The 57,671-nt window shown below is 42.8% G+C and carries 38 protein-coding genes (2 of these 38 cut by a window edge); 21 read left to right on the forward strand and 17 right to left on the reverse strand.

What is annotated here, in order from left to right:
* Positions 1 to 335 carry the beginning of a hypothetical protein gene (locus MED217_RS12860; RefSeq protein WP_009780965.1) on the reverse strand. 1,033 nt of this gene lie to the left of the window's left edge, so only the first 335 of its 1,368 coding nucleotides appear in the window; its start codon is at positions 333 to 335; the stop codon falls past the left edge of the window.
* Between the two features lie 231 nt (positions 336 to 566).
* Between MED217_RS12860 and MED217_RS12865 the strand changes: the two genes are divergently transcribed.
* Positions 567 to 2,060, forward strand: coding sequence for a hypothetical protein (locus MED217_RS12865; RefSeq protein ID WP_154648942.1), 1,494 nt, complete (start codon positions 567 to 569; stop codon positions 2,058 to 2,060).
* A 63-nt stretch (positions 2,061 to 2,123) separates the two neighbouring features.
* Here the strand turns inward: MED217_RS12865 and MED217_RS12870 are convergent, their stop codons facing one another.
* Positions 2,124 to 2,903 carry a hypothetical protein gene (locus tag MED217_RS12870; protein ID WP_009780967.1) on the reverse strand — a complete coding sequence of 260 codons (780 nt, stop codon included), beginning with the start codon at positions 2,901 to 2,903 and terminating at the stop codon, positions 2,124 to 2,126.
* A gap of 1,776 nt (positions 2,904 to 4,679) precedes the next feature.
* Positions 4,680 to 4,865: a hypothetical protein gene (locus MED217_RS19245; protein WP_230199269.1), complete on the reverse strand. Its 186-nt coding sequence runs from the start codon at positions 4,863 to 4,865 to the stop codon at positions 4,680 to 4,682.
* A gap of 8 nt (positions 4,866 to 4,873) precedes the next feature.
* Here MED217_RS19245 and MED217_RS12875 point away from each other — a divergent pair, with 8 nt between their 5' ends.
* From MED217_RS12875 to MED217_RS12905, 7 genes are all read left to right on the forward strand, one after another.
* Positions 4,874 to 6,133, forward strand: coding sequence for an FAD-dependent oxidoreductase (locus MED217_RS12875; RefSeq protein WP_230199270.1), 1,260 nt, complete (start codon positions 4,874 to 4,876; stop codon positions 6,131 to 6,133).
* A 1,243-nt stretch (positions 6,134 to 7,376) separates the two neighbouring features.
* On the forward strand, positions 7,377 to 8,786 hold the full coding sequence (locus MED217_RS12880) for a hypothetical protein (protein WP_009780970.1): 1,410 nt from the start codon (positions 7,377 to 7,379) through the stop codon (positions 8,784 to 8,786).
* A gap of 10 nt (positions 8,787 to 8,796) precedes the next feature.
* Entirely contained in the window at positions 8,797 to 10,767 is a 1,971-nt protein-coding gene (locus tag MED217_RS12885; RefSeq protein ID WP_009780971.1) for a caspase family protein, read from the forward strand.
* Positions 10,768 to 10,801: 34 nt separating this feature from the next.
* A complete protein-coding gene (locus tag MED217_RS12890; RefSeq protein WP_009780972.1) occupies positions 10,802 to 12,346 on the forward strand; it encodes a trypsin-like peptidase domain-containing protein in 1,545 nt (514 codons plus the stop codon).
* A 39-nt stretch (positions 12,347 to 12,385) separates the two neighbouring features.
* On the forward strand, positions 12,386 to 13,294 hold the full coding sequence (locus tag MED217_RS12895; RefSeq protein WP_009780973.1) for a caspase family protein: 909 nt from the start codon (positions 12,386 to 12,388) through the stop codon (positions 13,292 to 13,294).
* Positions 13,295 to 16,306 (forward strand): tetratricopeptide repeat protein, encoded by a 3,012-nt coding sequence (locus MED217_RS12900; protein ID WP_009780974.1) that lies wholly within the window; start codon positions 13,295 to 13,297, stop codon positions 16,304 to 16,306.
* Positions 16,303 to 17,985 carry a DUF6531 domain-containing protein gene (locus MED217_RS12905; protein ID WP_009780975.1) on the forward strand — a complete coding sequence of 561 codons (1,683 nt, stop codon included), beginning with the start codon at positions 16,303 to 16,305 and terminating at the stop codon, positions 17,983 to 17,985. Before MED217_RS12900 ends, MED217_RS12905 begins: the two co-directional genes overlap by 4 nt.
* 43 nt (positions 17,986 to 18,028) lie before the next feature.
* Here MED217_RS12905 and MED217_RS12910 read toward each other — a convergent pair whose 3' ends face one another.
* From MED217_RS12910 to MED217_RS12925, 4 genes are read right to left on the reverse strand one after another with little or no spacing between them, the layout of a single operon-like run.
* Positions 18,029 to 23,170, reverse strand: a complete 5,142-nt coding sequence (locus tag MED217_RS12910) for a caspase family protein (RefSeq protein WP_009780976.1) — start codon at positions 23,168 to 23,170, stop codon at positions 18,029 to 18,031.
* A 19-nt stretch (positions 23,171 to 23,189) separates the two neighbouring features.
* Positions 23,190 to 23,960, reverse strand: coding sequence for a hypothetical protein (locus tag MED217_RS12915; protein WP_009780977.1), 771 nt, complete (start codon positions 23,958 to 23,960; stop codon positions 23,190 to 23,192).
* On the reverse strand, positions 23,936 to 25,114 hold the full coding sequence (locus MED217_RS12920; protein WP_009780978.1) for a CHASE2 domain-containing protein: 1,179 nt from the start codon (positions 25,112 to 25,114) through the stop codon (positions 23,936 to 23,938). Before MED217_RS12920 ends, MED217_RS12915 begins: the two co-directional genes overlap by 25 nt.
* Positions 25,114 to 26,028, reverse strand: a complete 915-nt coding sequence (locus MED217_RS12925) for a hypothetical protein (RefSeq protein WP_009780979.1) — start codon at positions 26,026 to 26,028, stop codon at positions 25,114 to 25,116. Before MED217_RS12925 ends, MED217_RS12920 begins: the two co-directional genes overlap by 1 nt.
* 113 nt (positions 26,029 to 26,141) lie before the next feature.
* Between MED217_RS12925 and MED217_RS12930 the strand changes: the two genes are divergently transcribed.
* The gene (locus MED217_RS12930) at positions 26,142 to 26,924 is read left to right on the forward strand and encodes a 3-keto-disaccharide hydrolase (RefSeq protein WP_009780980.1); all 783 of its coding nucleotides are present in this window, start codon (positions 26,142 to 26,144) and stop codon (positions 26,922 to 26,924) included.
* Between the two features lie 224 nt (positions 26,925 to 27,148).
* Here the strand turns inward: MED217_RS12930 and hxlA are convergent, their stop codons facing one another.
* Positions 27,149 to 27,775 (reverse strand): 3-hexulose-6-phosphate synthase, encoded by a 627-nt coding sequence (gene hxlA, locus MED217_RS12935; protein WP_009780981.1) that lies wholly within the window; start codon positions 27,773 to 27,775, stop codon positions 27,149 to 27,151.
* A gap of 39 nt (positions 27,776 to 27,814) precedes the next feature.
* Positions 27,815 to 28,399 (reverse strand): 6-phospho-3-hexuloisomerase, encoded by a 585-nt coding sequence (hxlB, locus tag MED217_RS12940; protein ID WP_009780982.1) that lies wholly within the window; start codon positions 28,397 to 28,399, stop codon positions 27,815 to 27,817.
* Positions 28,400 to 28,597: 198 nt separating this feature from the next.
* Here hxlB and MED217_RS12945 point away from each other — a divergent pair, with 198 nt between their 5' ends.
* Complete coding sequence (locus MED217_RS12945; protein WP_009780983.1) at positions 28,598 to 29,443, forward strand: helix-turn-helix domain-containing protein; 846 nt, start codon at positions 28,598 to 28,600, stop codon at positions 29,441 to 29,443.
* Here MED217_RS12945 and MED217_RS12950 read toward each other — a convergent pair.
* Together MED217_RS12950 and MED217_RS12955 are read right to left on the reverse strand one after the other, a co-directional pair.
* Complete coding sequence (locus tag MED217_RS12950) at positions 29,440 to 30,651, reverse strand: OprO/OprP family phosphate-selective porin (protein WP_230199271.1); 1,212 nt, start codon at positions 30,649 to 30,651, stop codon at positions 29,440 to 29,442. The genes MED217_RS12945 and MED217_RS12950 overlap by 4 nt on opposite strands.
* A 103-nt stretch (positions 30,652 to 30,754) precedes the next feature.
* On the reverse strand, positions 30,755 to 31,630 hold the full coding sequence (locus tag MED217_RS12955) for a DUF808 domain-containing protein (protein WP_040533586.1): 876 nt from the start codon (positions 31,628 to 31,630) through the stop codon (positions 30,755 to 30,757).
* A 246-nt stretch (positions 31,631 to 31,876) separates the two neighbouring features.
* Here MED217_RS12955 and MED217_RS12960 point away from each other — a divergent pair, with 246 nt between their 5' ends.
* Entirely contained in the window at positions 31,877 to 32,758 is an 882-nt protein-coding gene (locus tag MED217_RS12960; protein WP_009780986.1) for an SdiA-regulated domain-containing protein, read from the forward strand.
* 201 nt (positions 32,759 to 32,959) lie between these two features.
* Here MED217_RS12960 and MED217_RS12965 read toward each other — a convergent pair whose 3' ends face one another.
* The 5 genes from MED217_RS12965 to MED217_RS12985 form a co-directional block, all read right to left on the reverse strand.
* Positions 32,960 to 33,535: a YceI family protein gene (locus tag MED217_RS12965; RefSeq protein WP_009780987.1), complete on the reverse strand. Its 576-nt coding sequence runs from the start codon at positions 33,533 to 33,535 to the stop codon at positions 32,960 to 32,962.
* A gap of 61 nt (positions 33,536 to 33,596) precedes the next feature.
* Positions 33,597 to 34,868: a hypothetical protein gene (locus tag MED217_RS12970; protein ID WP_009780988.1), complete on the reverse strand. Its 1,272-nt coding sequence runs from the start codon at positions 34,866 to 34,868 to the stop codon at positions 33,597 to 33,599.
* 12 nt (positions 34,869 to 34,880) lie between these two features.
* Positions 34,881 to 35,474 carry a YceI family protein gene (locus MED217_RS12975; RefSeq protein WP_009780989.1) on the reverse strand — a complete coding sequence of 198 codons (594 nt, stop codon included), beginning with the start codon at positions 35,472 to 35,474 and terminating at the stop codon, positions 34,881 to 34,883.
* Between the two features lie 242 nt (positions 35,475 to 35,716).
* Positions 35,717 to 36,502, reverse strand: a complete 786-nt coding sequence (locus MED217_RS12980; RefSeq protein WP_009780990.1) for an SDR family oxidoreductase — start codon at positions 36,500 to 36,502, stop codon at positions 35,717 to 35,719.
* Between the two features lie 104 nt (positions 36,503 to 36,606).
* Positions 36,607 to 36,879, reverse strand: coding sequence for a hypothetical protein (locus MED217_RS12985; protein WP_009780991.1), 273 nt, complete (start codon positions 36,877 to 36,879; stop codon positions 36,607 to 36,609).
* Between the two features lie 372 nt (positions 36,880 to 37,251).
* Between MED217_RS12985 and MED217_RS12990 the strand changes: the two genes are divergently transcribed.
* Entirely contained in the window at positions 37,252 to 40,848 is a 3,597-nt protein-coding gene (locus MED217_RS12990; RefSeq protein ID WP_009780992.1) for a BamA/TamA family outer membrane protein, read from the forward strand.
* A gap of 180 nt (positions 40,849 to 41,028) precedes the next feature.
* Positions 41,029 to 42,456, forward strand: coding sequence for an exonuclease domain-containing protein (locus tag MED217_RS12995; protein ID WP_154648943.1), 1,428 nt, complete (start codon positions 41,029 to 41,031; stop codon positions 42,454 to 42,456).
* Here MED217_RS12995 and MED217_RS13000 read toward each other — a convergent pair.
* Positions 42,449 to 43,432, reverse strand: a complete 984-nt coding sequence (locus MED217_RS13000) for a bile acid:sodium symporter family protein (protein ID WP_009780994.1) — start codon at positions 43,430 to 43,432, stop codon at positions 42,449 to 42,451. The genes MED217_RS12995 and MED217_RS13000 overlap by 8 nt on opposite strands.
* A 452-nt stretch (positions 43,433 to 43,884) precedes the next feature.
* Here MED217_RS13000 and MED217_RS13005 point away from each other — a divergent pair, with 452 nt between their 5' ends.
* The 8 genes from MED217_RS13005 to MED217_RS13035 form a co-directional block, all read left to right on the forward strand.
* Positions 43,885 to 44,913 (forward strand): LacI family DNA-binding transcriptional regulator, encoded by a 1,029-nt coding sequence (locus MED217_RS13005; protein ID WP_009780996.1) that lies wholly within the window; start codon positions 43,885 to 43,887, stop codon positions 44,911 to 44,913.
* A gap of 544 nt (positions 44,914 to 45,457) precedes the next feature.
* Complete coding sequence (locus MED217_RS13010; protein WP_009780997.1) at positions 45,458 to 48,631, forward strand: SusC/RagA family TonB-linked outer membrane protein; 3,174 nt, start codon at positions 45,458 to 45,460, stop codon at positions 48,629 to 48,631.
* A 50-nt stretch (positions 48,632 to 48,681) separates the two neighbouring features.
* Complete coding sequence (locus tag MED217_RS13015) at positions 48,682 to 50,484, forward strand: RagB/SusD family nutrient uptake outer membrane protein (protein ID WP_009780998.1); 1,803 nt, start codon at positions 48,682 to 48,684, stop codon at positions 50,482 to 50,484.
* A gap of 67 nt (positions 50,485 to 50,551) precedes the next feature.
* Positions 50,552 to 51,214 carry a basic secretory protein-like protein gene (locus tag MED217_RS13020; protein WP_009780999.1) on the forward strand — a complete coding sequence of 221 codons (663 nt, stop codon included), beginning with the start codon at positions 50,552 to 50,554 and terminating at the stop codon, positions 51,212 to 51,214.
* An 11-nt stretch (positions 51,215 to 51,225) separates the two neighbouring features.
* Positions 51,226 to 53,058 (forward strand): discoidin domain-containing protein, encoded by a 1,833-nt coding sequence (locus tag MED217_RS18585; protein ID WP_009781000.1) that lies wholly within the window; start codon positions 51,226 to 51,228, stop codon positions 53,056 to 53,058.
* A gap of 160 nt (positions 53,059 to 53,218) precedes the next feature.
* Positions 53,219 to 55,723, forward strand: coding sequence for a glutaminase domain-containing protein (locus tag MED217_RS13030; protein WP_154648944.1), 2,505 nt, complete (start codon positions 53,219 to 53,221; stop codon positions 55,721 to 55,723).
* A 711-nt stretch (positions 55,724 to 56,434) separates the two neighbouring features.
* Positions 56,435 to 57,037 carry a carboxypeptidase-like regulatory domain-containing protein gene (locus MED217_RS19250; protein WP_230199272.1) on the forward strand — a complete coding sequence of 201 codons (603 nt, stop codon included), beginning with the start codon at positions 56,435 to 56,437 and terminating at the stop codon, positions 57,035 to 57,037.
* Between the two features lie 18 nt (positions 57,038 to 57,055).
* Positions 57,056 to 57,671: the beginning of a SusC/RagA family TonB-linked outer membrane protein gene (locus tag MED217_RS13035; protein ID WP_262494763.1), read on the forward strand. 1,913 nt of this gene lie beyond the right edge of the window; only the first 616 of its 2,529 coding nucleotides appear in the window; it begins with the start codon at positions 57,056 to 57,058; the stop codon falls past the right edge of the window.

Below are 57,671 nucleotides of genomic sequence, written 5' to 3' on the forward strand. Positions count from 1 at the left end.
CCTCCTTTTATCTGTAGTTGCTGCTTTACATAGGCATAGTGTTCATCGGCAAGTAAGCCTAGAATACTTTGATGATCTATAAAATAAAAAAGCGCATTAAAGTCAATTTCATTGATAAGCTCTGCGACATACAGGTCGTAAAAGCTGTTGGGCATGGTTTCCAATACGTCCTTAAAGCGCGCGCGGTCATGCGCAATCAGAAGTGCCTGAACCTCCTGCATTGCTTTATAGGCCCTGGCCGAGGCTTCCTCGGTACGTAGGAGTGCTGCTTGTAAAGCAAGTGTGTAAAAATGTTCTAGTGCGGCTGCGTCGTCGTAGGTATTAGGATCGTTCATAAGGCTTAGGATATTAGGTTTCTAAAATACACCGGGATCATCACTACCTCAAGGATTCAAGCCTCCTCCACTACACACATAAGACCCTCATAACCAAATGTATAAATAAATAAAAATAGTTTTTATGCAGATTTCGGTATATCCTTCAAAAAGGGGAAAAATACCCGGTATTGGGGATTGTTAAGGAAATGTAAAAGGGGTTACTTTATAGAATGTAATCAACTAACAATCATGACTACAACAAGAGATATATTTGTCGGAATTATGTTGAGTTTAATAAGCTTAGGCGTAAATGCTCAAAATACACTTACCTTAGAAGAACCAGACCGCCTCGTCAGTGCGGCGGCTTATAACAAACTGGTTTCACAAAACTTCAGCTATTTACTTTTAAGTGAAAACAGCCCACAACAGGGTATTAGTGCTACGTTAAATGACAAAGGAAGTAATTTAAAAATCAACGGACTTCTATACAACGGATTTTCTGGTATCGTTACTATGGAAGCTGATCTTGCGAGTACAGACGGTGTTTATTTTTTTGATGAAGAAAAAGGTGGTCAACAAGCTAAGATTTCATTCAATTACTACCGCTCCTTGTTATTTTTATCTAAATACAATAAGCCTAACTATCTAAAAAGTGCTTCCCATAGGCTGGCTATTTTAGAAGCAATTCTAGAAGCTAAAAATAAACATGATACGTATTATGAATTACTTACCGATACCCGAATCATAAATACTAACTTTAAAGAACTACAAACAGAGATAGATATTGCAAATAAAAAAGTTATTGAAAAATTAAAAGCAATAACGGCTAAATATATAAACGATCAGGAAATAAATGGCTTTGATGCCTTACCTATGCGTACTGTAGACACTAAAGAACTAAAACTTACACAGCCCGAAACTTTATTATTCGAAGAAGCCACAAAAAACCATAAAATAGTAGCTACAGGTTACAATATTAACAAGTTGCTCTCCGCTTACAAAACCAATGAACTCTACATCTTAAACAAACTGGAAGACGATCTGATAGATTTAGAACTGAAAGCAGCAGAATCTCAATGGACCTCCAAACACAACACGTTTATAGGAGTAACTCCTTTTTATAAAAGAGAAAGTTTTAGACGCTTTACACTTGATCCAACAAAAACCTTTTCCAACATGTTTGCTGATACTAAAGGAGATCTATACGGAATAACGTTTTCTATTAATTACAATTACGAGCGTAAAAAGAATTATGGATTGAAATTATTTCCGCATCGATTTTTTATAAAAGCTTCCACTACTGCAGGTAGAGCCTCTAACAGCTCTAGTTTTTCAAACAGCACGTTGAATTTCACACAATCTTTAGGATCTGATGTTAACGGAAATCCTATTGTTTTCACCAAAGACGATGCTGCTTTTATAGGCGATAGTCGGTATGAATATGGGACTTCTAATAGTGTTAAATTAGAAACGTACTATTACCCTTTCAACATACCCATTGGACTCTTTGGTATTCTCAGTTATGAGTATATTAATTTCAGCAGGCTAAAAGATGTGCAAGATAAAGAACTGTCACCCATGCGGCTAGGTGTCCTGTTTAACTTAAAAAATAAAGAAAAAGATAAGCCACTTGTTACCATTCAGGCATTTCTAGACCGAACCGATTTAAGCTTAAGTCCTAACGGTAGGGACAACGATCTGCGTTTTGGTCTTGGCGTAGGTTTACCAATCAACATACGCTAAGCTGATCATTAAAAAACCCGCTAAGTCCATAGCGGGTTTCTTTCTTTTCTGTGTCGAATACCCTTAATCTAAATAACTAAAGCTCGCGGTGTAAAAATCTACCGCCCCATTATGCTCATAATTTGTGGCTTTAATAGTAGCTTGGGTGGGATAGTTGAGGTCGTTGTAGGTATAATCAACCTTGATGTCGTATAAGGGCTCCCCGTTTTCATCAAAGTATACCACTTGTGAAGGATTGTTATTAAACAAGAGCGCTCGTGCTTTAACCACTTCTGAAGCCTGCGGGGTCATGGTTAAATGAAGTTGCACGCCGTCGAGCACGTCTATGATGCCTGCAGCTTTCAAGGTATGGAAATACGGATTAGGTGCATCATCATAGGTAACCACGGCCATATACTCCTTATCTATAGTTGCGCCGGTAGTAGGATCATAATCTTCACTGTAAAAAGCAATACGCTTAGGGTTTCCGTTAGTATCATACTCCCGTACTTCCCCCACTTCAAAAGCATTATAGGGCGACTGATACAGTTCTTCGATATCTAAATTATCGTTCTCACCGGTCACATTAACCAAGTCACCCTCTTCGTAAATAAAATAATCGGTATCCTCCCCGTTAGAAACTTCGGTCAATCGGGTATTGGCATCATAACTTAAAAATAAAGTCGTACGGTCTGAAGCATCGGCGGTTGACGTTACGATTGTCGAGGTGATGTATTGCGCTTCGACCTCCCCATTGACTTCTTCAAATTCGTCTGACGCAGAATCAGAACAGGATAATGCCGTTAAGGCTGTTGCTGCTAGTAAAGTGATGTACTGTTTTTTCATAATAGGTTTGGTGTTCATTTCTTTTGGTTAAGCAGACAAACCTAAACTTCTCCTCGCAATCTGTTTTACAGAATTCAGTACTTTCTGAAAAAAAGGGGATTTTTCCTGTAGATGGCAGGAGTTGGCAATGGCCGTTTTCAGTCGGCAGTCACAGTAGGCAGTGGGCAGTTGGCTGTTTGTTATTTCTGATTTATTATTCCGGGTGGTTCTCGCGCTGGCTGTCCCAATGAAGATTGAGAATTGTATCGCGTGTCTATGAGTAGCCGCAGTCATTTCGACCAGCGGGAGAAATCGCATCTGTATCCCCCTCATCCCCGGCCCTTCTCCCAAAGGAGAAGGGAGCTAGCAACCTGTGTGATCTCTCCTAACGTCGAGATGACATTGAAGACCCATACCCGTAGGGTTTCTTATTCTTTTTCTTCAGTATAGCAAGAAGGCTCCGTTAAGAATTTTTGAAGCCTTGGAGAAAATTTAGGAGCCTTGTTGCGGTTTTGCCTGATAAGGCAAAAATACCTAAAAAAAAGGGTCTTTTCTTTTCTGCATCCGACGACCGCAGGGAGAGGAATGCACCTGTTGTGCAATGTAATACTGTTAGTCGAATTAGTAATGGCAAATCGACGTTAGGAGATTCACGAGCTCCCGTAAAATAGAAATCACGCGAGTAAAGAAAATGAACAAAACATGATTTGAAGAAACCAACTCCGGATTAAGTTGGCAATCGCTGTTCTCAGACGGCAGTCACAGTAATCAGTGAGCAGTTGGTCTCTTGTTGTTTGTTGTTTGAAAGTAGAAATACAAAATACCATTTAAACGTCATTTCGACCATCGGGAGAAATCGCATTTGTAGTGCGCTTCATCAAAAGCCCTCATCCCCAGCCCTTCTCCCGCGGGAGAAGGGAGCTAGCAACCTGTGTGATCTTCCCAATAGCTATCGGGACAGCATGATAGATCGTATTCAAAAAGGTTATACTCACTCATACCCGAAGGGTTTAGTTTCCTTTTGGTCAGTGTAGTAAGTGCATCCCGTTAAGAATTTCTGAAGCCTTGGAAGAAATTTAGGGATGCGCTTACGGTTTTTGCGATAGCAAAAAACACCTATCCAAAAGGCGTCGTTTCTTTTGGTTCGTTTTCTTTAGACGAGTAAAGAAAATGAACAGAACATGAATTGAAAAAATTAAACTTTTATTTAAACTCCTTTCTTTTTTGCATTGCCCAAAAAAGAAACAAAAAACGCTAGGCTTATTTTTAGATCCTTGAAAACTACGCAGCCGCCTTTGCCTGCGGATAGCAAACCGCTACGCTAGGCTATCCTCCGCTGCCCACCGCTGCGGCGCCCGCTTGTTTTACTACAGATCTAAAAAGTAGGCCGGTTTTTTTTATTAATAATCATTCAAATGATATTCATACCCGAAGGGTCAAACGAATCTAAAATTCCCTCGGTTCAGAATAGACGCGGGCAGCTCCGAAGGACAGGAGCGGTAGCGACGCGGAGCTGACAAGGCGGTTTTTGCGATAGCGAAAAATTCCTAAGCGAGGGCGTCGTTTCTTTTGGTTCGTTTTCTTTAGACGAGTAAAGAAAATGAACAGAACATAATTTGAAAGAAAACTTATCAAACTGACCTCATAAAACTTAACGCAATAAAATCTAAACCCACAGACACCATTTTACCAAAAAAAACAATTCCTTTCCTCCCAAGACTTCGGGAGAAAAAAAGCTTGGAGATGAGGTGCACCCATGCTTTAGCTTCAGATGCTAGCGAAACCCATTTTCTTTAAACATCTTTGCACTTGCTTTTATAACTGAAGTAATTCTGAAAACGCTAATGAACACCCCCACAAGCCATACCGCCTGCCCCGATTGTCACGGTCTGGGAAAACAGAACCGCGGACTCTCAAAACGTGCGAAGCAGCGGTATCAAAAGGCTTTGGAGGTGTACCAAAGGTTTCCTGATAATCCCAAACCGGTAAAGCCCAAAGCACATCTGCAGGTGTGTCCCTCCTGCTCGGGAAGCGGGCTCCTCCCTGCCCCGCAACCCCCGAAACCGGACACCACACGCTTTCCACACCTGGCGATCATTGGGGGTGGGATTGGTGGAACAGCGCTGGCAGTGGCTTGTTTGCACCGGGGAATTCCGTTTACGTTATACGAGCGGGATACCGACTTTGCAGCACGCGCACAGGGCTACGGACTTACCCTGCAACAGGCACATACGGCGGTAAAAGGCTTTGGAATAGACAGGCTGGAACAGGGCATTGTTTCTACCCGGCATATCGCGCATACGCCAGACGGTACGGTCTTGGGCGAATGGGGCATGCGCAAATGGGACACCCAAACCAACGCAACGCCTAAACGGACCAACATTCATATTGCCCGGCAAAACCTGCGCCTGGCCTTATTGAACCAACTTTCGGGTACTGACGCGATACGCTGGGGACATCAGCTTAACGGGTTCAAACAAACGGAAACAGGCATTGAACTCCAATTTGACATCCAAGGAAACACCTCCACAGCACAAGCCGATCTGCTGGTGGGTGCCGACGGTATTCGCAGCAGCGTACGCGCGTTGCTGTTTGAGCAAGAGCCGTATCCTTTGCGCTATCTCGATTGTATCGTGATCTTGGGGATCTGTGCGTTGAGTCCGCTAAAAAACACAGCACACGAGTTGCTGGATCAGAAAACCGTGTTTCAAACCGCCAATGGCAACGAGCGGATGTATATGATGCCTTATGATCCCGAGCATATTATGTGGCAATTCAGTTATCCGCTGGCGGAAGCCGAAGCCAAAAGCTTAAGTGCACAAGGTGCTGAAGCTTTAAAAAAGGAGGTACAAAAGCGCACCGACTGGCATGCACCTATTCCGCAAATCATCAACGCCACACCGGCTGCTTTGATCTCGGGCTATCCGGTATATGACCGTGCTTTATTGACTCCGCAAGCCTTTACCTCTTGTGGTCCGGTAAGCCTGTTGGGCGACGCCGCCCATCCTATGAGTCCGTTTAAAGGTCAGGGCGCCAACCAAGCCCTACTGGATGCACTGGCACTCGCCCGACGTATCACCAAAATGTGCAAGCCCGATACTTCGTGGAAGCAGACCAACCTCCGCAAAAAGATCTTAACGCCCTTTGAAACCGAAATGCTTGACCGCAGCGCCACTAAGGTCAAGGCCTCTGCCCGCGCCGCCCGCGTATTACATTCAGACCAGGTCCTTCAAGAACGCGACGGCCCTAGAGGGGGAGGTAAACAGTAGGCAGTGGGCAGTCGGCAGTCTCAGTGTACAGTAGGCAATTGCAGTTTACAGTAATGAGTTTATTGTTTAACATTAAAGTACAAAGTCAGAAATACAAAATGCAAATAGATAATGCTATGTCACTTGAGGTTACCCCGATAGCTATCGTAAGAGAAGCCTCACTGGATGAGATGCTGAAACGAGTTCAACATGACAGCGTGTATTAAAAGTGTTACATTCACTCATACCCAAAGGGTTTTCTTTCTTTTTCTTCAGAATAGCAAGAAGGCTGCGTTAAAAATTTTCGAAGCCTTGGAGAAAATTTAGGAGGCTTCTTGCGGTTTTGCCTTCAAGGGCAAAAACACCTAAGAAATGTGCCTTAACTAGATCAAGGTAAGCATTCGAATTGCTGTAAGCACATTCAATCTGACCTATTAAAACAATAGTAAATACAGATTAAATAGGGGCTTTTCTTTTGTGTAGCCTGTCCTGAGCGATAGTCGAAGGATTTCTTTGGACAAGCAAATCGACGCTAGGAGATTCACCAACTGCTGTGAAAATTGAAATCACGCGAGTAATGAATATTGATAACTATTTCAATTCATATTCCTGTTCTTTTGCCTTGATGCCAAAGAACCAAAAAATCAAGGCTTATTTTTAGATCCTTGAAAACTACGCAACCGCCTTATCCTGCGGATAGCAAACCGCTGCGCTAGGCTATCCTCCACTGCCCACCGCCGCGGCGCCCGCTTGTTTTGCTACAGCTCTAAAAAGTAGGCCGGTACTGACGTTTGAATAGACTTGAGATATTAGAATTCAGACGTTAGATGTTAGAATAAAGAGAAAAGACGGATCAACAGTTCGTAGTAGCAGTCCGCAAATAGCAGTCTTCGGTTTGCAGTATTGATTACTCATACCTGAAGGGTTTAGTATCCTTTTGGTCAGTATAGCAAGGGCATCCCGTAAAGAATTTCTGAAGCCTTGGAAGAAATTTAGGGATGCGCTTGCGGTTTTTGCGATAGCAAAAAATACCTATCCAAAAGGCGTCGTTTCTTTTGGTTCGTTTTCTTTAGACGAGTAAAGAAAATGAACAGAACATGCTTTGAAGCAAAACTTATCATACTAACCTTAGGAAGTCAACACCCCGTTGCGCGGGCATTCCCCTATACATTCTTACAAACGGCTAGAGTATTTCAAAAAATGTTAATATATTTAACACTACGCTTGATCGTCTCGCGTAGTATTGTCCCTAAACACCTTGTGTATGAATAAAAATTACCTAAGTCTGGCTTTAGGCCTTTTCCTTACCGGTTTATGTTATGCTCAGGATAAGTATCGTATTGAATACGATTACAATACCGAAACTGCAACTTACCTCAGCTTGAGCAGTACCAATGTGGTTCAGGATACCCTGATCAAACCACGCATCAAACGCAACAGTCTGGTGGAGATCAAGCTGCTCAATGTGAATCCTTTTGCGGTAGATGTACTTACCGAAGTAAAAGAGGAAGACCTGCAGCCGGCAGCCTCCGGTTTTAACTTCAGTTCCTTGCTGGGTGGCATCAGCGGAATGAGTGGCGACAATCTGGGACTGAATGTGAGCCAATCCTCCCTAGGTGATCCCAACTTCTTTACGGCCGGTTCCCGGGGTGCAAGCGTGAGTAGCGGCGTTACAGAACTGACCAATAAAATGGCTGCCGTTCGTGCATTAGACAATACGCTTAAAGCCAATTTAATCAACCCCAATCTGGATAAAGATGCCATACTCGCCAATGCTAAAGCTTTGGCGCGCCAACAAACCGATGCCCGGTTGAGTGACCCGGACGCTAATTTCTACAATTACCTCGCAAATCTCGATAAGATCATCAGCACCGATACCCAGGAACTGCAAAGCAACCTGGATGCTATGCTGCAGGAGGTTGAAACCAGCGCGCCGCTGGAAACCGGAATGTCTCGCGGACAATTGGTAGAACGCAACCGCAGTATGAATAACCTGAGCGCTATTAAAGCTTCTTTAAATGATGCCGTATCTGAAACGCATACGACCATTGATGAAATTCGCTCCCTCTTTACCCGGTTGGAAGCGGCTTCTTTTGAACGCACCTATGATTACCAACTCGAAGCCGACGCGGTAAACATCAACCTGCAGTTTGTACAAAGTGCCTTTTCTGAAGCGATGGATGATGATTCAGAAATTGCAACCCTCAAAACCCGTAACCTTAAGCTTTTTGCCACGGGTGGTTTTAAGATCAATACCAGTATCGCCCTTACGCTGAATAATTTTGGTGATAAGTCTAAAGACTATTTTATTTCTGAAGAAGGAGTGATTGGCGGTACGCCCAACGATTACTTCATCCCTAACCTGAGTACGATGATCAACTTCTACCCGGTTATCGGAGATAACTTTAATGTAGGAGGAAGTTTTGGACTTTCCATTCCTATCGCCGATGATGTAAACGGGGTGAATTTCTTGTTAGGTCCTTCGGTGTTTTTGGGACGTCAAAGCCGACTCTCACTTTCGGGAGGTGTGGCTTACGGCCCGGTAAACCGACTCACCAACGGGCTGGAGATCGATCAAACCACCACCTTAAGCAGCCTGGATAATTTCACTAAAAAAGTATACGACTTTGGGTATTTCTTCGGAATCTCCTTCAGTCTGTTTGATATCAATTAAATCCCTAATTATGAAAACCCGTATCGCACTTGTACTCCTCGTGCTGTTGAGTTTACCGCTTCAGGCTAAAAAGATAGCGCTCATCATTGCGGTAGGCGATTACCCCGCCAGTACCGGATGGAGTCCCATTAGTTCGGCTAATGATGTGCCGCTTATTCAAGCTGCTTTAAAACACCAAGGCTTTAAAGAAGAGCACATCACCACGCTCTTGAATGCCGAAGCTACCCACGATGGTATCATCAATGCGCTCAATACCTTGAGCACACAGATAGAACCCGGGGATATTGTGGTGATTCACTACTCCGGTCACGGCCAGCAAATCGCTGATGATAACGGGGAAGAAATAGATGATAAAGACGAAGCACTCGTGCCGTATGATGCGCTCGTGCGCCCCACCTACAATTACAGCGGACAAAACCATATACGCGATGACGCCCTTGGCGCGCTGCTCACCAATTTTAGAAACAAGCTGGGAGCCAAAGGCCAATTGCTTGTATTGCTAGACAGTTGTCATTCGGGCTCTGCCACGCGTGGCGGAAAAGCCCGTGGTGGCGCAGCAACCTTTGCTCCTGAAGGCTGGGTGCCTAAAACCAACACGACCAACAAGGGCAGTGATATGTTTGAAAAAGCACAGGTACAGCCCGATGCGGCTCCTTTTGTGATGTTTAGCGGAGCTTCGGCCAACGAACTCAATTATGAATATGAAGGCGTAGGCTCTTTGAGTTATGCCTTTAATAAAGCCATGACCGAGCTGGGAAGCGATGCGACCTACCGCCAGCTCTATACCAAAATAGCGGCGACAATGAACGTCATCTCTCCCAACCAAACCCCAACGCTTGAAGGAGACCCCGACTATAAAGTCTTTAAAGGAGAATATGTTACCCAACAGCCCTATTTTGAAGTACAGTCGGTATTGCGTCCGGATGTGGTTAAAATACAGGCAGGTAAACTGCAAGGCCTGTTTCCGGGAACGACGGTTGCCGTGCTTCCTGCCGGAACAACGACCTATGCTGCAGATAAAGCCCTTGCTACAGGAACCGTAAAACTTGCCAAATTTAACGAGGCCAATATCGTATTAGACCAAGCCCTTGAGGGAACCAACCATAAGGAATACTGGGTGTTTGTGCTCGAAAAAACCTACGGCGACCTGGATCTTAAGGTGTATCTGGATGCTTCGGTTACCGAAAAAGCCGTTGAAAATTCATTAGAAGAATTCTTAAGCACCAACCAGCTGGGAAGCCTGGTTACCGATTCGATCGCCTCGAGCGTGACCATCACCCAAACCGAAGGCGCGTATCAGCTTAACGCAACCCACGGTACGACCACCATCAATTCGGTAGATGCCAGCCGGGGTGCTGCAGCTTTGGATGCGCTCCAACAAGACCTGTTCAATTATGCACAAGGCCAATACCTCAAAGAATTACAGCTGAAGAATATGGACTATGAGTTTAGCTTTCGACTGCTGCCAGTAGCTTATGATATGGTGATGGAAACCTTTGGCGAACTTCAGGAACCCGAAGCTTTTATAGATGCTAACGGTACCTTTAGCGTCGTTCCTGAACAAGATCACGTGGTGCTTGAGGTGACCAATGAAAGTAAACAACCTTTGTATTTCAGTATCATTGAGATCAACAGCAAAGGAGAACTCAATACGTTTATGCCCAACGATGCCTGTACCTTGAACGACGATGAGCGCAGGCTGGCTCCCGGGCAAACCATGGTTTTTAAAGACTGCGTGTTCTCTTTTGGTCCGCCGTATGAACGCCTCATGCTCAAAGGCTTTGCATCTCCCAAGCCCATCAACTTTAAAGCAACCGTACAAACCCGTGGTGCCGGTACCCGCGGAACCACCAATCCCCTAGAGGCCTTTATCGCTAATACCTATACGCAATCGCGTGGCGGTGCAGCGAGCACAGCTTCTGGAAAAGTAGACGGTTATGCCACCGAATTTATTTATGAAATCGTAGAAACTAAAGAGTAAACCTATCATTCTGCCCACCCTAAACCGCAGTATTATGAAAAAAACTACAGCTATTTTCAGCCTTGTATTCGTCCTGGCTACCACACTTGTTGTACACGCCCAGGACAGTACACAGATCAACGTACAATATCCTTTTGGAGAGCCGGGATCTACTTCCCGCGGGGTCTTTGGTCCCGATGATCGTAAAGAGGCACAGGATGCTATAGGCTATCAGGATTTTGTGCGGGCAACCGCTGTAATGGTGAGTAAGGAGTCGATACGCAATAACGTGGCCTATTCCTATTCGCTGCGCGAACGCCTGAGTATGACCTTTAATACCGATAATTTTGACGACAACGTCATGTTCTTAGAGCAGCCGGCACTCGCCAATTGTACCGGATTTCTTATCGCTCCCGATATTCTGGTGACCGCAGGACATTGTATTAAAACCATAGAAGATGCCGAACCTTATGTTTGGGTCTTCGATTATACCAGTACGCAACAGTTCAATACCAATACGCATGCGATCCCTTTAGATCCTGATGATGTCTATGAAGTTGCCGAAGTACTAAGTGCTGCTTTAGACGATGAGACCAGTGATGATTATGCGGTGTTACGCCTCAAGCGTAAATCAGACCGACGTCCCTACCGCTTTAGAACCAGCGGCACCGTTACCGAAGGTACGGGTGTAAATACCATAGGCGCTCCCACAGGATTACCGCTCAAATTTGCAGAAAACGCCCAAGTGGTTGACGCCTCGCCTGCCAACTGGTTTAAAAGCGATATTGATTCCTTTCCCGGAAATTCCGGAGGTCCTGTCTTTGACGACTACGGCTGGATCGAAGGAATCCTGGTACGCGGCGCCGTAACCTATAGGAATGGGGACTATACCGGGGATTACTACTATGATGAGACCTGCGATTGCATCAAGACGGTAAACTTTAACAGCGCCAGCTATACTGCAGGTTGCCAGTCGCATAAGATCACCCACGTTCCTTCTGAGCTTTTAGTACGCAGTATTTATGAGAACCTCGCCTATGCGATCACAAACGGATTACAAGACCGTTTTGACGACTGGGCCGTATATCAATGGATCTTTACCCATCAATACGCCAAAGAAAACGGACTCCTCGAAGTCTTGGCTTTAAAAGAGCAAAACTATGGCATGTATGCCCAAATGCTTGACTACGCCTTCCCTACGTATACTGACAGTCAGCGCCGGGAACTTTTAGATTATACCATTAGTACCAATAACAACACGCTCTACACCCTTTTACTCGAGCAGGGTATTTATGCCGATGCCGGCGCAAACAAGACCTATACCGCCCTACAGGAAGCGGTTAAAGAGGCTAATACGGGCTGGGTGGTCAAACTGGTAGATGCCGGAGCCGACGCACAAGTTAAAGATGATGGGGACAACAACCTCCTACATCTCGCCGCAGCCACCGGAAATACAACGCTCATCAATTACCTCTACGGCCTTGAACCCCAGCTGATCGATTCAGAAAACCGCGCAGGGGATCTACCCGAACGTGTGGCTAAGGATAAGGGATACAAAAAAGTATTTAAGTATATGAAAAAGATGCGCAAAAGCAGATAGTCCCTCCTACCTGCTTGCGCTCAGTAAAAATCCTTTACGATGAACGCTTATCTCAACTACCTGATTTTTCTTGCTTTTCTTGGCGCTGTAGTGCCGGGGAAGGCTCAGGAATACGGTAGAGGGTCTAAAGCCAAAGCGACTGCTACAGCTACAACAACGACACACACCAAAGCTTTGGTGATTGGGACCAGTGGTGCTGCTGCACGGGATGCCATACTGTTTTCAGGATATTTAGAACATGTAGCTCAGGTTCCTGTTGAGCAGCTCATCACCCTCTCCGGCAAAACAGCCAAAGCGGCACAGATCTATACTGCCTTAAAAAAGCTTACCGATAGCATTCAGGAGGGAGATCAAGTGTACTTCTATTTTTCAGGAACGAGTGTGTATTCAGACTTTCTGGGAACACCCGAGAGTCTGTTGCTGGCTGCTGATTTTAAGGCCGAAGAACCGCTTTTAAGCAGTACGGGGATCGTACGCCTCAGCGACATCCTGAATCTTTTGGGAAAGGCTTCAGCTGAAGGTGCAAGCATACAATGTATCCTAGACACCAACAAAGCTGATGATCCTCTTGTCTTTCAACAGACCGCAAAGCGCAATATGCAAACGATTCAGACCCGTACCCAAAACTATACCTGCTTTTTAGCTACAGGACCCGAAGGCACATCTTACAATTCCGCCTCTAATTCCTTAGGAGTCTTTACCCACAATCTGGTTTTAGGACTTATGGGCGCCGCAGATACCAATGCAGATGACAGGATAACCTATAGCGAACTCGATGACTACCTCTACACGCAGGTGCAACAGCAAACGGGTAAGCAACAGCAACCTGTATGTCCATCACTACCGGGAGAAACCATTCGGGTGCTTCCGCCGGGAGCTCGTGCGCAAGCGCTTAAGCTTGCCCAACAAGAAAATGCAAAGGCGCTCTTTAAAACACTGGTACACTAGATGGTTTTTTTAAGAACATACACGTTGGTTGCACTCTTGCTCATGCTGGCTACCGCTGCTGCAGCACAACCTGCGGCTAATGAGTTTCCTGCCGTCCAGGGAACCCGACGTGCATTGATCGTAGGGATTTCAGAGTATAGCGAGCCCAGCCTCAAACTGAACTATGCCGCTTCAGATGCCGCCTTATTTCGAGAATATTTGCTGAAGATCGAAAAGTTACAAGCCGAAGACATCACCTATTTAACCAGCAATGATCCTTCCGCAGAAACCTACGCCGGGGCTTTAGGGGTTTATAATGCCTTAGACCAACTTTTAGAAACCACACAACCTGAAGACCTGGTGTACATTTATTTTGCAGGGCACGGAGATGTGGTTAAAAAGATCACCCGTTATGAAGGCTATTTGCTCGCTGCCGATGCCAATGCCAGTCAGAATTACAAAGGTACCGGTGGGGTGGTTGCCCTTCAGGACCTCAATGAATACGTGGGAGCGCTTACCGCTTCTGGAGCAAAAGTGGTGCTGGTGCTTGACGCCTGTCATTCGGGATTTGCCTATAAGGAAGGAGCACAAAGGAATATGGAAAGCCTGAATGAAAGTTTTCTCAATACAACGCGCTATTTAAGCTGCAAACCAGACCAATTCTCTTACGAAAGCGGTACGCTGGGTCACGGTTATTTTACCTACTATCTCGTCTTAGGCCTTATGGGAGCTGCCGATGTAGATGATACCAACCTGCAGTATAAAGAGCTTGGTGAGTTTCTCTACACCAACGTCTACAACGAATCTGAAGAAAAACAAACCCCGCTGGTGGTCACGCAAAATCAGCGGGAAGTACTCAAAGCCATCGACCCTCAGGAAAAGAAAGCGTCTATGGAGATCGTAAAAAAATCGAGTTCGATCAAAGACCTTTTAGCCTCACGCAGTAGCTCCGGTTCTGGCCAGACGACTACAGGATCTGCAAACGACAACCCCATCATCAAAGCCTTTAACGACGCCCTGGCTGCCGAAGCTTATTATGAAGGAGATAACAGTGCCCTAGCGCTTTACAACAACGCAAAGCAAACACAGCAACTGCCCGAAAAAAGCCTTAAGAAAATGCAGTTTGCGCTTTTAAAAGCCCTTTCGTCGACTGCGCAGATGCTTATCAATTACTATATTGAAGGACATGAAAAGCTTCCGGGAGGTCAGGTCTTTGTGCGACAAGCGCAGCACCTGGACGTATGCCTGAGCCTAATGCCCGCCGATGCACCGATGCGGGAACGCCTGGTGACCAGCAAACTCTTTCTGGAAGCCTACAGCATCATTCGCACTAAAAATTATTCTAACTATCCTCAGGCAAAGGAAAAACTACTCAAAGCGCTAGAACTTGAGCCCCGGGCGGCATATATTCATAATGCTTTAGGCGTTTTATACGGTCAGGAGAACAGCTTTGACAAAGCACATATTCACTACGAAAAAGCAAAAGAGCTTATCCCCAATTGGGCCTACCCCATAAACAATCTGGGCACCAATTATTTTGATCAGTATCAATACAAAAAAGCAAAATATTGGTATGAGGAAGCTTTAGCGCATGCTCCCGAATACCACACCGCCTTGCAAAACTTAGGCGCGCTCTATAAATCTCAAGGTAAGTATCAGGCTGCAGAGCAGTATTATTTACGCTCAGCAGACACTTCTGGAGCACTACAGGCGATTACGCTACGCAATTTGGGCGGACTATATGAAGATCGGGGCAATATCAAAAAAGCCTTAGTCTACTATAAACGCGCTTTAGAACAAGATCCTAAAGATGTAGACAACTATTACAACTACAGCGATCTGCTCATCGATGAGGCTATAGATATTGCGCAAGGAGAAGCCTTGCTCCAGGAAGCCATCGCTATAGAGCCTTACTTTTCAAAAGGGCACGCCACCTATGCCGACCTGTTACGACGCTACCCTAAAAGCGAAGCAAGCTATACACAAGCGCTGGAACTGTATGACTTCGCGATCGCTAATGATCCTTTTTACGAGTGGGCTTATGCCGGGCGCGGCTGGCTTTACAGTAGACAAGAGCTACCCGATAAAGCCCTGGCATCCTTCAAAGCAGGAATCGCTGCAAATCCTGAAAAACCCAGAGCCTACTACTATTTGGCACAGTATTACAAAAGTGCTTTAACCGACTTTGAAAATGCAGAAAAACAATACCGAAATGCTATCGCCAAAGACAGCTTTTACCTCCCTGCCTACAAGGGACTTGTTGACTTGTACAATAAAAACGACAAGCAGGAACAATCCTTAGCCTTATTGCACAATTTGGTACGTATAGATGACGAAGCCCCCGACAGCTACAATCTGCTGGGCAACACCTATTATTCTCAAGGCAACAATGAAGAGGCCATAAACGCCTACCAACGCAGTCTTGACGTAGATTCTACCTATGCTAAAGGTTTTGCCAATCTCGCCTACAGCCTGTTACAATCTAAGCGCTATAAAGCTGCAGTGGCTGCTTACCGCAAAGCGATAGACTACAACCCCTATAAGAATAATGTAGAAAACTTCACCCTGCTTTTGGTTACCGAAGGAAGAAGATTAAAACGCGAAGGCGACCTCAAAGCAGCTGAAACCAGCTTTAAGGAAGCTCTAAATCTTGACGCCAACTACACCAGTGCTACGGCGCTGGCCGAACATTATTATTTTGCAGATCGTGCTCAGGAAGCACTCGAGGTGTTACAACACCTGGATGTAGAACAACTGTCGAAAACCCGAAAAACTAAATACTACGAACTCTCAACAAAGCTCGCCATCGATCTGGATGAGGTTACTTTAGCTACAGCTAGTTATAACGCCTTGACTCGCTTGAGTCCGCGGCCCGACAAGATCCTGGGCGCCTTAACACAAGCGCTTGAAGGAAAAACGCAAGAAGCTAAAATCACGCTTACGAGCCTTAGTCCTATGTATTTTAATGAGCAACTGCTTGAAACCAAATACAGCCCGACAACGATACAACGCATTAAAAAACTGAACCCATGAAACCGGTAAACTCCTTTAAACTCACCCTGCTGCTTTTACTACTCAGTCTTGCGCTACAAGGCGGAGTCAATCTTAAGAATGGCAATTTTTACATTTCGTATACCGACATTCAAATCGCTAAAACCCGGGGTGCTCTTGAAGACATCACCCGTACCTATAATTCCAAATCTATTGAGATCGGTTTATTTGGTTATGGCTGGGGAACGCTTATCGAATCGCGCCTCTATGCCTATCCTGACGGAAGTCTGGTAGTCGCCGAACACGGTTCTGGAGGAAAAACTGTATATCTTTCTCCTTTTGCTACGCAGGATATGCTCGACCTGATGATAGACCAACTCCTTGAAGTAAGTCTTGCTGAAGGAAGCTTACCCAATACTCCCAATGCATTGGCCAATAAGCGCGAAGAACTTCAAAACAATCAGGAGTCACGCCACAGCCTCTGGAACAAATACCTCAAAAAGGGATTGGTCGCATATCAATCTACGCTTCCCGTAGGCGCCGAGTGGGAATCGTTTGAACGCGGTCGGGAGCGTATCGTAAAAACCGAAAACGGCTATTCCCGGATTAAAAGTTTGCGTATCGATGATTTCAATACCGAAGGCCTTTTAGTGAAGATCGATGAAAAAAATGGTGATTATACGCTTTTAGAATATACAAATAGTCACCTTGCCAAAATCAGCAATGCCGATGGTACCAGTCTGGTGTTCACCACCAATGAAGACGGTTTCATCACGCGCATTACTTCAGGAGCTAAAGAAGCCACTTTTAAATACGACGGGCTCGATCTGGTATACGCCCAAGATGCCGGCGGTAATCACTATAAATACGTTTATGATGAAAAGCATAACCTGATCAAGATCGTATATAACCCCGTTCGGCTAAAGGGACAAGCCGAGGATGCGCGGTATATTTCGTACGAACCCAAAACCAGTTTTGTAGCTAAGATCATTGATCGCAATGGAGAAGAAACGGCTTACACCTATAAAAAATTCTTTAAAGAAGACGGGACGATCGATGACGACCACTATGCGACTACGGTGCATAAAACCGGTTATAATGGGCAGCAGGTGACCAACGAATATGAATATTACATCGGAGTTAAAGAAAATGGCGATCGCTTTAGCCAACAGATCATCACAACGGTAAACGGGATCAAAACGGCAACCACTTATGATGAAACCTGCGAACTGCCTATAAACATAACTCGTGGGACCAATACCACGGTATTTAAATACAACAACCGCTGCCTGCTTACCGAAAAACTGAGTACGTACGACTCGGTGTATATGCGATATCATCCCAAACTGGAAAAATTAACGGAGGTCAAAAATGATCAAGGCGTCTTTACTTTTGAATACGACACCAAGGGAAATCTGGTTTATGCTTCTAAAAATGATGATACTTGGGTAAAGCTGCATTATGATGAACGCTCGAAGATCACCAAAATGGAGCAAGCCGATAAAACCTTAGTTTTTGAATATGATGAACGCGGGAAACCCGTTAAAATACAAATGGAAGGCGCTGAAGAATCTGGTGCGATCCATGTGACTTATGATGAATATGGCGAAATCACACGGGTAGATAGCGAAGACGGGCACAGTATGGCATTAAAAGTCACACAAGCCTTTCAAAACTTGCTGGCCCTGGTTAAACCCGCAGGGGTTAATTTAAGTATGTAATCCCAAATTAAACATCTTTTACCCTCGACGAAATCTCGCGGGTTTACCACACCTTAAAATCGTATTCTAAATTCTCTTTACGCGAGGTTGGATTTTGTTTGCCGTTTGTAAGTTCTGAAACTTTATCAAAAACATAGCTTTTGAGTTCAGAGACCTGTACACTACCGTCGCCATTTAAATCACAGGCGCCACTCTTTAAGCCTTCGAGCATCGCATAGGTAAATACTCCATTCTGCCAGGCTTCCCCTTCATAGGCATATTCTAGTCCGCTGGCCGAGCTGATCACTGTAGCACCTGTTCCCCTTCTCAGATCGGAAAACAGCATTTGCATCAGCTCAAAAGAATTCTCAAGACCAAGCTGCTTGCTTTTAGACTTTACAACGATAGACCCGCGTTTCCCGCTTACTTTAGCATTGGTCAAGCCACTGTCTATAGTCGCATCGTCCTGATCGACTTCCCCTGAGTGACACGCATCAATGATGAGTAGCTTATTGAGTGCGGGGATCCCGTCTAAAAGATTTTCTAAACCATCATAGGCGAGTCCGTTCTTCTTTGGATTATCAAAATCGATGTCATAGGTTCCCAGATAATAGTTCATCTCCTCGTCCAGTACCCCGTGTCCCGCAAAAAATACAATAACCACATCATTGGTACGCGATTGCATCAGCCGGGCTTTCAGCTTTGCGATCTCAGCAGTGGTGACCTGCTCATTGACTAAATTATGCGTGTGGATCTCAGCATAAGCTTCAGGACGCTCGTTTACATAATCCATCAGGTCTTTAGCATCCTTTGCGGCATATTTTAAGTTATAATCTTGATTTTGATAGTTGGAAACTCCAATGCTCACCAGATACAGATCGGGTTGCGGCATTGCAGCCGTAGCATTGATCACAAAAGTGCGTTTGAGGCTTTCTACCCCCGAGCTGTTCACCACCGAAACCTGCACTTTATTGGTGCCACTAGCTAAATTTACGGTGAGCGTTTCTTCCAATTGCTGAATTTTGCGATCACGGATACTTTTACCTTTAGCCCCAAAAACCGGAACATCATTTACCCAAACCAAAATACGATCAAGGTTCTTCGCTCGATCTTCTGCTTTTATGCGAAAGCTGATTTGCTCTTCATTTGTGGTTGCCGGAAGGTCTTTAGTGAGCAATTCGAGCGTAGGCAATTCAAAAGCTCCGGAAAGCATCCCCTCGTCAAAGCCCATTTTTGACAACCGCTTTTGATACGCCATCTCATAGCCTTTTTGCAGTAACGAATCGGTTATGCCTAAAGAAACCAAATTACGAATCGCTTTATCCGGGCGGTTGTAAAACATATCAAACTGCTCAAAAGGATAGACCTCATCCCCTTTCTTAAACGCCACCGCCTCCCGTGCTGCCTTAGAAGCATAATAAAACCCTTCTTCGTCCGAGAGAATGAATTCGCCATCCTCTAAAAACGCACAAGAATAGAGTAATTTATAATCCTGATCGCGATCAAAAACCTTAATGAGGTTATCACCTCCCAAGATCACCAGAAAATGATTTTTGTAATCCATATCTGAAAGCTGACCGGTACTGCCTAGAAAAGTGTGCGTAACCTTGAATTCCGGCAAGCTCATGATTTTAACAGCCCCATCTTCAAAAGCCAGAATAAGACTTTTACTGTCTTCGGTAAACACCCCGTCAACAATGCGTACATCTTGGATGTACTGGTCATAAAGGAGTTCTTTGCGCTCCAGATCTTCAATTTTTAGATGAAAATCCTCCAGGTATGCGTAGTATTTACCATCATCAGAATAGGCATTGAGTTTGGTATGGTATTTAATTTTATAATCTAAAAACTCTTTGTTTTCTTTCAGATTGATGAAATGTTCTTTAGAGTTTACGCTGAGCTGCTGCGTAGAAGGTGTATAGTTTACTTTATTGAACACCAATAGCGAATCTCCCAAAGTTTTGAGCGCTGTTCCCTGAAGCTGTAACTTCGTATTAGCTTCCCGAGTCACCGATGCGACTGTCAAAGAAAGATACCCCGGAATTTCTTTGAGTTTGATTTCGCCCAGCAAGGCTTTATTTTGAATATCGTAGGAATACATCACATCGGTCTTGGTATTTTTAAAACTCAATACCGACCCATCTTCAGAGAGCAGACTTCCGCTCGCATCTGCGGCAGCTACGGGTGTTTTAAACAATAACCCACTTTTGTCATTTTCCGGGCGGTACACGTGATAGTCCTTTCCGTTTCTATAGAAAAACAAACTTCCATCCTTAGAAAAAGCGCCATAATAGGGATAGTTATTACCTTCAAGCTTTTTGATCTGAAACTGCTGAAGATCAAACAGAAAAAGACCGCTCTTGGCATTAAACGCCATCACATTTCCTTGGACATTGAGGTCTACACTGTAAATATCATTAGCAAAACGGTCTAACTCCCAGAGTGGCGTTTTGGTTTCGGCATCCCATGTAATGATATTCCCCCAGATGTCTGCACTGGCATACAACGTATTGATGGGGTCATAAGCCAAACTTGAGATCAGGTCCATATGCTCATGTTCAGATTGCAGCCGCTCCCAGGTTGTTGCATCCTGCTTCAGTGCTGATAAACGCACATTACTGTTGACCATGCCTACCAACTCCCCGTCATATCCGAATACCGATAACTTCCCGGTAGTTTCATAGCTGATGCTTCCACTTGCTATATCGAGCACTTTCAAACGATTGGGGCTTCCCATTTCTACATAAGACAACCGGGTTCCTTCAGCATTAAAATGCATCAGATCATTCCAGTATTGATTGCTCACATCAGGAGAATCCCGCGGTATGACCGCCACTTGACGCGTCTGCACCTGCTCATTAATTTCAAAGACTTTGATGTACTTATTGCCATAAGTAGCGATGCGTTTGCCATCTGGCGAGATGATAAGATTGATGATTTGCTGGTCTTTCTCTTCGGCAGGGTTCACCTCAAGCGTTCCCATCACCAGGCCAGAATTGCTGTGTATAAGCAAAGGGTAATGCCAACCGTGAATATTGAGCCCCACTACGATATTGAGGTCAGGAAAACTTTCAACCTGATGAATACTACGGTTGCGCGTATTGAGATCTAAAAACTTTTTTGACGTCCCGGTATAGGCATCTATAAACTCTACCGAACTCCCCGAAGCCACAACCAGCGTGTTGTTATCTTTTAGAAAAGCGAGATCGTTCAGGGTATTGTCTTCGAGCGTGATTTCACTAATTAAAAAACCGGTTTGTACTTCGCGTACTTTGATAACCGAACCATCATCACTTGCCAGTAACTTACCGTCCCTACTAAACACCAGCTTGCGAATCGCATTGGTATTGGCACGCTGCACCAGAAGTTCGGGTTTGGGATCTGTGATCTTTTGATACACCAACGGATTATAAAAATTACCGGTAATCATTCCCGGTCCGGAAGAAGTGATGTACAGACTATCGTGTAAGCTTAGATTTTTTACCCAAGCCGAATCCAAATGAATACGATGCACCAAACGCTGTTTGTCTGCTTCCCAAAAGTGGATGTCCCCGTAGGTATCTGCACTCGTAAGATAGGTTCCTGTAGCATCATAGGCGATACCGTGAATAAAACCCGAGTGCCCTATTAAAACATCTTCGGCGGTTACTTTAGCTTCTTGATCTAGCCGTAACTGAAGCATTCGGCCTAAGCTTGACACAGCTACCTTAGAACCCGAAATACTTACTCCGGTTATCGCATTGGACAAAGCCGGAGCATAGTCGCGCTGAAGCTCAAATCCCGAAGAACTCAACCGGTAAAAAGCATATGCTCCAGATTGTGTGCCTACCACAAGTTGGTTCCCATCAAAATCAAGCGCCGTTATTTGTTCTTCCTGCGGAAGGGCTAATCGTGTTTTTTCTTTTCCGGTTCTGGCGTCATATACTACGATCTTATCTGCTCTGGGGTAGCACGCTAAAAGAAGTTTTCCCGAAGGATCAAGCTTAACGAACTGTGGGAAAGTGACTTCCTGGGTTGTAATCGCGACACGTTCTTTTGCCGACTTTAAGTCCCAAAGTCTAAGTTTTTGATCACGCGTAGCAAAGGCTATGAGGTCTTCTGCTCCCGTCACCGCATTGGCCAGACCGTCATCCAAGCTGATTTGCTTGGGCTGTCGCTTAGCAGCATCTCCTAAGAACAACATGCTGTCCACGACCAAAGCTACCCGTTCTGATTTGGGATTTACATAACTCCCACTGTTCATAAAGGTTTTGGCATACAAGCGCGTAATCAAATTGCCATCAGTATCTAAAAGATCCAATCGGTTTTTAAAGTTTACCGCAAAGCCTACATTTTTGACGAATTTAAAATCCGTTAAATCCTCTTTAAATTCAAAGGTGTCCTCTCCCCCGTTACTGTTAACCACAACCACCTTATCAAAGGATTCATAGAATAAAAGTTCGTCGTTAAACAAATGCATTCGAGCTGCAAACGTCTGAAATGCCTTCTTGGGCTGAATGCTTTCGCTTTTGGCCGTCCCTGAAAAGTCGTAAAAGCTCAGCCGTACATCAGACCCTTGCGAATTGGCCGCAGTTTGTTGAATGGCTATACCGGCATCTCCTACGGCAAAATTAGAAACCTCCTTAATATCAAGCGTTTTTTGAGGAGTGTTTCCTAGAACGTCTACATAACGCAATTGCCCTTTGCTCAATCCAAAAAGTGTATTCCCGTTTTTAGAAAACATCAAACGCCCCGGAGCATTTGCATAGGGCAATTCTTTCACCACTGCATTATTAAGATCTTTAAACTGAAGGCTGTTGTTTTGGTAACTTACAAACCTTGCAGTAGCAAAGGAGAAATCCCGGGCTGCATAAAAGTCGGTAGCATATTCTGCTTGTTTTTGAAAACTGTTTATATCCCACACCTGTGTTTTATCTGGATAGTGAATGACCAGGCGCGTTCCGGCTGCATCAAAATGCATCGCTGTGGCCGTAAAAGTATTCCCGGTTACACGAAATACTTCATCGGCAGTAAACAGATCATACAGTACCACATCGGTATACGGGTAAACCGCCACCGCAATAAGGGAAGCAGAGTAAGACGCATCAAACGCATTTACAGCTTCGGCATGCGCTTCAGCATAGATCACATCTTGATTTTGAGCCACAGCAGTCGCCGGGATACTTATAAAAAACAAACAAGCCAACAGTCTTTGAAGCAAATGCATAGCGATCGATTTTAAAGCATTAATTACACAAGTTATACCGTGCGCAGAGCCATGTTTCTATCTCGCGTCTGGACAACGTTTTCAAGTTTGGATTTTGAAGTTGGCTGAGTAGTTCTTCTTTTTTTAAGATGTAGGCTTCTTTAGTGATCAACGTAAACGTATAAAACTGCAGGTTGTTTAAATTGGGAAATGCCTCATCGGTCACGCTCCATTGATAGGTGCTTCCTTCACTAAAAAAGGGATGCGAGTAAAGCATAAGCATGCTCCCGTCTGCAGCCATCTTGAGATATTCTTCAGTTTCGGTATTTTTTATAAAGATAAACATAGGCGAAGTAGCCGCTACGGTATCCCATTCAAGGTGCAACGTGGTCCCGGCGATATAGGTGCTATCGTCCGGGAAGCGCATAAGCATATTTCCTCTAAACACGCCTCCGATCTGTACTTTGGCTTTTGTGGCTCCCACCAGTTCAGACCAAATAAATTTGAAATAATTTACCGAAAGATTTCCCGGATAGTTTTGAGTTTTACGCTTGAGCAGCATAGGTTGGGTATACACCCCGGGATCTGCGGCTTTAAATAATTCGCCTGCTTTATTAATAGCAATGATCGAAGCTCCCGGTTGCAGTTCTACACGCGTATCCTTGAGCAGGAGTGCGCCCTTTTGTAATCGCGTTTTCTGGGTAGGTTTTCCTTGCAGCATTACGCCATCAGCCTTATACACGTAAAGGCTGTCTTGCGCATGCACTGCTACGGCAAGCAAACAAATTAATCCAACAAATAGCTTTTCCATGGATACTTCTTCCGGATAAATTCCTGTAAATAAATATAAAAATCAATACACTCTAATCCCAAGATAACCAAGAAAATAACGGGTAATACATTAAGATAGATTTGCCAACTCAACAAGTGCAACACCAGATAAAGCAACACAATAGGCACAAGCAGCTGTAAGACCTTGACGCTGATGTCAAATATAAAATTGCTCTTTTTGTGTATATACATACCCAAAAGAATGCTTCCAAAGGCCATTAAAAAGGCCAGCGTTAAGGTGAACATTTTAGGAAGCGCCGTAAAGGTTTTTCCTGACTTTAAGTTTTGCAAAATAGTCGCGTGTATAAAAACCCCAAAAGTATCTGGAGTGGCACGCCCGGTAAAGGCAGCATTCAACGGAGTAAAATGTTTGTCTTCAATATCAAAAGGATTACCCGTAGGCGTACCGGCATACCCCAGAAGCACCACCGCATCGGTAAGAACATCTAGCCGCTCCCGGCTTAGAAGTTCGTCTACAGAAAGCGTCAAAAAAGCCTCAGAACCTCCCGTATAACGAATAGGCACCGGCGTAGCATAATTTGTTTTCAAGGTTTCTGTACTGATATATCCTGCAGCCACAGCGAGCGCTCCTGCCAAAGAAGGAATCTCGCGTTCTTGATACTCCAGCACTCCGTTAAAATCACGTACTACAGAGGAACTCCCGTCCAGGTTAAAATTAATGAAGCCCTGCTGCTCGGTTGGAGTTTGAAAATAAGGAGCTGAAGTGATAAGCGTATCCTGATCAAAATATACCGCCTTCACCAAATTAGGCACCTGCTGAAGTGCAACTTGTAAAGCCTCATCTTCAAAGACAGTTTTACGCTCTTTAAAAAGAAGGTCAAGACCTACGACTTTGGGCTGATAGGCACTTATTTTTTGTAACGCCTGAGCAAGCATATAGCGATCGGCCTGTTCTACATTGATGACAATAATATCTGCTGCCGCTTCCTTTTTGTAAAAGCCTTCGGCATAGTAAATATCGGTAAATTCAAAATCCTCAAAAGCCTTCTCAAAAGGATCTAAGATCGAAAGATTCAGTATAAAAAAATAAAGCAACCCGCTCACGATACAGGTAAAAACGGTGCAGAAAAAAGCATCTGCAATCAGTAAAAAAGGAAATTTCTTATTCGCCACTATTCCTTTCCTATAATTTTTTGAATGGTGCTTGAGCCATTTTTGATAATGGCGTTTTTGTTGTCTGAAAGTATACTGGGCAGTTGGTTTATGTATTTGCTTTTACCACCTTCATACTCCTGCAACTGCACATTAACCTGAACCACTCCATATTTAGAAAAGTCGGCATCCTCTGCCAGATAAGGAATATCATAATACCAAGGGGAAAGAATAGGTGTTTTGATCTGATTTTGCGTACCGTATTTCAACTCCTGTAAATCATATTCCTGCTCGATCAACACCGCGTGCATAGGCGTATTGTCTTTATTACGCCAATGTCCTTCTATAGAAACCGATAAACGCGCGTTGAGGTTTTCATCGGTATATACTTTGGTTCTTGAAAACAAAATACGCAGTTCATTAAAACTCAATCGGGAAACCCCGGGATTTTCAGGATCGCTTAAGATCTCGATGACTGCTTCAAAATTCAGAAGGTCCTCTTTTTCATCCTGAAGGCGTATCACGTCATTCATAGTAAAAGCACTTGTTGCGCCCCGCGATTTTGGCATATCCTGAATATCGTTTTCAATATAGCCTTTCAAACGCTGCTCATCTGTTGCCTGTTGAGGCGCCGCATATTTCTTTATATGAATTTCATTATAGGTTTTCTCTACCTCACCAAGATCTGTATTGTAATAATCATTAACCGAAAGACTCTGGGAATAGGTACTGGTTAAAGATTTTGCTGTTTTGTCGGCCAAATAATCTGCTCCAAAAAACAAGCCTTGCAGCGCAACTTCTACGAGTCCGCCACGTGTGGCCGGCTTTCGCAACTCCACCACAAATTCTTCTTGAGCTTTGATCGCCGCGCGCTTATGCACACTGCAAGAGGTTATTACGATAATGAAACCAAACAGTAGGGTAGTTTTTTTCATAGTGCTAGAGCTGTTGCTAATAAAGTGTTAAAATACATAATTTAATGTATTTTAAAAAAAGAAGGGAAGTCGTTAAAAAATCAATACATTTAAAGATAGAAGTCAACTATCTTATGAAATTTTTAAAAGCCACAGGACTCTTACTCCTCATTATTTTATTTACTGCCTGCAACACTAAAAACACTGAAGAAAACGAATGGATCACCCTCTTTAATGGTACCAACCTCAACGGGTGGACGCCCAAGTTTTACCATCACGAAGTGGGCGAGAATTATGCCGATACCTTTAGGGTTGAAGACAGCAGTATCGTGGTAGCCTATGATAACTACGATACCTTTGATGAAACCTACGGCCATTTGTTTTACGACGAAGCTTTTGCCTCTTTTCATTTAAAATTCAAATATAGATTTACCGATGAATGGATGGAAGATGCCCCGAGTTACACCTACCGCAACAGCGGTGTGATGTTTCATTCGCAAGCCCCGGAAACCATTTTAAAAGAGCAGGACTGGCCGCTATCTGTAGAATACCAAATGCTGGCGGAAGCCGAACCCGGTAAGCCAAGACCTACAGGGAATATGTGTTCGCCCGGTACCGATGTATACTACAACGGAAAAAAATCAAACGAGCATTGTATCAATTCGTCTTCCCCCACCTTCCCCTGGAATGTCTGGGTAGAAGCCGACCTGATCGTTTATCAGGACTCTTTAGTCATTCATAAAGTAAACGGAAAAGAAGTGCTTAGGTATACCGATACACAACTAGGCGGCGATGTAGCCAATGGCTATAATCCCAAACTTAAAGTAGACGGTAAGGCCTTAAAAAGTGGATACATCGGGTTACAGGCCGAAGGACAAGGTGTGATCTTTAAAGACCTGAAGCTTAAAAAATTATAACATAACCTTCTTCAGGTTAGTTAGTAATGAAGCCTTGGTCGCTGCCCGTAAACTACCTCAGGGCAAGCCTACAAGGGATTGTTTGGAAACGAATGTTCTATTTCGAGTCAAGCCTGCCTGCCGACTAAGGCAGGCCTCTGATTATTAAACCCTTTGGTGGAACCAAAAAAAAAGCTCCCGTTGCCGGGAGCTTTTCGTTTTTCATCTAACTAATGAACTCAAAATTAGTTGAGTATTGCACGAAGCGCTTTTGCAGCTTCTGCAGGATCTTCAGCACCGTAGATCGCTCCACCTGCAACCGCTACTACAGCTCCAGAATCTTTTACAGCTTTGATGTTGTCAAGGTTTACTCCTCCTGCGATAGAAACCGGTACTCCGGCACGTTTTGCCTCGTCGATCAATACTTGAATCGAGTAGCCTTCTTCTGCCTGCTCGTCAAGACCTGCGTGTAGTTCCACAAATTCTACACCCAATTCGATCACTTCCTGTGCACGTTTTACACGATCTGCAACACCAATCGTATCAACCACCACACCTTTACCGTGTGCTTTAGCCGCTTTTACCGCTCCTGCGATCGTGCTGTTTCCGGTAGATCCTAAGATGGTGATGTAATCAGCTCCGGCAGAAAAAGCCATATCTGCTTCCAACTCGCCGGCATCTGCAGTTTTAAAATCTGCAAAAACTTTTTTGTCAGGAAATGCATTCTTGATCGCTGTAATTGCAGCCAATCCTTCACTTTTGATAAGTGGAGTTCCTAACTCGATGATGTCTACATAAGGAGCCACTTTAGTTGCCAGTGCAAGGGCATCTTCGGTCTTTAATAAATCAATTGCTACTTGTAACTTAGCCATAGTATCTTGTTTTTAGTATATTAATAGTTATTCTTGTTCTTATTCTAAATTTGCGTGTCGCTGCCAAAGTTGGTCGGCAGTCTTTCCGCCTTTATTCCAAAGCAGCTGTACCAGTGCGTCTCCATAGATCAACAGGGCCTGCTCAAATAAACTGCCGGCATATTGCTGTGAAACATCGGCCTCCTGTTTATTTTTTTGTGCTGCCGGAAGCACGACCACAGCATCTGCCAGGTCGGCTAAAAGCGATTCCATATTGGTGGTAAAGCAAAGCACTGCAGCACCTTCTCGTTTTGCTGTTTTTGCGGCATTAACGATACTGGTGGTACTCCCACTTCCCGAACCTGCAAGCAACACATCGCCTTTGGTAATCGCCGGTGCGGTGGTCTCTCCCACGATATGCACATTAAAACCTAAATGCATCAAACGCATTCCAAGCGCTTGCATCATAAATCCGCTGCGGCCCATTCCCATCAAAAAAATACGCTGCGCACGTTCTAAAGGAGCGATAAGTCCCGCGAGTTGCTCAAAAGCAACGCCTTGTCGCAGGTGCTCGTGTTCTCTGTAAATCAGCGCGGTTGCATCTGCTAATGCAGCCTCGCTGCTCATCGTTTCAGGGGTTTGCATAATTGCGTGTTTTAATTAGGAAACAAAAGTACTGTGAAGTTCGACGGACTTGGTACACAATCCGGCAGATGTGTTGTACAATTTGCGCACCCGTTAAAAATTACGTGTGTAATGTGCTACTTTTGTGGTACATTTTAGAAATCAGCAGGTTTTCACCACAGTACCTGTTGTTTGTAAATCCCCTATAAAAGTGCTACTATGCTTAGTGATAAAGTATTATACATACGCGATCTTGCCGATTGTCCTCCTTCTTACCTGGATGACCCGGGAAGACGTGAATTTTTTGAGATCGTATGGCTAAAAAATGAGGAAGCCTTACACACCCCGCAACACGATTTTCAAACCTTAAAAGGACATTGGATCTATCTTATCCCTCCATATCGGGTGCACCAATTGAATAAAGCCGGAAAACAAGGCGTCCTGATCTCTTTTAAACAGGAATTGCTCGAAGATGACCTTAAGGAATTTTTACTGGATGTATTCCGAATCTTTAACCTTCAGGGAGAGTTCTCGTGCTTACAAGTGAGTGAAGCACATGCGGAAAGCCTTTCGGCAGTGTATCAATTGATGTATGCCGAGTATGATCAGGATTCGGTAAATCTTATTATGCTGAAGGCCTTGCTGAAAGTCTTACTGCTGAAGCTTATCGAACTGAAAGAACAGCATTTTACCCTTCAAGACCTTAATGAAAAACGCGTGTACGAATTTATGATGTTGCTCGAAAAAAATTACCTCGAGGAACGTGCCGCCTCCTTTTATGCCGGAAAGATGGGATTGAGCGCCAAGCGTCTTAATCAGATCTTAAAAGAAAAACTGGATAAAACTGTGGTACAACTCATTCACGACCGACTTATTCTTGAAGCGAAGCGGCAGATGATTCACAGCGAACATACCATTAAAGAAATAGGCTATAATTTACAGTTTAAAGACCGAAGTTATTTCAGCAGGTTTTTTAAAACCCATACCGGTCAAACCGCACAGGAGTTTCAAAATCAGGCACGGCGTTATGTGCTTAAGCATGACAATACGCTCTATGCAGACTAAAACGAAATATCCCACTGCAGCCGGAAACGCAGCTCGTTTTCGAGAGTATTGTCGGCATTTTCATAATCAAAGCTAGACACCTCTGCCGTGAGCTTATTGCGATGCCCGTTAAAGAACCAATTAAAGGCCAGTGAAACCTCATCGAGTGTGATGGGTTGGTCTATATCCGGGTTAAAATTGGCATAGCGTGCTGCGACCTCCAATTGTTTTGGCCACCAGGATATTGCCTGATGTGCAAAATAACCCGCCTGGGCATAATACCCACGCAACTGCGTGCGCCCGCCATTCAGCTTATCTAGGATCTCTTTGTGATGCACCTCAGACTGCCAGCTGAAGCCTTTATAGACAAAAGCGGTTTCTATGTTGCCTTGATTGATGCGGTACTGCCCCGGCTCCTGTTGTTCAAAATCGGTTAAAAAACCACCTCCTGAAGAAGAAAATCGTGTAAACGGACTGCGATTGGTTACCGCAGAAAAAGCGATCAAGGCTTCAGGTTTTTGATGAATTACCAGATCGCTGGTTCCTCCAAAGCCTAAGACGTCTCCAAGTAGATTCCATTGCAGGCGCCCAAAATACATCAGGTTTTTGTCGTCATTGTCTGTGGCTGCTCTCCCCGCTCCGGTAAGCACGGCCGCCCAATAGGAAACATCAGCTGCTCCCCGACCTTCCAACCTTCCGTAGAGTTCGACCCCTTGTTGGCGATCTACGGTAAAACTTCGGTTAAGAATAGAACGATCTACCAGTTGCTGGGCTCCACTGCTTATACGGCGTTCTCGGGTGTATTCGATCTTCCACTGTCCTATCTTGATGTTAAGCCATTTCCAACGCTCGATCATCACTCTAAAATCGAGCAAATTGCCACGCCCCAACTCGTACTCCCAATAGTACTTCAGCCAAGGTTTATAGGCGTGTCCACCTACTTTGAGGCGCGCCCGATTGATCTTGAATACCGAGTTTTCACCGTCATTAAAATCGTTAAAGGTCACCGGATCGTTATCACTCGGAGTCGCAAACCGAAACTGTAACCTGCTTTGAATATGTAAACTGAAGGCATTATCGGGTGCTGTAAAATAAATACCTTTTCCCCCATAATTGATATCCCATTTGGAAATCGAATCCTTCTGAAATTCCTGAGCGTGGGCAGCAGTCCCAAAAAAGAGAAGCGTAAGTCCAAAACAAACTAAGAAGCGTGTAAAACGCGTGCGCATAACCATAAACCTTAGGCACGCAAAAGTAAAATTATCCTTTCACTTAACGGCTTAGAAACCTTAAAGAAACTTTAGCTTAACACAACACGCAGTGCTTTCAAGGCTAGGCAGATTCGGGTTTGAAGATCTTTTTTCCTCCCATAATAATTAAAAACACCACAAAACCAACGACCAAGCCCAGGAGCAGGTCGGCCAACATCCCCGGCCACGAGTGAAATAAGTCGTGTACCACGTGTAAGTTATGTCTAAAGATTCCGCCGGAAACTAACAGCAAAGCGATGGTCCCAATGATAGAAAGCCCTTTGATCACTTTAGGTAGTGCATTTACCAGAAAGATTCCCACTTTATCAGAAAAGCTATCGTCTTCCTCATTCAGGTTGATGAGTTTCGCGCCAAATTCATCCATACGCACAATGAGTGCGACAATACCGTAAACTCCCACTGTAGCGACCAAAGCGATGATCGAAACCACAATGATCTGATTCACGAGCTCCTCACCCGTTACCGCACCTAAAGCAATGATGATGATCTCTACTGAAAGAATAAAATCGGTTAAAATCGCCGACTTGACTTTTTCTTTTTCGTAAGCCACTAGTTCTTCTTCGCTTCGGTTTTGTAAGGCAGGCTTTTCTTCCTCGTGTGTGTGCGGCACAAAATACTCGTAGATCTTCTCAGCACCTTCATAGGCGAGATACAAGCCACCGATGATCAAAATAACGGTGATGGCTATGGGGACAAAAGCACTCAGTAAAAAGGCGATGGGTAAAATAATGACCTTATTGAGTAATGAACCTTTGGTGATTTTCCACAGCACCGGGATTTCCCGGTCAGACATAAAGCCGGAAGCTTTCTCTGCATTTACAGCGAGGTCGTCACCGAGAAGACCTGCGGTTTTCTTTCCGGCAACTTTTGCCATTACCGAAACATCGTCCATCAAAGTTGCAATATCATCAAGGAGTGCAAAAAATCCTGAAGCCATAGTGTAGTATAGGTTAGTTGTTTGCAGCAAGATAAGTTGCTGCATTTTAAAAACACATTAAAAATTTTATAATTTCTTTCAGACGTATACGTTTATGAGATGTACCTACGTTTTAGACGCGTCATCGTTGCTTGCGGATTAAAACTTTACCATTCTGTTAAACCTTTTGCCTTTAAGTATTTCCTACTTTTAAAGGCCGTAATCTGAGGTGGAAGCTTCAGCTATGCGCGTAGTTAACCCCGAATTATGAAACATCTTGAATATTATGTGATCTGCGGTGCCCTGCTATTTTCTGTAGGCTTGTCGTATGCATTTTATAAAAAATCGATTGCTGAAGAACGTCAGATTCTCGAAGAAGCAACCTACAATCTTGTAAACACCTGGGAACTTCCTGAACTGCTCAACGAAGTAAGTGGGATCGCCTGGGTTAATGACAGTACGATCGCCTGCATACAAGATGAGGAAGGTGCTATTTATCATTTCAATTTAAATACAGGTGAGATCTCTTACGATACTGTTTTTTCTGAAAACGCAGATTATGAAGCTTTGGCACTTGATCAGGAAAACGCTTATGTGATGCGCAGCGACGGCCGCATTTTTGAAGTTTTGGATTATGTGGGCGATAATCAAACGGTACAACATTTTGACACTGCTTTTGATGAAGACAATAATATGGAATCGCTCACGCTAGATCCCAAATACCGAGAGCTGATCACTGTGGCCAAAGATGAGGGCCTTGAGGAAAAAGATTTAAAAGGGCTCTACCGCATCGATATAGGAACCCGAAAGCAGGAAGAGCAGCCGTTTATGACCATCAATATGAAAGACAAAGCCTTTGAGGCTTTTCAAAAAAAAGATGCTGAGAAGACGTTCAGTCCGTCTGACCTTGCGATTCATCCTAAAACAGGGGATTATTATATCGTAGACGGAAAGAAACCTAAACTGCTTATTTTGAGCGCTACGGGTAAAGTAAAGGCCGTACACGAACTCAACCCTTTTCATTTTGCGCAACCCGAAAGCATCACGTTTAGTCCGCAAGGCACCTTGTATATTGCCAACGAAGCTGCTACCGGAGTCGCAACCTTACACGAGGTTACTTTAGAAGAACCAAAAGCAAACTCAAATTAACCTGATCTTACGTACATTACAATTCAGCGCAAATTACTTCCAGGCATTTTATGCTCTTGCAGTGCCCGAAAACTACCATAAGGCAAGCCTCGGAGTATTAAACCCTTTTGGCGACGCCCATAAAAAAGCCGCAACTTTGAATACGTTGCGGCTTAGTTTTTAAGCGATGATCGAGATCTGGCTCGTTTAATTGGTTTTGAATTACAGTGCGTAGGTTCCGGCAATATCAAAACGGATAGCGATCGCGTCTTTAATAGTGATGAGACCAAAAAGCTTTTTAGGAAGTTCGAGCTCAAAATCGGTGATATTGAGGTTTAATATTCCTTTGAGATGCTGTTGTTCTTCTTTACACCAGGTTACCGGAATGGTATACGTATTTTGCTGTCCTGCAATATTTATGGTTATGGTGGCTTGCTGTCCTGCTTCGGTAAGCTCAACTTGCTTAAAATTCAAGATGATATGCGGATAGTCGTCAGCCTTAAGCATTTTGCGAAAGTCTTTATTGATCGCCTTTCCGCCGCAGTCAAATCCGTCAATATCCAGTTTGAGCTCAGCATCCTTGAGCAAGATCACCTGTTCTTTTTTATAAAACTTCAGCGTATGTTCTGCCTGAAAATATTCAGGTTCGTAGGTACAGGAAAAACCGGTTACATTGGTTTTCCCGGAAACCTCAAGGCTGCTGTTTTGCATACCACTGATCTGCAGGCTGCGGTAGTGCGTTTGCCCAAGTATTACAGAGGCATTAAGTACTAAAAAAAGAGTCATTAAAACCTTCATCGCCAAAAATTTTATAGTGCCGGTAGCTTAAAGCTACCGGCACTGTTTTAAGAATTACAAATTAGAAACTAATTGCAGCTTCAAGCATAAAGCCGTCAAACTGCCCTTCGCTATGAATATCGGTCACGGGATAGTCGTTGTAATTTTGAACCACATATTCAGCTTTCATCAAGATGTTTTTGGTCATAAACCATCCTGCTGCCAGTTGAAAACGGTCTGCAGAAACATCGGTGCCTCCCATTAACGTACCGCTCACGTAGTTGTAACGACCGCCTAAGTAGATTTTTTCTTTAGGTCCAAATCTGTAGATCAACTCTCCAGAGTATTGGTCCCAGCTACGGCTTTCGCTTTCTGCAGCTGCTTTACCACTTGCGTGCTCATAAATCCCGAAGAATTCTAAGCCTTTATACTTGAAGAATGGGTTGATCATAACTGAAGTAAGTTCGTTACGTAAATTAGGATTGATACGTCCTGCTCTAAAGCCATCTCCATTACCGTCTACGTCGATCATCACATTGTAATAACGTGATCCTGAACGGTCACCGCTGTAGAGGTAAGCGCTTCCGGTTTGATTGGTGTGATACATAGAACCGGTTAAACGCAATCTGAAATCTTCATTCAACTGACTGTCATAACCTAATTTTGCGATGAATGATGGGCTTGTAGTCTCTGGATTGGTTACCGCCTGATTCAACTTACCATTAGTTAAGCTCAACATTCCTAACCAGCCTTTGTTGAAGTAGTACACTTCTGCTCCTACTTCGGTAGTGAAACTATCCATTAGATAATTCCCCACAAACGGATTGTAAAGTGCCATTGCATTATCGGTACGTCTAAAGTGTGCGTCACCATAGTTGTTTTCCATATGACCGATTTTGATACGCAGGTGGTTCATCAAATCTTCCATAAAGCCTTCCTGAATAAAGTCTAGCTTATCGATCTGGAAATACCCTCCTTTTACATAGGTTTCGGTATGATGCTGAGAAGACAAATAAGTTCTCAAGTGCATACGCACCCCATCATAAAGTACTACATCAAGATCCAGGTTTGCCGTTGCAAGGTTAAAATTGCTACCTATATCCTGTAAAACGGGAGTTGAAGGATCATTAGAGTTCTCGTGATCTAAGGCCTGAAACTGTAAGGTTGAAGCACCTCCCAAACGTACTTGTAGTCCGTTAAAGGTAGTTGCTGTATCCTTAGGAGCCTCAAAGTCTGAAACGCCACGTTGATCAGGTAAACGATAGTTGTCTAAGTCACGCTGACTTTGCGCGTGCATGCTCATCCCAAAAAGAGCAAAAAGAAGGATTGCGAAATATGTTATTTTAGTTTTCATAACTGACAGGTATTATAGGGTTTGATTAATAAAGGTTGTTTCAAAATTTATTTTTACAGTATCTCCGGTAGTAATGGTACCAAAGAGTGCTGTAGGAGGTTCAATGTTATATGCAGTCATTTGCAAATCGTGAGAGCCTGTTAGGCTTACACTTTCTTTTTCAACTTGCATTTGAAAAGGTATGGTCACCGTTTGGGTGGTTCCTGCAATGCTTAAACTTCCTGAGGTTTTCACCGTATAGGTTGAAGCTGAAATCTGTTGCACATCCAATACTTTTTTTAAGGTATAGGTTAGGTATTGGTGCTCATCGGTATCCAGCGCCTTGAAGGTATTTTTGTCCATTGCACGTTTACCGCTCTTAAGACTTTCTGCTTCAATTTTAAGGCTGAGCTTTTTAAATGTGATCGATTCACCGTTTTGCTCCACCTCAAGAGTGCCGCGTAAGGCTTCGACATCGATCTCCCAATCGTGTAGATTAGAAGTGCCCTCTACCTTCATAGTAGATTGCGAATTATCTAGTGTAAATGTTTGTGCTAATCCTTGCTGAAGGCTAAATCCTAAGAAGAACAAGCCAAATAAAATGCTGTACGTGGTATAGGTTTTCATAGTTGTTGTTTTTAATTATACAGCAAAGGTCAACAAGGAAGCTGGCGAGAAATATGATAAAAGTCAGCTTTGAGAAATGCGTTCAAAAAAAATGCAACTACAAGGTTTGAGGAGTGAAAAAAAGTGAAGAATAAAATACCTCAGGGAATGTCTAAGGATATAAAAACCTCTGAAAGTGCCCATAAAAAAAGCCCTGATCGAAACACGATCAGGGCTTTTGATTTTTAAGTATGCTGAAAAGTTTATTCGGCGTTACCGTACATATTAGATTCGCCACCATCTATCGCGATGGTTTGACCACTAACATATCCATTGGCTTTGCTTAACAAAAAGCCAACTACACTGGCTACATCTTTAGGATCACCTAATGCACGCGTTGGGTTGTTGCTCGCATATTGTGCTTCGGCAGCTTTAGGATCCTCAGGATTCACTTGCTTGAAGGCTTCGGCTACCATTGGCGTAAGAATCGCACCGGGAGCAATAGCATTGGTTAAAATTCCATCTTTACCATATTCTAAGGCGGCGTTCTTAGTCATTCCGCTTACGGCGTGTTTACTGGCCACATAAGGCATTTGATTGAGTACCCCGCGAATACCTCCTACAGAAGCCACATTTACGATACGACCAAATTTTTGCTTTTGCATTACCGGGATTACATAACGCAAACCATAGTAAACTCCCATAAGGTTAATATCGATCACTTTTTTAAAAATGTCTAGATCGTAATCTACAATAGAAGCTTGTTTCCCTTCGATTCCCGCGTTGTTGTAGAGTCCGTCTATACGACCAAACTTCTCTACAGTCTTATCGACGTAGTTCTTCACTTGCTCCTCGCTCGACACATCGGCTTTAACCGATAAAAGCGCGACCTCAGGATTGATCTCTTTGAGTTTCTGTTCAGCGTCTTTTAAGGCGTTTTCATTATAATCAACCAGTACGAGTTTTGCACCTTCTTTAGCAAGCAACTCGGCAGTTGCTAATCCCAGTCCCATTGCGGCACCGGTTATGATAATCACTTGATCTTTCATTGTGTTTGGATTTTATAGTTGTATGTACAACAAAGTTAACCCGCACTAAAAAATCAATACGTTAAAGACATCATAAGGTTTTGATGACTATAAGCCTGTTGACATTAAGAAATCGTTACCGGAAGCATGATAAGGGTTTCTACTTTACCTGCTTCATCTTTGACGTAATCTAATTTCAATTTATAGTTTACCGGGCGCTCTTCGGCATAATACATTCCCGTCTGTGCATCAAAACCGCCATAATCGGTATAAGCCAAACTCACAATACGGTCTGTATCTACAGCGTCTAGCTGTTGTAGTTCTGTTTCGCTCAATCTATAGCGTTTGAGAATTTGATTCAAACTGCGAGAAAAATGATTTTTTGGTGAAGTTTTCATAGCTTTCGTTTTTCTCAAAATTATTATGGATAATACAGATAAAATGTTAGTAAAATCTTATTTCACAATATATTAAGACCAAAGCGCTTATCGCCTACTGCTACTACCTTGACTCAGTGAGCCGAATTGGATTTCTGCTCAACTATTTTAAAGACCAAAAACCTTGACAAGCACAGCTCTAAACTCTTCATTATTAATATTAACTATATCCCTTGAAGAATATAGGCCTTTTGTATTATACACGATAATTATGACGAGTTTTACTGACGGAATCTCTTAAGACTTATTTAAAACAGTGTTATAGAGGGTTAAAAAAGAAAAGGCATTAACATATTTGGCATAATTTGAGCCTTACTAATTTGAACTACCTCTATGAACAAGAAATACGCGTCTTTACGCCTTTCGCTTTATTCGTTTTTCGCACTTGGTTTATGGGCTTTAGTTTCCTCAGGAATTTATGCACAGGAAACAGATGCAGCCATCGAACAAACCTTTTATTTTACCGGAAACACAGGAGATGCTCCCAACGCTTCTACCACAGGGGTTCTGGAAGCCATAAATACGATGTCTCAACAGGATGCCAATGCCACTTTTGTCGCTATCGGAAACATCACAAAAAAAGGCTACCCGCCTAAAAAGAAAGACCGCAAAGCAGTAGAAGCCTTTCTGCAGCAGGAAATCATGCAACCGCTGGAAGCTTTTAATGGTAACGTGATCTTGATGCCCGGAAAAAATGAATGGAATAAAAACGGACACGAGAATCTGGACGACCTTGAGTCTTTTATTCAAGATAATAGCAAGATTGAATTTTGGCCAAATGATGGTTGCCCCAGAGAGATCGAGAATCTCAGTATGGAGAATGTAGAGTTGTTGATGATCGATTCCCAATGGTTTCTTGAAGACTGGGATGATCATTTATACCTCAACAATAAATGCGAACTCAAAACACGCGATGATTTCTTTGCAAAGTTTAAAGATGACCTCAAAGATGAACAGAACAAAACGGTCATTGTTGCGGTACATCATTCAGTACTTACGCTTTCTCAACAGAATTTTATAGAAAAAATAGGTGGCCTTAGCGTTGAAGATTACTATAGCACCCTGCGTCAAAACTATGCAGGAACGTTGGAAACTTTGGCAAGTCAGTTTCCTGATGTGATCTTTGTTTCGGCCAGTGACCGCAACTTACAATATGTTTTTGACGACGGAATCCCACAAATCATCAGTGGTGCTGCCGCTTCAAAATTAGATGGAGTGCGCAAAGCCGATGACGGTCAGTTTACCGCAAAATCTCACGGTTTTGCTAAACTTACGGTTTATACAGACCGAAGCTCTAAAGTGGAGTTCTTTCAAACCGGAAAAGGCGCGCCTCAAAAACTTTTTGAAAAACAAATACGTCGCCAGCAACCTCGGCCCGAGGACATTCCTGCACCAGACATTAGCGGGATGAGCGATACCTATAAGGCTTCGATCTATACTAAAGAAGAAACCGACAAAAGCGGCTTTTACCGTTTTCTGTGGGGAGAACATTACCGCGATGTATTCAGTAAAGAAATTGAAGCACCCGTGCTTGACTTGTCTGAACTTCCGGGTAATGTACACGCGATTTCTGAAGGCGGAGGAAATCAATCCCGCTCGCTCCGATTGATCGATGATGACGAACACGAATATACCGCTCGTGAACTGCGTAAAAGTGCTGTGCGCTTTATTCAGTCTAAAATCACAGATCACTATGTGCGTGATTTTATGCAAAACACCATTGCCGAAGATATCGTCCAAGATTTTTATACTACAGCGCAACCTTATGCGCCCTTTGCACTCAATCCTATTTTTGACACCTTGGATATTTATAATGCCGAGCCTAAAATCTACTATATGCCCAAGCAAAAACAACTGGGTATCTTTAATGAAGATTATGGAGATAAACTGTATATGCTTGAAGCACACGCCGGCGATGAAAATAAATCTTTTGAACGCTTTGGAAATGCAGACGATATCATAAGTACCAAAGATCTATTGGCCGAAGTACGCGACTCGAAAAAACATCAGGTTGACGAAGCCAACTTTTTAAAAGTGCGCTTGATGGATTTTGCCGTCGGCGACTATGATAGACATTATGACCAATGGCGCTGGTCTGCTTACGAGCAGGACAACGGAAATACGCTGTACAAAACCATTCGGCGAGATCGGGATCAGGCCTTTCCTAAATACGACGGACTCATACTTGGATTGTTGAAAGTAGCGATGATCGATTTCCGCTCTATGGAACGCTATGATGAGGATGTTGATAATGTAAAATGGTTGAGCCGTTATGCTTATCCACTCGATCAGGCTTTTTTAAAGAGTTTGACCTGGGAAGACTGGCAAGAACAAGTTCGCTTCATACAAGAAAAGCTTACCGATGAAACCATCGAAACTGCTTTTGCTACGTTGCCTAAAGCTGCACAAGACGAAAGCACCGAAAAGATCATAAAGAATTTCAAGATCCGTCGGGACAATTTGATGCCCATTGCGCGTCGCTATTATGAGTATTTGATGCGTCACCAGATTCTTTTAGGAACCGGTGATAAAGACGATTTTGTAATCACCCGACTTCCTAACGGAAAAACCCGCGTGGCGCTCACCACCGAAGACGATCGTACTTTTGAGCGCACCTACGATAAAGAGGAGACCAAAGAACTCTGGATTTATGGTCTTGATGATGAAGATACTTTTACAGTAACGGGTGAAGGCGATCAATACATTCCTATTAAAATATTGGGAGGAGAAAATAACGACGTGTACGATTTTCAAAATACACGTGCCGTAAAAGCCTATGACTACAAAAGCAAGAAAAATACATTTGTAAATCCGGGAACTCGCAAATGGCTGGTAGACAGTTATGACATCAATACCTATAATGACGAAAACAGAAAACTGGATGCCTTCTCTACTCTTCCTGCGGTAGGTTACGATCAGGACACCGGATTTTCTGCAGGCTTAAGCGGAACCTATACTACCTATGGTCTGGCAAACAATCCGTTTGCGACACAACAAACCTTGACCGCCAAATATTTTGCAGCGACACACGGGGTGGAGTTGAAATACTCAGGAGAATTTGCAAATGCTTTTTATAAATGGAATTTTGGCCTCGATGCCCGCTACACCACGCCTAATTATGCGATCAATTATTTTGGTACCGGTAATGAAACAACCTACGATGATGATCTTGTAGATCGTGATTTTAACCGGGTACGTATCAGTCAGTGGAGTGTTAACCCGTCATTGATCTACAGAGAAGATCGTATGTCTATACGTTTTGGTCCTACATTTGAGTCGCTTAATGTCTCGTATTCCGGAGATGGTGTTACAGGCGATACTGAAATTTTCCTGCCTGGCGATGATGTGTTCAACACCCAGTATTATGCCGGTGCAGAAGCCGCGTTTCAGTATAAAAACAAAAGCGGAGCGATCGCCTTTATTCGAAGAGGATTTCAGTTTGATCTGGTAGCAGGTTATAAAAGTAATATCGATGAGTATGATAATGAGTTTGCTTATGTAAACCCTACGCTTTCTATAGACTATCCACTGCACCCTAGCGGTATGGCTGTTCTAGCGACCAAAGTGGGTGCAGAAATGAACTTTGGAGATACTTACGAATTTTATCATGCTGCGACTTTGGGCGGAAATAACAGCCTGCGCGGTTTTAGAAATGAACGTTTTAACGGTAAGACTTCCTTTTACCAAAGCACCGATTTGCGTGTAGGTATTGCCGAATTGACCACCAATTTCATTCCGTTGCGATTGGGCGTTTCAGCAGGATTTGACTACGGGCGCATTTGGACTCCGGGAGGAGATTCTGAACAATGGCATAACAGTTACGGGGGTTCGGTGTTCCTAAATGGGTTTAAAGCACTCACTGCCAATCTGGGCTACTACCGCAGTAAAGAAAGTAACCGCGTATTGTTTACGCTAGGATTCAAATTCTAGAAAACACACACTAATCAACCAAACTTTAAAAAGCCACGCCCTAAAAGCGTGGTTTTTTTATGGGTAAAAAATGCATCGCTAACTTGTGCTGAAGCAATTCGCTTTCAGAGTATCGGAATTTTTCCGTTAATACGGATTTTTTCCTTTTACAACTTCTGGAGATTTACGTACTTTGCAGTTATGAAAGAGGCCAAGTTTGCGATCATTGATGTTGAAACGACCGGTGGCGGGATCAAGGGGAATAAAATAACCGAAATCTGCATCATCGTACTTCAAGAAGGCAAAGAAATCAACCGGTTTGCATCACTGGTAAATCCCGGGCGGGAAATTCCGCTTTACATAGAAAAGCTTACCGGCATCAACGACCGCATGGTCGAAGATGCACCGTACTTTGATGAACTTGCCCCGCAAATTGATGCACTCACCCAAGATTGCATTTTTGTGGCGCACAATGTAGGTTTTGACTACAATGTGGTACGTGCAGAATTTAAAGAAGCTGGTCTCGATTTTAACCGAAAACGCCTCTGCACGGTGCGACTGGCCAAGAAACTCATTCCGGGATTGTTCTCATACAGTTTAGGAAATCTATGCACCTCGATCAACATTCCACATTACGATCGTCACCGCGCTACAGGAGATACCGAAGCTACGGTTATTTTGTTTCAGCGCTGTCTGGATCTTGATCCTGAGTATGAAGTCATTCAAGGATTCTTAAATCGAAAATCTAAAGAATCCTATTTTCCGCCGCACTTTAAAGCTTCAGATTTTGAAGAACTTCCGCATAAAGCCGGCGTATATTTCTTTAAAGATAAAAACGGAAAACCGCTTTATATTGGTAAGGCGATCGATATTCAAAAACGCGTGCTTTCGCATTTCAGAGAAAAAAGCAACCGCAAATATGAGCTGCTTCAGAACACACACAGCATCGATTATGAGTTAACAGGAAGCGAATTGCTGGCCTTATTGCGGGAAGCCGAACTTATTCTAAAATATTACCCCAAATACAACAAAGCACAAAAGAACCCTTCAAAACCCTACAAGCTCACCTCCTATCATAATAAATACGGGATCGAGCAGTTTGCCTTGCACAAAAACAAAATCGCCCCGGTTAGCTGGATGCAGTTTTATACGCGAGAAGAAGCGATACAGTTTATGGAGGAAGTATGTGAAAAATTTGAATTGTGTCCTAAATATTGTGCGTTGCAACAAGGTGTTGACACCTGCAATCATTACAAGATACACACCTGCAGCGGTGCCTGTAGCGGCGAAATTGCTGTTACTGAATATAATGCCCGGGTGAGCAAAGCGCTAGATTATATTCACACCTATGAGCAGTCGTGCTTGCTTGTGGAGCAAGGGCGTAATCCTGGAGAAAAGTCTTTTATTTATTTAAAGCAAGGCCGTTTTTCAGGCTATGGTTTTGTGGACGAAAATTCAGATTTTAACCATAACGAAGATTTTGAGCATTATTTAATTCCGCAGAAAAGTTCGGCGTATGCAGATCGCATCATAAGACGCTATCTCGCTACCGAAAAGAATATTGTACGCTTACCGCTCACCACTACCGAAAATTCAACCCAAGATATTTTTGCTTCTTGGCTTAGTTAGCAGGTTCATTCGGCATTTCGCGATTTGCAAATCTGGAAGCGATGGCGCTTATGATCATAATTTGGGATGCGTGAAAAAGCATCAAGGGCAATAAAACCAGACCGAGGCCGGGCATTCCTCCAAATATTATTTTTGAGAATACGGTACCGTGTACCAGAGATTTTTTGGTTCCGCAGAATTGCGCGGTAATCCGATCTTCTATGGAAAAGCCAAGCGCGGTAGCGATGCGTCCGGTTAACATATAAACCAGAACAAACAAGAAAAGCACTCCAACAACTAAAATCGCTAAATCAAAAAGCGATACTCCGCTAAAAACACCATCGGTGAAGGAAGTCGCAAAACTTTTATAAATGATGAGCAGGATAATGCTTTTATCAAAAAGCGTAAGTTTTTTAGTATGTTTCTGGATAAATCCTCCCCAAAACCGCTGCAACAACAAGCCCAAGATCACCGGTGCTAGAATTTGCAACACCAGCTTCATATAAATTTCAGTAAAGTCAAAATCGGTTTGCATATCGTCTATAAACAAACCCATCCACAAAGGCGTAATGACAATACCTATGATTCCTGAAATACTTGCGTTAAAGATCGCTGCCGGTATGTTTCCTTTTGCAATAGAAACCATAACTACAGAAGAACTTACTGTAGAAGGCAGCGCGGCAAGAAAAAAGAAAGACAACCATAACAGCTCGTGCTCTGCATTTTGTACTAATGGACGAAACAAGAGCACCACCAGCGGAAAAACAAGAAAGGTACACGCCTGTACCAGCAAGTGTAATTTGTAATTCCCTAAACCTGCTTTCAGTTTTTGCGGACTTAATTTGAGTCCGTATAAAAAGAAGATCAATGCGATTCCTACGGCGCTAATCGTATCTAGTGGAATCGGGCTTGTGGCGATTCCCCACTGAGGGAAAAAATAGGCAACAACAATAGCTACCAGGATCGCAAGCACAAATTTATCAAGCTTTATATTCATTGCGGCAAAGGTAATGCAGTTCTAAGGCGCCACAATACCCTGATTGTACCTTTATGCAGGAACTTCTTTATTTTTTTAAGCGATAAAAACGAAACTTTGAGCGCATAACCGGAATAAAATGATCGAGATTAGTCACTCTGTGTGCATTTCGTCTAAAAAAAAGCAGAAATCTATTCGTATTCAATACTTTTATAAACTTGTTAATTCAAAGAAGATGCGTGCGCTGCTTTTCAAAAAAGGCGTTGTGCAACTTCTTGAAGAATAAGTAAACTTCCTCAGGACGAGCCTGTCTATCGACGATGGCAGACTTTGATGGAGTGGTTAGAAATAAATTTTCAATTTCGCAGCCATACATTGGGTAATTCCTTCTTTTGCGCTGCCAAAATAGTGAGTTGTGGTTGGTGGCTTTTCAATATTCAAGATGCCAACTGTTCACCTAGATTTACAACATAATGAAGCAAAAACGCCCATCTATAAAAGACATCGCAAAAGCGCTTAACGTATCGATCACCACCATTTCTTTTGTTTTAAATGGCAAAGGAGAAGAACGAAAGATCTCTAAAGAGGTTATCAAAAAGATCGAAGACTACGTTGAAGAAGTTAATTACCGTCCTAATCAAGTGGCACAAAGCTTACGTACCGGAAAAAGTAAAATTCTGGTATTTATGGTTGAAGACATCGGTAACCGCTTTTTTGCCAAGATCGCCCGTATTATTGAGGAGATCGCCTATCAAAAAGGCTACAAAGTATTGTTTTGTAGCAATGAGAATAATGATAAACGTTCGCGGGAACTCATTCGTGTTTTTCATGAACGTCAGGTAGATGGTTTTTTAATCATTCCATCTGCGGGTATTAAAAAGGATATTGAGAACCTTATTAAAAGTGATATTCCTGTCGTGCTTGCCGACCGTTATTTTGAAGACCTCGCTACGCACCAGGTGGTGATCAACAATTATGAAGCGGCCAATAAAGCCACCCAACATCTCATAGATAACGGTTTTAAACATCCTGCTTTTATTACCATAGATACGCAACAAATACAGATGCTTGATCGCGCCAGAGGTTATCGCGATGCCGTTGCTGCTGCGGGATTACAAAGCAATATTCTTGAACTTCCATTTGAGACAATACAATCTCCTGAGGGAAAACAGCGCATCACAGAACTACTCACCGGAAGTAACGAGATTGATTCGGTGTTCTTTTCAACCAATTACCTAACCCAAACCTCACTCGAGATCATCAAAGACATCGATCCTAAGCTTATTTATGATCTGGGTATTGTAACATTTGATGATAACGAATTCTTTAAAATCAATAATCCTTCTATAACCGCAGTGGCTCAACCGCTACAGGAAATGGGAGAAGAATTGATGCGTATCATGTTTAAATTGTTGAAGGCAAATGGCAAAGAAGAAGTGCCATTGATGCAATCGGTTTTGCATGCTGAACTGATCCCCAGAGACTCTTCTAAAAAGAAGTAGACCTAATAAGTCTCCCCCCACTCCAACATTATCATATATTAAATCCATTCAAAATCAGAGAGAACCTGCTGTTTTTTGAGTGGATTTTTTTGTTTTGATCTTAATTGTACTTCTAATAAGCTTCAGTTGAAGCGTAACGCATTACACAATTCGACATTTTATAGCCAATTTATGTTAATATGCCGTGGTTTATTTAAGTCTGAAACAAGAATGACACATTTCAAAATACAAATTAAAAACAATTAAATATTATTTATAATATTTAAAATGGATCAAAAAAGACGTAATGAGATAATTTGTGCCCTGATTGAGACATATTGTATCAAATAGACTTTTATTTCGATATCGGTTTACGATTTAAACTTAAATTAACTTTAAGATTACAAATACAAACATTCGCATCGATTAACGGCTTACATTCAGTAATTAAACTTCGCTTAAACTAGCCTCATCCAAATTCCGTTCTCATAAATGCTAAAACGTTTTACTAGTTTTAGCATTCTTTTAACGGAAACACGAACAATTTAAAAACTCAGATTATTGGATGAAACAATTACTTTCTCTATTTGACAAGTATTCCTTTTCTCCTAAAGTCGGTAAACGGCTCGGAGAATCCAGTAGTAAAATCTTTTTTATGGGATTGCTACTCACCGCCCTACTGTGTAAGACACAGTCAATTTATGCCCAACAAGACACTGCTATTACAGTTACTGGTACTGTAACAGATTCACAAGGTGTTCCTTTACCCGGTGTAAACATTAAAGAACAAAATACCACAAACGGTACCTTGACCGATTTTGATGGTAACTACAGCATTACGGTTAGCGATGCTGAAGCTATTCTGATCTATTCCTATGTAGGAATGAAAACCGCAGAAATCCCTGTGAAGGGGGAATCAAGTATTGACGTTCAAATGGCAGACGATGCACAATCTCTGGACGAAGTCGTACTCGTAGGTTATGGTAAACAGAAAAAAATCAGCGTAGTAGGTGCACAATCTACCATCAAAGCCGATGAACTTGAGTTGCCCGTAGCCAATTTGGGAACCATGCTTGCCGGAAGAATCGCAGGGATCACCGGGGTACAACGTTCTGGTCTACCCGGTTATGATGGTGCAGACCTTTGGATACGTGGTATTTCGAGTTTTGGTAATGCTTATCCACTTGTTTTAGTAGATGGAGTTGAGCGTTCTCTAGACAATATCAACCCAAGGGATATCGAATCATTCTCTATTCTTAAAGATGCCTCGGCCACTGCCGTTTATGGTATTCGTGGAGCCAATGGAGTTATTTTGATCGAAACCAAAAAAGGTAAAATAGGTAAACCTCAAGTTAGCTTAGACTATTTTGAAGGGGTCACTAACTTCACCAAAACACCAGAACTGGTAGATGGTGTAACCTATATGAATCTTGCTAATGAAGCCTTAACCACCCGAGGTGATATTCCTAAATATTCGCAAGAATACATAGATGCAACTGCCTCTGGAGAAAACCCGTTACTCTATCCTAATGTAAACTGGATGGAAGAAGTTTTTAAAAGCTATGGCCGTAACAGGCAAGCTTTGATCAACGTAAATGGAGGAGCAGAAAGCGCTCGTTATTATGTTTCGTTAGGATACTACAATGAAACCGGTTTGTTTCAGACAGATCCCAATGTATCTTATGATTCAGGTACCGGCTTTGAACGTTTTAATTTCACTTCAAACCTTACTATTGATCTTACCAAAACCACAGACATCAACGTAGGGATCCAAGGATATTTATCTGACGGAAATTATCCGGGAACACCTACTTCTCCAGGCATTACGCTTGAAGACCAAATATTTGGTACGGCTTTAGAAGCGCCACCAGTGGAATACCCTGTGCTTTATCCGGGAGGCTTTGTACCTGGAAAAAGTGCTAATGGTGGACTGCGTAATCCATATGCAGAAGTTGCGCTTCGCGGATACCGAACCATCACACGTACAAACTTAAACACCAACTTGAACCTGAATCAGGAATTAAGTTTCATTACTGAAGGACTTTCATTACACGGTTTATTTGCATTCGACTCTTTTAACGAGCAAAACGTTGCGCGTTCTAAACGAGAAAGCACCTACTTTGTTGATGCCAATTTCCCATACACTGAAGATGGTGGCTTGCTGTTGAATGAAACCTACACCGGCACCAATTTCCTAGGCTACAACCGAAACAATGGAGGAAACAGAAGATTTTACACGCAAGTATCGGTAAACTATGATCGTACTTTTGGGAAACACAGCGTAAGCGGATTATTGCTTGCTAACCGTACCGATTATTCTAATGCTTTTGCAGGTAATTTCACCGACGCGATTCCATTTAGAAATGAAGGTTTAGCGGGTAGAGCCACGTATTCTTATGATGATCGTTATTTCTTTGAAGTAAATGCAGGTTATAACGGATCTGAAAACTTTGCACCAAATAACCGCTACGGGTTTTTCCCGTCTTTTGCAGCCGGTTGGGTACTATCTAACGAAAAGTTCTTTGAACCTTTAAAAGACCATATAAATTATCTTAAACTTCGTTATTCTGACGGTTTAGTTGGTTCTGACTCTGGAGCGGGACGCTTTGCATATCTCAACCGTGTAGAGGGTCAAGATGGATATACCTTTGGAGAAAACAGACAATCCCTAGGCGGTATTGGTCAAACCTATTATGGCGTAGATGTTACCTGGGCTGAAGCACGAAAACAAGATTTAGGTATCGAGATCAATGCTTTTGACAGTAGATTAAGCTTGATTACAGATTTCTTTTACGAGCGTACCGAAGGGGCCTTCTTAAGACGTAGTGATATTCCTAATTATATAGGTTTAACCTCTGACCCTTTCGGAAATATTGGTGTTGTAGAAAATAAAGGTTTTGACGGTACTTTAAACTTCAGTCAGCAATTCAAAGAATTGAGACTTTCATTTAGAGGTACCTTCTCGTACAACAAAAATGAGATCATTGAGAATGGTGTTCCTGAGCAACCTCACCCGTGGTTAAATCGTCAAGGCACAGGTCTTATCGCCAATTTTGGTTATGTAGCTGAGCGCCTGTTTACTTTAGAAGATGATATAGATGGAGATGGCTTTATCACTACAGATGATGGTTTCCCTACGCAGTTTGGTCAAATTCAACCGGGAGATATTAAATATGCAGATCTTAACGGCGATGGACAAATTGATGCTTTTGACCGTAAGGTTATTGGTGACGGCGACGTGCCTGCTTTGACCTACGGTTTTGGAATCACTGCCATTTATAAAGGTTTTGATGCAAGCTTATTCTTTCAAGGACAAAACTTCTCAGATCGCTTCATAGGCGGGTTTGGTATTCGTCCATTTATTGGTGACGGAGGTGAAGGTAATATTTACACGACCTCACTAGACCGCTGGACTCCTGAGAATAATAATGCATACGCTACCTATCCACGTCTATCATTTAGCGCTTCAGGAATAGGTCAAACAAACAACAATCAGGCAAGTACCTGGTGGTTGAGAGACATTGACTTTTTACGTTTAAAAACAGCTGAAATAGGATACACCTTTGAAAAAGACTTCTCTCAGAAGTTTGGTGTTGATGATTTCAGAATCTATATGCGAGCAACCAATTTGTTTACTCTAAGCAAATTTGATCTTTGGGATCCTGAACTTAACACCAATAATGGTGGTAGATACCCTAACATTTCGGTGGTATCCTTAGGAGGAACCTTTCAATTCTAAAAATCAATTGAAACGATACAATTCGTATTACAGATTTAAAATATAATCATATGAAAAAATTACTATTAACATTTATTCTAAGCGGGTTTTTACTCTCCTGTGGTGATGATTACTTAGATCAGGTGCCGGATGATCGGTTAACCTTTGAAGAGACTTTTGCGCGTAGAGCAACCGTAGAGCAATACTTAGCAAACATTTATTCTCAAATTCCAAGTGAATTTGCACAGCGTTATACGACGACTGAAAACTCGGGACCTTGGACCGGTGCTTCTGATGAAGCTGAATATGTTTGGGGATTCCATATGGGGAATTTCCTGAATATTGGAGACTGGAATGCAACTACTCAAAATGTAAGTAATTTGTGGTCAAACTTCTACCGAGGTATTCGAGCTGCATCTACTTTTATTGAAGCTGTAGATTTATGTCAGGATTGTGATCCTGCGATCATTAGTCAGTACAAAGCAGAGGCACGTGTTCTAAGAGCATACTACTATTACAACCTCATGCGCAGTTTTGGACCGGTAATTTTATTGGGAGAAACTCCAATTCCTGCTGATGCAGACTTAGATGCCCTGGGACTCAAACGCAATTCGATTGATGAAGTTGCTGCGTATATCACTTCAGAATTAGATATCGCTGCTGCAGCCCTTGAAGGCGTAAGCTTTACAGGCAACAATGCCGGGAGAATGAGTACGCCTTTTGCGATGGCCATTAAAGAGCAAACACTGTTATTTGCTGCGAGCCCTTTATTTAACGGAAATACAGATTATGCTGATTTTATTGGTCAGGATGGCGAAAACCTAATTCCTCAGAATTATGATGTGAATAAATGGAAAACAGCGGCAGATGCTGCTAAAGCGTTTATTGATAAATATGTTCCCAACACCTATAGCCTTTACGAAGAATTTAATGAAGACGGCTCTTACAATCCGTATTTATCTACGCGTAATGTGATGCTCGAGGATTTTAACTCTGAAATTATTTATGCACGCCCTGCCGGTGTAAATTATTTCCATTATGATGTAACACCTTATCATCTGGGCTCAGCTACAGAAGTACGCGGCGCGGGTGGACTTAGTGTGACTCAAGAAATGGTTGACGCCTTTTTTACCTCAAACGGAAGATCTATCGATGATCCTCAGGCAAATTATGTTGCTGATGGTTTCTCTCAATTTCAAGCGCCATACGACTTCACTACAAGGACGACGTACAACCCTTGGACCAACAGAGAGCCTCGATTTTATGTAGGGATCACATACAATGGAAGCTTGTGGTTAAATCGTGATTTTGGAAATATCATCACAAAAACTTGGTTTGGAGGAAATTCAGGTCGTCAGGCAGGAACTAATGACTACCCTCCTACCGGATATATCGCCAGAAAAAAAGCGCCTTTGGGTGATAGAAGAAACAATAACAGATCACTACCTATGTTACGTTTGGCAGAGATCTATTTGGACTATGCTGAAGCGCTAAATGAGTACGACCCCGGGAATCCAGATATCTTAACCTATATCAATCTTATTCGTGAGCGTGCAGGAATTCCTGAGTATGGTTCTGTTGAGTTGGAAGCTCCTGCAAGTCAGGAAGCGATGCGTGAAGCAATACGAAAAGAACGTCGCGTAGAACTCTTCTTAGAGAATACCCGATACTTTGATGCGCGTCGTTGGAAAATTGCAGAAGATGTATTTGCCGGCGAAATGCACGGGATGGACATCAATGCGCGTTCAGAAGAAGATTTTTATAACGTAACCACTTTTGAAACGCGTGTGTTTAGACCACAGGATTACCTATGGCCTATTCCTCAAGACGAACTCAATGCAAACCCGACTCTGGTTCAAAATCCGGGTTGGTAAATTTAATTAGCCAAAAAGAACAGACGCTTTTTTCAATCAAGAGTCTGTTCTTCAAATTCGATCTAAAATGATTCAAATACTATCAAAATATGTGCTGCTTAGCTGTATTGCTTTCGCAATTACAGGAAGCATTCAAGCACAGAAATACACGCTTTCTTACGAGAGTCAGGATGAGACCTTAGATCCTTCGATTCAAAAAGGTATTGAGAAAATCTTTAAAAAGGTTTACCCAAAACTGGTGAAGGATTTCAACCCGCAATCTCAAAAGCATGTTACCATAAAAATAGATACAGCGTACGGCGGTGTTGCCTATGCGCATAGAGGTGCGATCACCATCAGTTCTGCCTGGTTACACAAGAAGCCAGAAGACCTTGATCTGGTTACGCACGAACTTATGCATCTCGTACAATCCTATCCGGGTGGTGCGGGTCCCGGTTGGTTGACCGAAGGGATCGCAGATTACGTTCGCTTTAAATATGCTTTAGATAATGAAAGAGCAGGCTGGTCTTTGACGCCATTTAGCCCTTCGCAAAGCTATGAAAACAGCTACCGCATTACAGCGCGTTTTCTATTATGGGTGAGCCAAAACTATGACAAGAATCTGGTTGAAAAGCTAGATGAGGATTTACGTACCAAAACATATACTGCTGAAACATGGGAGCAATATACCGGTAAAACGGTAGACCAGCTGTGGGAAGCATACACGGCTAACCCAGAGGTAAGCATTTAAAATTTAAGATTATGAAAAAAATTATATACACTGTTTTTTATACGCTTGGGGCACTTTTGCTGTTTCAAGCCTGTGCAGAAGATGACTCTGCCCTGGTAACCGGGGAGCCCGATTCTGTAGTCAACAATGACCCGGAAGGATCGCCGCTACGTGGACTTTCAGAAAGCTGGAATGGTCACGATGAGGATGTACTAAGACAATACTTTGACGTATCTGCTGCGGTTTATTACGATCCCGAAGTTGATCGATCGATTGAATGGCCCTTCAGCTTTTTTAGTGATTCCTGGGCATATGTTGTTGAAAATTATGGCACCTATGGTCAGAACAGCTTGTTGTATGTGGTAGGCCACGGAGAAGCTGATAAATCGTCTTTTTTCAAAACGCATTTTGAAGAGGATGCTGAGAATCGTAGCCTAATTGATCATCCAATAACTGCTTCAAGTCCTACAGGTGCAGCAATAGACGAGCCTGCTGCACTTATGGCTAAGGTCGTTGAACATTCTAGCAACGGGGTGCATAAATCACCCGCTGAAGCGATCTGGCAAGATAAATTCACGGAGATCTTTACTTATGACTTATACCTAAAATTAGGTTTAGAATCTGAGGCCGAACGTGTTAAAGCAGAGTTTTTAGAAACATCGGTAGACTTCCCAAAAGCAGACACTTATTGGTTTAGAGATTGGTTTTTACCTATTTATGAGAACTATAACGGTTCTGTTACTTTAAGCAACTTCTTTAAAGTTCTAAGTACTCATTATCCTATTAACGATACAGATTATGCAAAAGATATGACCTTAGGCGAACTGGTTCACTTCTTTAGCGGAGCGACTGGGGCAGATCTAGAGCCTCTAGCACTAGAAGCTTTTGGTTTTGATGATCAGAATCAACAGGAGTTATTAATTGCAAGAGGAAGATTTCCTAACCTCAATTATCCATTCGTACCAGCTTCAGAATTAATCGATGTAACCAGTGAAGGTTTGGCAACAATAGAAGTTTCTAAAGATAATAATGGTGGCCCAACCGCTGCTGAAGGTTCTTTAAAACTCATCGATAATATTACCGAAGGGAATAATAAGTTTCTTACCGGTGGGTTTCCACAGGAATTTTATATGCAGCAAAACTTTGAGTTTCCTGTAGTGGTTAATAGATATAGTTTGACTTCTGGTAATGATGTTCCCGGGAGAGATTTAAAAGACTGGAAATTGCTAGGTTCAAAAGATGGTGTTGAATTTGAAGAATTGCACAGTGTAAGTGATGAAACATTTGCTTCTAGAAATTTGACTAAAAATTATGAATTTGAAAATAGTACAGCCTATAGACATTACCGTATAGTTGTTGAAGCTAATAATGGTGATGGAAACTTACAGCTAAGTGAGTGGAGATTGTTAAATCTGAAATTAATCACTTTTGGTCCTCAGGATATTACTGATTTTGCTAACACTTCCGTAAGTAGAGAAAACAGAAATGGTGCTACCTCAAACGAAGCTTCATTTAGAGTTACCGATGGAGATACGTCAACTAAGTTTTTGCTGTTCAATTTCAATAATCCGGAATGGATTCAGCAGGAATTTCAAAATCCTCAACGTGTGACTCAATATAGCCTTACATCTGCCAATGATGCACCGGGAAGAGACCCTGTAGAATGGACGCTTTCTGGATCAAATGATGGCACCACATTTACTGAGATTGATTCGAGATCAGGACAATCTTGGAGTTCTCGAGGACAAACACGTACTTTTTTATTTACTAATGAAACCAGCTATAAATATTACCGATTAGAAATACTTGCCAATGGTGGCGACGGCTTATTTCAATTAGCTGAATGGCGCTTGTTTGCTGAATAATTTAGATTTTAATCAGCAATTTATTTAAATATCCTGAGCACGATTTTGTGCTCGGGATATTTTTCTAATGAGCTACAAGCAGTTGCTCGTGCAAGAGGGCTACAACGGTACATTTTCTAAACAAGTAGATTAAAAACCAGAAATACCTAAAATTAACTTTATGAACAGAAACAATCTATTGATGTTGGGGCTTCTATGCTTCTTTGTCTTTTCTTGCAAAGAACAAGAAACCGCGACACAGAACGAAAACGTTGTAAGTGAGGCAAGTGCTTCTTTCAGAGCTCCGGCCTACCCGTTGATCACACACGATCCTTATTTAAGCATTTGGTCTATGGGAGACGAACTCAACAGCAGCCCCACCAAACATTGGACAGAACGGGATCACGCGCTTCTTGGAGTGCTTCAGCTAGATGACCAATTCTATCAGTTTCTAGGAAGCGAAAGCAAAACCTATGACGCGATCCTTCCTGCTTCTGACGAAGAAACCTATTCCGTTTCTTATTCCGAAAGTGAACCCGATGAAGCTTGGATCAATCCTGATTACGATGCTTCTGCCTGGAAAACAGGCGAAGCGCCTTTCAGTGAAAATGAAAGTATGGCAAAAACCATTTGGAATACGGCCGATCTTTACTATCGCAGAACCTTTGATCTGGAAACCACAGACCTTGAATCTTTATTTTTAAAACTCAATCACGATGATAATGTAAAGGTTTGGCTCAACGGAATTCAAATCGCAGATATCAACGGCTGGCAAAACAGCTATAAATACCTTCCGGTTTCACAAGAAGCAATGCAAGCACTGAAAACCGAAGGTAATGTTCTGGCCATTCACATTCGCAATACCGCAGGCGGACAATTTTTAGATGCGGGATTGGTTACCGAAGCAAAATCTAAATCTAATGAGGTCATCAAAAAAGCTAAACAACTTGACGTTGCTTTTAGAGCGAATCAAACGGAGTATACCTTTGATGCAGACGGAACTCAGGTAAACGTGGCCTTCACCTCTCCGTTATTGATCGAAGATCTCGAGATCTACAGCAGACCTATTTCGTACATCAGTGTAAAAGTTGCCGGGCAAGAAGCGCGTAAAGCCAAAGTATATCTAGGTACGTCCTCGGCGATTGCGATCAACCAACCTGTGCAGGAAGTTGAAGTTTCAGAATATAAAAACGGAGCGCTTTCAATACTGAAAGCCGGCTCAGTTGCACAACCTGTTCTTGAGAAAAAAGGAGACGACCTACGCATAGATTGGGGGTATTTATATGTAGGAGCGCCTGCAACAAATCTGACACAATTTGTTACTCCTGCTGCTCAAGGGCTTGACGCTTTTGTTTCAGGAGCTATAAACGACACCGATGAAAAAGCCACAGGTAAGAATCTTATGTTGAATACTGTTGCAGATCTTGGTGAGATCGACGAAGAAGGCACAGAACAAGTATTTATGATCGGTTATGATCAACTTGAAGCTGTGAATTATTTTGGAACCGCTCTTAAACCTTGGTGGTCCAAAGACGGTGCGACAATGAATGAAGAACTTACCGAAGCCTATACCAGTTATGCAGATGTTATTGAAAAAGTAAAAACTTTTGATCAAAAATTATATGAAGATGCTCTAGCTTCAGGCGGAGAAAAATATGCAGATCTTTGTGTTGCAGCCTACCGCCAAGCGATTGCAGCCCATATTCTTGTAGAAGCACCTAATGGCGATATTCTGTTTTTATCAAAAGAGAATAACAGTAATGGTTCGATCAACACAGTTGATGTCACCTACCCTTCGGCACCTTTGTTTTTGGTATACAATCCTGATTTGCTAAAAGGGATGCTCAACGGAATTTTCTATTACAGCGAGAGCGGAAAATGGCAAAAACCCTTTCCGGCTCACGATATTGGTACGTATCCAATTGCATTGGGACAAACCTATGGTGAAGATATGCCTGTTGAAGAAGCAGGGAATATGCTAATTCTCACTGCGGCGATCGCTCAGGTTGAAGGAAGTGCAGCTTATGCCAAAGCACATTGGGAAACCTTAACCACCTGGGCAGACTACTTGATGCAAAGTGGTTTTGATCCGGCAAATCAACTTTCAACAGATGATTTTGCAGGGCACTTGGCGCGTAATGCAAACCTTTCGGTAAAAGCGATTATGGCAATTGCCTCTTATGGTAAACTTGCGGCGATGCTAGGAGATAGCGCAACCGCTGAAAAATATACCAAAGCCGCCAAAGAGATGGCCGGTAAATGGCAAACTATTGCTGGGGACGGGGATCACTATACCTTAGCTTTTGAAAGTGAAGGCACCTGGAGCCAGAAGTATAATTTGGTTTGGGACGACATTTTAGGATTGAATGTATTTGCTGAAGACGTGCATAAAACCGAAATCGCCTACTATTTGACCAAACAAGAAGCTTACGGTTTGCCATTAGACAGTCGTAAAACCTACACCAAATCTGATTGGATTTTGTGGACGGCAACTTTAGCAGATGATGAAGCCGATTTTAAAGCACTTATTGACCCGGTGTGGGATTTTGCAAATACAACTCCAGACCGCGTACCACTTTCTGACTGGCACGAGACCACCGATGCGCATAAAGTTGGTTTTAAAGCACGTTCTGTAGTTGGTGGTTATTTTATTAAAATGCTGAAGGACGAAGAAGTAACTAAATAGTATATTTAAAAATAATCCTGAAGCAATTATGCGTTGCGGTATCAAAACCGGAACATCACCCATTTGGGTAAAGCGGAGTCTCACCAACTCCGCTTTTTTTATGCAGCTTTTATCGAGAAAAGGTTTTCAACACATATGATAATCCCTGTGTTGCACCTAACTTCTACACACCTTCAGAAGGTTAAATCAACCCATTTGAAAGTACTCGTATTGCAGCTAAAACCTATTCAAAATTCAGAGTTTCAAAAGATAACCTTATGAACTAAAAAACACCGTGTTGCTGTACAAAGCGCTTAAAGCAGATTGAAAGATTCACTTTGTGTGATATTTCAATAATAAAGGTAAAACGCTACTTTCTGTTAAAAATATTAACAATTCAACCTCGATCTCAGACAATTTATCGGCTCCTGAAACAAATTAGAGGGTCTTTGAAATAGATTAACTACATCCTCATTACATCAAACGTTATAGTTTCAAAATGAAACACTATAAATATATTTAGTTAACATTTGTAACTACAAATTGTCTTAAATCTTACCATTTGCGTCAATATTACTTATTAAGCGTAAAATATACTTTTATTTTTCAGTCGCGATAAAACGTTTTATTACATTCGTCCTCTCTTTACGATATCGATATCGTAACACACCAGAATCTTAATTTTTTAACAACCGAAACAATTCAAACTAATTCTCACAAAAATGAAACTCAATGAAAAAACTTCTACTGAACCCAATTAAATGGCATCCATTGTTGATGTTGGTTCTTGGTATTATGTGCTTGCAAAACATATATGCGCAGGAGAACATCACTATTGAAGGAAATGTAAGCTCGGCCGGAGAAACCTCGGGGCCACTACCCTATATTACCATTTTAGTAAAAGGTACCACACGAGGCACCACCACAGATTTTGACGGAAACTACAGTATAAGCGCTGCACCAGACGCTACACTTGTTTTTAGTTATGTTGGTTTTAAAACCAAAGAAATCCCGGTAGACGGGCAAACGCAAATCGATGTACAACTCGAAGAAGACGTTGCCGGCCTTGATGCGGTTGTGGTAACAGGGTATTCTACACAAGATAAAAAGTCGATCACCGGTTCTATCGCTACCATCACGAGCGAAGATCTGGAGAAAGTACACGGTGGAGCAACCGTAAGTGCAGGTCTCGCAGGTAAAATTCCGGGAGTAAGTTTCCGTATGAATGACGGGCGTCCCGGAGCAAGCGCATCTATCCAGATACGTAATATGGGAACACCTCTTTATGTAATTGACGGAATTCAACAGGATGAAGGACAGTTCAACAACATCTAACCCAACGACATTGAGAGTATCACCGTGCTCAAAGATGCTTCTGCTGCGGTTTATGGGGTGCGTGCGGCAAATGGTGTCGTTGTGGTAACGACCAAACGCGGTAAAAAAGGAAGCCGAAATACCATAAACATCAATGCGTATACAGGATGGCAAAATTGGTCTCGCTTCCCGGAAACGGTAAACGATTCGTATGAGTGGATGCTGGGGAAAGCTGAAGCTGAAGTAAATCAGTTTGGTTCTACAGGAATCACACCTGAAGAATTAGAGAAATACCGCATCGGTGAAGAGCGCGGCTATCAATCCTTTAATTGGAAAGACTTTATCGTAAAAGGAAATGCACCACTCACCAGCATCAACCTCAGCGCTACAGGTGGTTCTGAAAACATCAACTATTATGTATCAGGAACACACCTCAATCAGCAAGCGGTTTTTGGTGATGAATTTACATTTAAGCGTACCAACATTCAAAGTAATATTGACGCCAACATCACAGACCGACTCAAAATTGGTGTACAAATAAACGGTCGTGTAGAGACGCGCAGAAACCCGGGGATTCCTGGTTATGACGATTACTGGTTACCTCGCTTTGCTATTTTGCGTAACCGTCCATTTGAGCGTCCCTACGCAAATGACA

The organism is Leeuwenhoekiella blandensis MED217 (assembly GCF_000152985.1).
In the GTDB taxonomy this organism is placed as follows: Bacteria; Bacteroidota; Bacteroidia; order Flavobacteriales; family Flavobacteriaceae; genus Leeuwenhoekiella; species Leeuwenhoekiella blandensis.

Coding starts and splice junctions, on each gene's coding strand:
- MED217_RS12865 (WP_154648942.1), top strand. CDS start 567: ATGACTACAACAAGAGATATATTTGTCGGAATTATGTTGAGTTTAATA.
- MED217_RS12870 (WP_009780967.1), bottom strand. CDS start 2,903: ATGAACACCAAACCTATTATGAAAAAACAGTACATCACTTTACTAGCA.
- MED217_RS12880 (WP_009780970.1), top strand. CDS start 7,377: ATGAATAAAAATTACCTAAGTCTGGCTTTAGGCCTTTTCCTTACCGGT.
- MED217_RS12885 (WP_009780971.1), top strand. CDS start 8,797: ATGAAAACCCGTATCGCACTTGTACTCCTCGTGCTGTTGAGTTTACCG.
- MED217_RS12890 (WP_009780972.1), top strand. CDS start 10,802: ATGAAAAAAACTACAGCTATTTTCAGCCTTGTATTCGTCCTGGCTACC.
- MED217_RS12895 (WP_009780973.1), top strand. CDS start 12,386: ATGAACGCTTATCTCAACTACCTGATTTTTCTTGCTTTTCTTGGCGCT.
- MED217_RS12900 (WP_009780974.1), top strand. CDS start 13,295: ATGGTTTTTTTAAGAACATACACGTTGGTTGCACTCTTGCTCATGCTG.
- MED217_RS12905 (WP_009780975.1), top strand. CDS start 16,303: ATGAAACCGGTAAACTCCTTTAAACTCACCCTGCTGCTTTTACTACTC.
- MED217_RS12910 (WP_009780976.1), bottom strand. CDS start 23,170: ATGCATTTGCTTCAAAGACTGTTGGCTTGTTTGTTTTTTATAAGTATC.
- MED217_RS12915 (WP_009780977.1), bottom strand. CDS start 23,960: ATGGAAAAGCTATTTGTTGGATTAATTTGTTTGCTTGCCGTAGCAGTG.
- MED217_RS12925 (WP_009780979.1), bottom strand. CDS start 26,028: ATGAAAAAAACTACCCTACTGTTTGGTTTCATTATCGTAATAACCTCT.
- MED217_RS12930 (WP_009780980.1), top strand. CDS start 26,142: ATGAAATTTTTAAAAGCCACAGGACTCTTACTCCTCATTATTTTATTT.
- hxlA (WP_009780981.1), bottom strand. CDS start 27,775: ATGGCTAAGTTACAAGTAGCAATTGATTTATTAAAGACCGAAGATGCC.
- hxlB (WP_009780982.1), bottom strand. CDS start 28,399: ATGCAAACCCCTGAAACGATGAGCAGCGAGGCTGCATTAGCAGATGCA.
- MED217_RS12945 (WP_009780983.1), top strand. CDS start 28,598: ATGCTTAGTGATAAAGTATTATACATACGCGATCTTGCCGATTGTCCT.
- MED217_RS12950 (WP_230199271.1), bottom strand. CDS start 30,651: ATGCGCACGCGTTTTACACGCTTCTTAGTTTGTTTTGGACTTACGCTT.
- MED217_RS12955 (WP_040533586.1), bottom strand. CDS start 31,630: ATGGCTTCAGGATTTTTTGCACTCCTTGATGATATTGCAACTTTGATG.
- MED217_RS12960 (WP_009780986.1), top strand. CDS start 31,877: ATGAAACATCTTGAATATTATGTGATCTGCGGTGCCCTGCTATTTTCT.
- MED217_RS12965 (WP_009780987.1), bottom strand. CDS start 33,535: ATGAAGGTTTTAATGACTCTTTTTTTAGTACTTAATGCCTCTGTAATA.
- MED217_RS12970 (WP_009780988.1), bottom strand. CDS start 34,868: ATGAAAACTAAAATAACATATTTCGCAATCCTTCTTTTTGCTCTTTTT.
- MED217_RS12975 (WP_009780989.1), bottom strand. CDS start 35,474: ATGAAAACCTATACCACGTACAGCATTTTATTTGGCTTGTTCTTCTTA.
- MED217_RS12980 (WP_009780990.1), bottom strand. CDS start 36,502: ATGAAAGATCAAGTGATTATCATAACCGGTGCCGCAATGGGACTGGGA.
- MED217_RS12985 (WP_009780991.1), bottom strand. CDS start 36,879: ATGAAAACTTCACCAAAAAATCATTTTTCTCGCAGTTTGAATCAAATT.
- MED217_RS12990 (WP_009780992.1), top strand. CDS start 37,252: ATGAACAAGAAATACGCGTCTTTACGCCTTTCGCTTTATTCGTTTTTC.
- MED217_RS12995 (WP_154648943.1), top strand. CDS start 41,029: ATGAAAGAGGCCAAGTTTGCGATCATTGATGTTGAAACGACCGGTGGC.
- MED217_RS13000 (WP_009780994.1), bottom strand. CDS start 43,432: ATGAATATAAAGCTTGATAAATTTGTGCTTGCGATCCTGGTAGCTATT.
- MED217_RS13005 (WP_009780996.1), top strand. CDS start 43,885: ATGAAGCAAAAACGCCCATCTATAAAAGACATCGCAAAAGCGCTTAAC.
- MED217_RS13010 (WP_009780997.1), top strand. CDS start 45,458: ATGAAACAATTACTTTCTCTATTTGACAAGTATTCCTTTTCTCCTAAA.
- MED217_RS13015 (WP_009780998.1), top strand. CDS start 48,682: ATGAAAAAATTACTATTAACATTTATTCTAAGCGGGTTTTTACTCTCC.
- MED217_RS13020 (WP_009780999.1), top strand. CDS start 50,552: ATGATTCAAATACTATCAAAATATGTGCTGCTTAGCTGTATTGCTTTC.
- MED217_RS18585 (WP_009781000.1), top strand. CDS start 51,226: ATGAAAAAAATTATATACACTGTTTTTTATACGCTTGGGGCACTTTTG.
- MED217_RS13030 (WP_154648944.1), top strand. CDS start 53,219: ATGAACAGAAACAATCTATTGATGTTGGGGCTTCTATGCTTCTTTGTC.
- MED217_RS19250 (WP_230199272.1), top strand. CDS start 56,435: ATGAAAAAACTTCTACTGAACCCAATTAAATGGCATCCATTGTTGATG.